We start from the raw sequence: 56648 nt of genomic DNA on the forward strand, positions 1-56648 counted from the left end.
AGCGTCTCGCGAGCGCGCTTATAAATCGCGCCGTAGCGAGCGAGACGCTCGGGTGGTCGGCCCGTTACCCCATCTACGCGGGGAGAGAACAAATCGATCGGCAAGGAGCCGAATAAAGAACATTCGTACACAAACATTGATGTCGGAAGCGCGTCCATTGTTTTGTTCGCAGCTGCGATTGATCCCCCGCGGCACCAGGGCTAGTCACCAGCGGAACTCTTTTGTTTGGTTGGAGACTTGAATGTTACGTTCCGTTATCGCCTTGGCCGCCTTGCTGTCCGTCGCGCTTCCCGCGCAGGCCGAAACCATCCGCGTCGGTGTCACCGCCGGCCCGCATGCCGAGATCATCGATGTCGTGAAGAAGGTCGCCGCCGAGCGCGGACTCGACATCAAGGTCGTCGAGTTCACCGACTACGTGATTCCGAACCAGGCGCTGGCGTTGAAGGATCTCGAGGCGAACTCGTTCCAGCACGAGCCCTATCTGAAGAACCAGATCTCCAAGACCGGCTGGAAGATCGTCAAGGTCGCCACCACCATCGCCTCGCCGCAGGGCGTCTACTCGCAGAAGTACAAGACGCTCGCCGAGATTCCCGAGGGGGCCAAGGTCGCGATCGCAAATGATCCGTCGAACGGCGCGCGCGGGCTGATGATCTTGGCGCTGCATGGCGTGATCAAGCTGAAGGATCCGAGCAACGTCGCCGCGACGGTGGCGGACATCACCGACAATCCCAAGAAGCTGAAATTCGTCGAGCTCGACGCCGCGCAGCTGCCGCGCGCGCTGGCCGACGTCGACCTCGTCTCGATCAATAACAACTACGCCGTCCAGGCCGGGCTCAATCCCGCCAAGGACGCGATCGCGCGCGAGAATGCGGAAGGGCCCTGGGTCAACATCCTCGCGGTGCGCGAAGAGGACAAGGACAAGCCCTGGGTCAAGCAGCTGATCGAGGCCTACCACTCCGAGCCGGTCAAGGCATTCCTCGACACCCGCTTCAAGGGCACCTACATCGCCACCTGGTGATCCCTGGCTGCGGCCAGCGCCGGCGCATCGACCTTGGGCACGGTGATCTGGCGGGCCTGCAACAGCCGGCCCGCCAGATCGGCACATTGGCTGCGGATGTCGGGGATCGCGATGATCTCCCAGAAGGCGGCGCGCGTCAGCGGGCCGATCGCGAACAGCCGCTGCGAGGGCGTGCCATCGGCGCCGACGATGGCACAATCGGCCGTGACCTCGATGCCGATCCGCAAGGGATCGCAGCGCGCCAGCCCCTGGTCGAACAGGCTGCGGACTGCGGGATTGGCAGTGGCGCGGGGATCTCTGACGATGCCCGTGCAGTCGATGACGGCGCCGACCTCGAGCGTCTCGATCTCGCTGCGGCCGCGCCGGCGATAATGCGCGCGAGCCCCTTGTGTGCCGCCGTCGATCTTGACGAGCTTGGCCGCAGCGATGCGGAGCTGGCCGTCCGCGATCGCGCGTGCGATCCGCTCCTCGACCTCGGGCGCCATGCGGTGGCGATGCACGTCCCACCACGCCCGCGCATGCTCCAGGAAGCTGCGCTTGGACGCCGGCGGCAGGTCCTGCCACAGCCGGTGGCTGAACGGCCTCACCGCATCGATGACGGCGCGCCAGTCGCCGCCCTCGGCGATGTGTGCTTTGATCCGCTCCCGGAACCAGCGCAGCAGAACGCTGCCGCGCGCACCGAACGGAACCTCGTCCTCGCTGATCCTGCAGGGGCTGATGCGCCGATGTCCCCTCGCCATCAGGCCGCGGCGCGAAATCGCGAGGATCGGACCGCGATGGCCCTCGCGCAACAGCGACAGCACGTAGTCCGCCATCGTCAGGCCGGCACCGAGAATGAGCACCGCCGAGTCGCGACTGAAGCCGGGAACGGACGGATTGATCCAGGGATCGGCATGCCAAGCCGAGCGCGGGATCGCGGCGTCATGGCCGGTGGCGAACACCGCGATGTCGCCAAGCTGGCGCGTGCCGTCGCCGAGGCTGACGGTGACGCCGTCTCGGCCTTCGCTGACGGCCACGCATTCGCCCTGGATGATGGCGAGCCGCTGCGAACCGCCCTCGGCCGCGAGGAACGGCGCGATCAGGCTGGCGACGTAGTCGCCATAGAGGCGGCGGGGCACGAAGCAGAACGGATCGGGACAGAGCTGAAGGCCATGCTCATGGGTCGATAGCCAGCGCCAGAAATGGTCGGGATCATCCGGCAACGCGCTCATATTGGCGGCGCGCACGTTGAGCAAATGATCGGCATTCCCGGTGTGATAGGCCAGCCCGCGGCCGACCTCCGAACGCTTCTCGATCAGGGTGACGCGGACATCGGATTCCGGGCGTTGCAGCAGCTGATAAGCCAGAAGCACGCCGGATGCGCCGCCGCCGACGATGATGATGTGTCGTTCCGGAAAACGGCTCATGCAGAGATGCCTTTTCTCTCGCGCGCGGACGATGCGTAACGTTCATAATCTAGCACGTAAACCGGCGGCCGGATTCGGAAAGACAAATCTTCCAAGTCTCGGCGTGTTCCGGTCGATATTGTTCCAGGAAAGTGCGGATTGTTGTCGCAAGTATGTCGTCATGAACAATGGCACATGAGAATTGTAATAAGCGCCGACTGGAAGGCCGGGCGGTGACAGGGCCGGGAACGCGCGACGGAATTCTTCTCCCGTCACGGATCCCAGCGAGAACAGAGCGTTCGAAAATCGCGCAATTCTGAAATTGCCAGCGGCGGCTCACTGGATGACCATGCCCGTACATGTGCGTCGTTTGCGCGCAGGGCTACGGAGTTCGGACCATGATTGCGCGGGCGATGCTGAGAGGACCAATGGGAGCGCGCGCCTTGCGGGTGACGCGTCGGATCGCCTCGTGACGGCTAACGTGACTGATACACTCGTGCTCACCGCCGATGTGCTCGTGATCGGCGGCGGCATGGCCGGCGCCTGGGCTGCGATCTCGGCCGCGCGTGCCGGCGCGCAGGTGATCCTCGTCGACAAGGGCTATTGCGGCACCAGCGGCGTCACGGCTGCGGCCGGCCCGGGCCATTGGTGGGTGCCGCCTGGTGCGCGCGCGCAGGCCGTCAGCCAGCGTGTCGTCGCCGGTCTCGGACTCGGCGAGGCCCCATGGATGCACGCGATCATCGACGAGACCTGGCGCACGCTGCCGACGCTCGCGAGCCATTATGCGTTCGGCGTCGATGACGATGGGCAGACCAATTATCGCGCCGTTCGTGGCCCCGAATACATGCGGGCGCTGCGCGCCGTCGCGCGGGAGAGTGGCGTCACCATCCTCGACCATTCGCCGGTGCTGGAACTGCTGGCGCGCGGCGACGGCACGATCGGCGGCGCACGAGGCCTTCGCCGGCAGGACGGCGATCGGCCCTATCAGATCGCGGCGGGTGCGACCGTGCTCGCCGCAGGCGGCACCAGCTTCCTGTCGCACCTGCTGGGATCGCGCACCAACACCGGTGACGGCTATCTGCTCGCGGCCGAAGCCGGCGCGGATCTCTCGGGCATGGAGTTCACCGCGGCCTACACGATCGCGCCGGCGCATTCGACGATGACGCGCAGCATGGCCTATGCGTTCGCGACCTATTACGACGCCGACGGGCGCGAGCTCGATCTGCCGTTCGGACCCCAACAGACGATCGGACTGGCCAGGGCGCTGCTCGCGGGTCCCGTGTTCTGCTCGCTGCAGCGTCTGCCCGAGGATATCAAGGCCCGGCTGCACACGATCTCGCCGAACGTGCCGCTGGTGTTCGATCGCTGGGGCATCGATCCCTGGCGCGATCGCTTCGAGGTCACGCTGCACAATGACGGCACGATCCGCGGGCTCGGCGGCGTGAGGGTCGACGATGTCGATGGCTGCACGTCGGTGCCGGGGCTGTTCGTCGCCGGCGACAATGCCTCGCGCGAGAAGGTGGCTGGTGCGATCTCCGGGGGCGGCAACATCAATTCGGCCTGGGAGCTGACCTCCGGCGTCCTTGCAGGACAGGCCGCCGCGCGGCTGGCGCGCAGCATCGGTGCGAAGTCCTCGCTCTTGACGCCGCTTGGGCAGGCCGGCCTGCGGCCGCACTTGCGGACCCGTGCGGTCGATCACGACGCCATCAGGGCCGGCGTCCGCGCCGAGATGCATCCCTTCGACAAGAACCTGTTCCGCAAGGAGTCGACGCTGGCGGCGTCGCAGCGCGCGCTCGATGGTCTCTGGCGCGAGATCTCCGACCATGCGGGAAACGATCCGCTGCGCTCGCGCGAGACGGCGGCCCTGGTCGCCACGGCACGCTGGTCGGTCGCGACTGCGCGCCGCCGGACCGAGAGCAGGGGCCTGCATCGCAGGATCGATCATTCCGGCCTGGACCCAAACCTGGCGGTGCGGCTCGTCAGCCGTGGCCTCGATCGCATCGAGGTCGCAGCCGATACACGCCCCGCGCTGGAAGCTCCGATCGCACTGGAAGCCGCGTCATGATCGAGCTCATCCTTGCCGATCGCTGCACCGATTGCGGCGCCTGCGTCGAAGCGTGCCCGACCAATGTGCTCGACCGCGCATCGCCGGGACCGCCGCTGCTGGCACGGGTGGAGGACTGCCAGACCTGCTTCATGTGCGAGCTGTATTGCCGGGCGGATGCGATCTACGTCGCGCCTGATTGCGACCGCCGCCTCGCGATCACGCCGGAGGAGGCGGTGGCCTCGGGGCGGCTGGGCCAATATCGCAAGCATTCCGGCTGGGACGAATGGGCCGGGCAGTTTCCCAACGAGCAATGGCTGATGGAAACGGTGTTTCGCCGCGCCGGCGAGGCCGCGCGCGCAGCCGAGACGGACGACACGAGGACAGCATGACGATCATCACCCACCGGCCGGGCGCCCTGGTCGGCCTCGACGGCTTTCCGGGACCGGCCGACTGCCCGGACAGCCCGTTGTCGCAGGCGCTGCAGCAGCCGCTGCTGCTCGGCCTGTTCCTGCCGATCCAGGCCGGCGGCTGGAGCGCCTCGACCTTGCCGCGCACGACGTCATGGCATTTCGACTACAACCGCGACCTGGTGCTGGTGGCGGAGAACCTCGGCTTCGATCTGGTGTTCGCGCTGTCGCAATGGCTGCCGAAGGGCGGCTATGGCGGCGTGTTCACGGGCGAGGCGCTCGACTCCTTCATGACCACGGCCGCGCTGACGAGCCTGACCAAGCGGATCATCCTGATCTCGACCCTCCACGTGCTCTACGGTCCGATGCACCCGCTGCATCTGGCCAAGTATGGCGCGACGCTCGACCACATCTCCAATGGCCGCTGGGGCATCAATGTCGTGACCGGCCATCGTGCCGCCGAGCACGAGGCGTTCGGCCGGAGCCGGATCGATCACGACCGCCGCTACGAGCTCGCGGCCGAGTTTCTCGAAGTACTGCAGCGGCTGTGGGGCGACACCGAGAACTACTCGTTCTCCGGCCAGTCGTCCTGGAAGCTCAACGGCGCCTTCGTGACGCCGAAGCCGCGCTTCGGCCGGCCGGTGCTGGTCAACGCCACCGGCTCCGATGCCGGCATCGCCTTTGCCGCGCGCTATTCCGACATCGTCTTCATCACCAGTCCGGCCGGCTCGAGCTTCGAGAGCGCGATCCCTGCGCTGCCGGCGCATACCGCGCGGGTCAAGCAGGCGGCGCGCGACATCGGCCGCGAGGTGCGCACCCTGCTCAATCCGATGGTGATCTGCCGCGAGACCGAGCGCGAGACCTGGGCCTATCACGACGCCATCGTCGCCCATGCCGACCCGGTCGGCGACTTCCATCGGCTGGACAGCGACGCCCATGCCTGGCGCGGCCGCGTCGGCGTCGATGCGCCCAAGCGCCGGGCGATCGGCGGCAACATCGAGGTGATCGGCACGCCGGAGCAGGTGGTCGAGCAGTTCGTGCAGCTCAAGAAGGCGGGTGTCGACGGCCTGCAGCTGTCGTTCTACGACTTCAAGCCGGATCTCGAGGTCTTCGGCCGCCGCGTACTGCCGCTGATGGAGCAGGCGGGCCTGCGCCAACCGGTGATTGATCCCACTGCGGCGCAGGCGGCGGAGTAGCAGGGCCTTTCGACATCGCGCGCATGATCCGCCGGGGGATTGCCGTTGTCCTCGGGGTCGGCTTTGCTGGGCGTCGACGCGCACGCAACTATCGAACATCGGCCGTGACAATGGCGTACCGGCCGGCATGGGGACTGAGGAATGACGATCATCGAAACGAGGGCACCGATTACTCCGAGCGACGACATCACCGCGGCGCTGCGCAAGCGCTACGGCGCTGACATCCCCGCCATCGCGTCCGGCGCCGAGGAGATCCTCGGGCAGCTCCTGGCGCACCGCTCGATCCGCAGCTACCGCCCCGATCCGGTGCCGCCGCACACCGTGGAGACGCTGGTGGCTGCCGCGCAGTCGGCGGCGTCGTCGTCGAACCTGCAGACCTGGAGCGTCGTCGCAATCGAGGACCCCGCGCGCAAGCAGCGCCTGTCGGAATTCGTGGGCAACCAGAAGCACGTCCGCGAGGCGCCGCTGTTCCTGGTCTGGCTCGCCGATCTGTCGCGCGCCGAGCGGCTGGCGCGGCGGGAAGGGCGCCCCGATGACGGCATCCATTTCCTGGAGACGCTGTTCGTCGCGATCATCGATGCAGCGCTCGCCGCGCAGAATGCCGTGGTCGCTCTTGAGGCGCTCGGGCTCGGCTCTGTCTATATCGGCGCGATCCGCAACCGTCCGCAGGCGGTGGCCGAGGAGCTCGGCCTGCCGCCGAACGTGCTAGCCGTGTTCGGCCTCTGCGTCGGCTATGCCGATCTGGCGGCCGGCGAGGACGTCAAGCCGCGGCTGCGACAGGGCGTGGTTCTGCATCGCGAGCGCTATGCGCCGACCGACGAGATCCACGGCATCGCCGCCTATGACGAGACCTTGCGCGCGTTCCAGACCAGCCAGGGCGTGGCGCCCGTCGGCTGGCGTGACACGGTGCTCAACCGGCTCGGCTCGGCGAAGGCGCTCAACGGCCGCGACAGACTGGCCGAGGCGCTGCGCGCGCTCGGCTTCGGCCTGAAGTAGCTGCGGACCCGGAGAGATCGGCGGCGGCCCGGGACGGACCGCCGCGATGGCTCACTTCATGTAGTCGGGCAGTGTGAAGCCGTCATAGAAGCGGTCGGCCAGGATGGCGGCCTTGAAGCCTGGTGACTTGTAGCCGTCCACGATGTCCTTGGCCCAGGCGGTCTCGGCATTGCCGCGCTTGACGGCGACGACATTGATGTAGGGCGTGGTCATCTTCTCCAGCGCGAACGCGTTGGTCAGCTTCAGGCCGCTGAAGATCGCGAAATTGCCCTGGATGGCGGCAAAGTCGACGTCGTCGAGTGCGCGCGGCGCCTGCGCCGCCTCGAGCGGGACAATCTTGATGCCGCCGGGGTTCTTGATGACGTCGAGCTCGGTGACGTCGATCGGCTTGGAATCGCGGATCTCGATCAGGCCGAGATCGCGCAGGATCCACAGCGCGCGCTGCAGGTTGACCGGATCATTGGGCACCGCGATCTTCGCGCCCTGGCCGATCTTGGTGCCGAGCGGATGCTTCTTGGAATAGATCCCCATCGGCGGCGTCGGCACGTGCACGATGCCGGTGAGGTCGGTCTTCTGCCGCTCGTTGTAGGAGTTCAGAAAGATCGTGTGCTGCATGACATTGGCGTCGATCTCGCTCTTGAACACGGCATTGTTGGCCTCGAGCCCGGTCGAGAACTCGACATAGCGGATCTGGTAGCCCTTCTTCTGCAATTCGGGCGCGACGCCGATCTTGAACTCGTCGATGTAGGGACCGGGGACGAAACCGACCTTGAGCTCCTTCTTCTCGGAGGCTTGGGCCAGCGCGCCGCTGCTGGCGGCGATCGAGAGAAGGGAGGCGGCGAGCAGGCCGACGAATTGCGATCTGGTGATGTGATGCATGTGACTTCCAAGGCTTGATATGGCTTGAACCAAACGAAAGGCGGCGCGGGCGCCCGGCTTGGCGTCCGCGCCGCCCGTGAAACGGCGCTCAGGCGATCGCCTGGACCGGATGGCTGTAGAGGCTGGCAGGTCGATCCAGCCCGTAGTGCTCGCGCAAGGTCCGGCCCGTGTACTCCGTGCGAAACAGGCCGCGCTTGCGCAGGATCGGCACGACGTGCTCGGCGAACAGGTCGAAGCCGCCGGGCAGCCAGGGCGGCATCACGTTCAAGCCGTCGGCGGCACCGTTCTCGAACCAGGCCTGGATGTTGTCGGCGATCTTCTCCGGCGTGCCGGCGATCACCCAATGACCACGGGCGCCGGCGAGGCGCTGAATGAGCTGGCGGATGGTCGGCTTCTCGCGGTCGACGATGTCGACGACGAGCTTGAAGCGGCTGGCGACGCCGCGCGCGCCATCGGTCTCGATCAGATGGCGCGGGAACGGCCCGTCGAGCTCGAAGCCCGAGAGATCGAGCCCGAGCATCTGACGCAGCTGCACCAGCGAGTACTCCGGCTGGATGAGTTCGTTGAACTCCTCCAGCAGCCGGTCGGCTTCGTCCTGGGTCGAGCCGATGAACGGGCTGATGCCGGGCAGGATCTTGACGTGATCGGGATTGCGGTCGAGCGCGCGCGCCTGACGCTTGATGTCGGCGTAGAACTCCTGCGCGCTGGCCAGCGTCTGGTGCGCCGTGAAGATGGCCTCGGCAAAGCGCGCGGCGAAGGCGCGGCCGTCCTCGGACGAGCCGGCCTGGACATAGACCGGCCGACCCTGCGGCGAGCGCGGCACGTTCAGCGGCCCGCGCACGCGGAAGTATTTGCCGACATGATTGAGCGGATGGACCTTGTCGGTGTCGGCGAAGATGCCGGACGCGGGGTCATTGACCACGGCGTCGTCCTCCCAACTGTCCCACAGCGCGGTGACGACATCCAAGAATTCCTTGGCGCGCTCGTAGCGCTCGTGATGTGGAGGGTGCTCCGGTAGGCCGAAATTCTGCGCGGCCTGCGCCGCACTGGTGGTGACGATGTTCCAGCCGGCGCGGCCGCCGCTGAGATGATCGAGCGAAGCGAACAGGCGGGCGAGATTGTAGGGTTCGTGATAGGTGGTGGACGCCGTGCCGATCAGGCCGATATGGATGGTCGCGGCGGCGATCGCCGACAGCCAGGTGATCGGCTCGAAACGGAAGCGCTGCGCATAGCGGACATTGTCGGCCAGCGCAGGACCATCGGCAAAGAAGATCGCGTCGAACTTGGCATGCTCCGCCGTTCGCGCCAGCTGCTGGTAATAGCCGATGTCGAGCGCGCGGCTGGCGGATGATCCCTTGTAGCGCCACGCCGCCTCGTGATGGCCGCCCGGATAAATGAAGAGGTTGAGGTTCAGTTGACGTCGCTGGCTCATGGGGCGCTCGTGGGCTGGATTGTCGGGGGAGGCGGAGCGATCGCTTGGAGAATGGCTATCGCGGCGTGTCGGTCACAACGCGGCTCGGCGATTGCGGCGACCGCAGGCGTCGCGCGAGCCCGACGGCAACACGGCCGATGCCTGCGCCGAGATCGCGACCGCGCAGGTCAAGCTCGCAAAGCAACGGGCTCGTCTCGGCACGCGTGCTGTCGCGGAGCACATCGCTGCGACCCGTGGGCGGGTCCTGGTGCAGGCTGATCATGGCGAGAGGGTCGAACATCACGGCATCCGTCGAGGCGCGAACGTCACGGCATCGTTGATGCCGGCCGCGCGAATGCGAAAATCTAGCTTTTGTAGGACGATGCTGTCGATGAAATGGATTTGCATTGTTGTCCGCGGCACGAGCATGAATCCTTCGTGCTCATCAGCAACCGGGGATCGCCATTTCGATCGCCCGTTCCAGCAGATCCACGTCCGCTCAGGAGGTCTGCAGGTTCGGTCCGCCAACCTTGTTGCGGAGCGTGGCCTGGGTGACGACGCTGTTGGGCGGAACATCATGCGTCAGCCAGACATTGCCGCCGATCGTCGATCCCTGGCCGATCCTGATGCGGCCGAGGATGGTGGCGCCGGCATAGATCACGACGTCGTCCTCGACGATCGGATGACGGGCGTCGCCCTTGATGAGCGTGCCGTCCTCCTCGGTCGGGAAGTGACGGGCGCCCAGCGTGACCGCCTGGTAGATCCGGACATTGTCGCCGATCACGGCCGTCTCGCCGATGACGACGCCGGTGCCGTGATCGATGAAGAAGCCGGAGCCGATGCGGGCGCCGGGATGGATGTCGATGCCGGTCCTGGTATGGGCGATCTCGGCGATCAGCCGCGACACCAGGCGTGCACCGAGACCGTAGAGAAGGTGAGCGAGCCGATGATGGATGATCGCCGTCATGCCGGGATAGCCGATTGGGATTTCCGGAAAGCTCTTGGCGGCGGGATCGCCGACGAAGGCGGCGCGCAAATCGCTGATCAGGATGCCGCGCAGCGCGGGCAATTCTTTCGCGAAGCTGTGGGTCAGTTCGATGGCCTCGGGCTGACGAAATCCAGGGATGAGCTCGTCGCCGACGAACAAGGCGGCGCGGTGGATCTGGTCGGACAGCAGGTCGAGGCCGACGCTCAGCCGGCGGCCGACGAAATAGTCGATGTTCTCGCTATCGAGGTCGTACTGGCCATAGTGTCGCGGAAACAGCGCCTCGGTCAGGGCGGCGACGACCTGCGCCAGCTTCTCGCGCGAGGGCGGCCGGTGGATGACACCGTCCTTCCGGATGCTGTGGGTTTCCTCGCGCGACACGCGCAGCTCCGCCACCAGCCGATCGAGGCCCCAGCGTTCGCCCGCCGGGGCCGGCGTCTCTGCGCCGGAGCCTGGACGATGTCTCATACCGTCTCCCCCATGCTGCGCCGTCACCGCACATGCGCCGGCGGTACGCCGACCTCGGCGAGCAGGTCGAGATCGGCATTGCGGTCGACCTCGACATACTGCTCGTTCCAGTACAGCAGGCTCGACAGCCGCGGCGCCAGCTCGATCGTGTCGGGACGTCCGACGATGATCGCATGGTCGTAGCGCTCGATGATCTCGTCGACCTCGCAGGCGATCGCCGCCTGCGCATGCTGCAGCACCGGCACACCGCCCGCATGGCGCGACCACTCGACGCCCTCGAATTTCTGCCGCCCGGCGAGATGCGGACTGCTGAAGCGGTCGGCGAGCGTGAGCTGGTCGGAACTGAGAACGTTGATGCCGAACCAGCCGTCACGGACGATCAGGGGAAAGGCCGACGTTTGCCGGCCGAGATTGATCATCAGCCGCGGCGGCTCGACCGAGAGCGAGACCAGCGAGGCCGTGGTGACGCCGGTGATGTCGTCGCCGCGGCCGGCGGTTACGATGCTGACGCCGGCGGCGACGCGGCGCAGCGCCGAGTAGAAGTGCGGGGGAGTGGACGCCGTCAGGAGATGCAGTCCATGCTTGCTCATCCGTTGCCTCCTTCAGGGGGCTGCGCCTGCCGGTCAGAAGAATCCCTTGGCCGGAAGCGGCGTGCCGTTGATCAGATACTGTCCGATCGCCCGCTCTTTTTAGGTGACCGGATTGTGTGACGACAGCGTGCGCGCATTGCGCCAGTGGCGGTCGAAATTGGTGGCCTTCTTGGTCGACGACGCGCCGCCGACGTCGAAGATGAGCCCGCCATTGCGGATGGCGGCATCGTCGGCGATGATCTTGGCTTGCGCCGACAGCAGTGCGGCCCGATGCGCGAGCGCCTCGGCGTCGGCGCGGCCCGCATCGAACGCCTCGGTGGCAGCGTCGAGCGCCTCGGCGGCGACGAGCACCACCGTTTCCGCGGCGTGCGCGGACGCCGCGATCTGGCCGATCGTCTGCTGCAGCAGCGGGTCCTCGGTCGGCTTCTCGTGCGGCGCGTAGTAGAAGGTGCGCTTGCGCGAGCGGACCAGCGCGATGGCATCGCGCAGGGCCGCGCGGCTGATGCCGGCCACGGCTGCGGTCAGGAACAGCTGCGCGAACGTATTGGAGTAGGGCACGCCGTAGCCGATGTCGGGCGCATCGAACACGATCTCTTGCCGCTTGACCCGGACATTGCGGAAATGCGTGGTGCCGGTCGCGGTGAGCCGCTGGCCCATGCCGTCCCAGTCGTCGATCAGCTCGATGCCGGCGCGATCGAGAGGCAGGATGGTCGCGCCGGGACGTCCGTCCGGATCGGCGGCGCGCACCAGGACCAGGTCGGAATAGAGCGTCCCGGTGCTATAGTACTTGGTTCCGTTCAGCAGATAATCGTCGCCATCGGGCGTGAAGGTGGTGTTCGGCGTGATGTTGCCGACCTGGGGGCTGTCGAGCTCCGTGGTCGCGAGGCCGATGATCGCGCCAGCCGCGACGCGCTGCTGCCACTCCCGCGCCTGGTCGTCGCGGGGAATTCGGACCAGACGCTCGACCACGCTGAAATGATTGCGCAGGATGTGCGCGACATTGGCGTCAGCCTCGGCAAGCCGGATCACGATCTCGAACAGGCCGCGGATCGTGCTTCCGGCACCGCCGGCGGCCACGGGCAGGCGCAGCGCGCCGAGCCGCGCCTGCTTGATCAGCGCGATCTGCTGGTGCGGCAGGATGCGCTCGCGCTCCCGCTCCGACTCACCATCCGCGATGGCGGCGAGCAGCTGATCGAGCGTCTCTGCCGCCAACGGCAGCGACGTGTCGGCGATGAGAGTCTTGGTCGAGACCGGCTTGTTCATGACGAGTCCAGGCGATTGAGTGGGAACGATCGGTGCTCAGCGCTGCGGCGCCGGGTCTTCGATTGGAGCGAGATGATCGGCAACCTTGACCGGCTCAGGCAGCACCTTGCGCTCGACCAGCCAGTCGGCCGCCTTCTGAAGGTCCGTGACGAACTGCTTGTCGTTGATCGAGAAATAGCGGTACTTGCGGTTCAACGCGATGAACTGGTCACGCACCTGGTCGCTGTATTTGCCGGCCTTCTGCGCGATGTATTCGGCATCCTTGCTGTTTTCCGAGATCCATTTGCCCTCGGCGCGGAACGCGTCGTTGACGGCACGGACCAGCGCCGGGTTCTCGGTCGCGAATTTGCGTGTCGTCAGATAGGACGTGTAGTCGATCTGGAATTCGAGATCGCGGCCTTCGAGGAAGATATCGTGGGCCTTGTAGTCGAGCCGGGCGATGTCGACGCCCGGGCTCCACATCGACCAGGCATCGACCTTGCCGGAGGCGAGCGCGGGTGCTGCGTCCGGCGGATTGAGATAGACGAACTTGACCTTGGAGCGGTCGACCTTGTGCTTCTCCAGCGCTGCGACCAGCAGGAATTCACCGAGGCCGGAGCGGTTCACGGCGACCGACTTGCCGACGAGGTCCTCGACCTTGTTGATGCCGGAATCGTCGCGGGCGATGATCGCGGTGGTGCGCGGCTCGTAGACGACGAATTGGGTGAACACCAGCGGCGAGCCGGCGATGATGGCGGCGAGCGCCGGCGTCGTCGAGCCGCCGAAGGAGAAGTCGGCGGTGCCGCCGGTGACGGCCTGCAGCGTCGGCGCATGGTTCGGGAACGGCCCGAGCCACTCCACCTTGATGCCGTCCTTGGCGAGCAGCTTCTCGAGTTCGCCACGCTCCTTGGCGATCAGGTTGAGGCCGGAGAGTCCCCAGGTCAGCCGCACGGTGTCAGTGACACGGCCGGGCGCAGCCCAGGCGTCATCGGTCAGCGTGAGGCCGGCGAGCGCGCCGATGCCGAACGCGGCGGTGCCCAGGAAATGGCGGCGGGACAGGTCATCCGAAGACGAAGACATGGTCGATCCTTGAGGAAATCAGGTGTGAAGGGAGGGGTTGAGCACGCCGAGTTCGGCCAGCAGGTCGCTGCGCGCGACCTCGCCACCGGCGGCGGTACGATGCTCGAAGGCGATCCGGCCGTCGCGCATCACCAGGATGCGGTCGGCGAGCGCGATCGCTTCGTCGACGTCGTGGGTGACCAGCAGCACGCCGGGACGATGAGTGGCGACGAGCTCGCGCACCAGCGCATGCATGCGGATGCGCGTCAGCGCATCGAGCGCGGCGAATGGTTCATCGAGCAGCAGCAGCTCCGGCTGCTGCACCAGCGCGCGGGCGAGCGCGACGCGCTGTGCCTGGCCACCGGAGAGGTTGCGCGGCCAGTCGTCGAGACGGTCGCCGAGGCCCACCTCGGCAAGCGCGGCGGCCGCGCGCTGGCGCGCATCGGGCACGTCGAGGCCGAGCGCCACGTTGCGCCAGAGGCTGTCCCACGGCAGCAGGCGGTGCTCCTGAAACACCACGGCAGGACGCTTTGGCGCGATGATCCGGCCGGCCTGGATCGGGTCGAGCCCGGCGAGGGCGCGCAGCAAGGTCGTCTTGCCGCAGCCGCTTTCGCCGAGCAGCGCGACGAACTCGCCGCGCTCGATGCGCAGATCGAGACCCTCGATCACGGTGCGATCGCCATAGGCGCGGCGCAGGCCGTTGACGATAACCGCAGGCGCGGTGGCGCCCTGCAGCGGCGGCGCGAACTGGACCGTCATCGCGCAGCTCCATAGTTCGGGTGCCAGGCGAGCAGACGCCGCTCCAGCCAGCGCGCGATCAAATCGGCGCCGACGCCGATCAGGGCGTAGATCACGATCGTCAGCACGATCACGTCGGTGCGTAGGAATTCGCGCGCGTCCATCGCCAGGAAGCCGAGGCCGGACTGCGCGCCGATGGTCTCGGCCACGACGAGCGCGAGCCAGGCGGTCGCCAGCGCATAGCGGACACCGGTGAGGATCGACGGCAGGGCGCCGGGCAGGATGATGCGTCGGATCAGCTGCAGGGTCGACAATGCCTGGACGCGGCCGAGCTCGAGCAGCTTCGGATCGACCTGGCGGATGCCGAGCGTGGTGTTGATGTAGATCGGGAAGGTCACGCCGAGCGCGACCAGGAAGACCTTCTCGGCCTCGCCGACCCCGAGCCAGACGATCACCAGCGGCAGCACGGCCAGGAACGGAATCGCGCGGATCATCTGGATGCTGCGGTCGATCAGCGCCTCCGCGATCCGCGAAAGGCCGACGAGGATGCCGAGCGCGAAACCGACGGCGCCGCCGATCGCAAAGCCGGCAGCGGCGCGCAGCAGGCTGACGCCGAGATCGTTCAGCAGGGTGCCCTGTGTGGTCAGCTTGAAGGCGGTGCGGACGACCTTGCTGGGCGCCGGCAGGACTTGCGGCGACAGATAGCCGCCCTGCGCCGCCGCTTCCCAGATCAAGATCAGCAGGACCGGCGCGAGCCACGACAGGGCCTGCAGCGCCAGTGGGCTCAGCGCGCGGTTTTGCCCGGTGCCGGGGCGCGCGCCACTGGTGGTCTGCGGCAGCTCGATCGTCCCGGCAGCTTGTTCGAGATTGCTCAAGAGTGCGTCGTCCTCGCGATGTCATGGCTCCGCCGATCGCGATCGCGCGGCAGAGCAAAGTAAATCGGATGCGCGCAGGTGGCCGCGTGACGCAGCCCCGTTGCGCGCCGACAAACTGTCCCACGAAACATGGCTGATCGAAATAGAGCCGTTTTCCAATTGTCGTTGCGTTCGGAGGTTTTCGATTTCCCGCGCGGGTCAAAAGCGGCAAGAACTTCTTTTCGGGATTTGTTAGTACGTGCGGCTATGACAACGCATCGTCGAGACGGCGAAGCGTGACGCTGAGATCGTGAGGCTCGACCATGACACATCCGTTCCGTTTCGGGATTTGGGCCCTGGTGCATGGCCCGCGGGCCGCGCATCAGGATCCGGAAGAACCCTATGATGCCTCCTGGGAGCGCAATCGCGATCTCGTGCTGAAGGCCGAGTCATTGGGATTCGATTCGACGCTGGTCGCGCAGCACACCATCAATCCGCACCAGGAGGATCTCGATCAGCTGGAGGCCTGGAGCGCGGCCGCCGCGCTCGCGGCGTTGACCAGCCGGATCGAGATCATCACCGCGATCAAGCCGTATCTCTATCATCCCGTCGTGCTCGCCAAGATGGCGCTCGGCATCGAGAACATCAGTCGCGGGAGGTTTGCCATCAACCTCGTCAACGCCTGGAATAGACCCGAATTGGAGCGCGCCGGCATCGGCTTCGCCGAGCACGATGAGCGCTACGCCTATGGCCGCGAATGGATCCACGTAGTGTCGCGGCTGCTGCAGGGCGAGCGGCTGACCCACAAGGGCCGCTATTTCGATGTGCAGGACTACGCGCTGCGGCCGAAGGACCTCTATCGCGCGAGGCCACGGATCTATGTCGGCGGTGAATCGGAGCCGGCGCGCGCGCTGGTCGCCGATCACGGCGATGTCTGGTTCATCAACGGACAGCCGCTCGATGACGTTGCCAGCCTGATCCGCGATGTCGCGGCGCGGCCGAGGGGCGCGGCGCCGCCGCTCCGTTTCGGCCTCTCGGCGTTCGTGATCGCGCGGCCGACCGCCGCCGAAGCGGAGGCCGCTCATCAGCGGTTGCTGCGTCTCGCCGAGAAGGATGCGCCGATGAAGGCCATCCAGAAGGCGAACACCGACCCAAAGGTCGTGATGATGCAGACTATGCAGAAGAGCGCGCGCGTCGGCAGCAATGGCGGCACCGCGGCCGGGCTGGTCGGCAACTACGAGGAGGTGGCCGACCGCATCATCGACTTCCACGCCGCGGGCATCGAGCTGTTCATGCTGCAGTTCCAGCCGTTCGAGGCGGAGATGATGCGGTTCGCCGAGGAGGTGATTCCACGTGTCCGGCAGCGGCAGCGTAATCTCGGTCTGGGGAATCCCGAGTCCGGTCGTCGCGTGGGATGATGTCGCCCGCAAGGTGCGCAGAAGAACTGATTGCTTTGCGAAGCTCGCCTCGTGGGGACATTATCGCTCGCTGCCACCCCACATTCGAAATTCCATTTCATTGACGATGTGCAGTCGCGAACGCATCATCCGTTCATCATTGGGGCGCTGACGACAGCGCAGGTTTAACGACACATCGATGCATTCCGCTATGGGAGTGCGGGCGCTGCACGCCCGCGCAACGGCGGAGCTTTGTCGGCAGGAGAGGGCGATGGACAACACGGACAACACGGGCGCAGTCACCCGGCGTCGACTGCTTCAGGCAGGGGCCGGGGCCGCCTTGGTGGCGCCATTTGGCGGCTTGGCCGCGCAGGCATTGTCTCTGCGGGCCGCCCCGGAGATCGATCTGTCGCAGTTTCCGATCTGCCGGACCGCAGCCGAAGCGCCGGCCCTCACCGGTGCGCCGCGCAAGCTGAAGCTGTCGTGGAATGCCGGCGCGGTCTGCCTGACGCCGGTGCCGGTCGCGATCGACCAGGGCTTCTTCAAGAAGTACAATCTCGACGTCGAGCTGATCAACTACTCCGGCTCGACCGATCAGCTGCTCGAGGCGATCGCAACCGGCAAGAGCGATGCCGGGCTCGGCATGGCGCTGCGCTGGCTGAAGCCGCTGGAGCAGGGCTTCGACGTCAAGATCGCCGCGGGCACCCATGGCGGCTGCATGCGGGTGCTGGCGCGCACGGATTCCGGGATCAAGACGCTCGCCGATCTCAAGGGCAAGGCGGTCGCGGTCGGCGATCTCGGCGGACCCGACAAGAACTTCTTCTCGATCCAGCTCGCGCGGCTCGGCATCGATCCGGTCAAGGACGTCGATTGGCGCGTCTATCCCGGCGCCGTCGTCAACGTCGCCGCCGACAAGGGCGAGACACAGGCGTTCCTCGCCTCCGATCCGCTCGCTTATCTCTGGCTCAAGGACCCCGCCTATCGCGAGGTCGCCTCCAATCTCGACGGCGAGTATCAGAACCGCGTCTGCTGCATCCTCGGGCTGCGCGGCAGCCTGGTGCGCGAGGAGCCGCAGGTGGGCCGCGCCATCACGCAGGCGCTGCTCGATGCCGCGATGTTCACGGCGCAGAACCCGGTCGAGGCGGCGAAGTCGTTCCAGCCCTATGCGCCGAAGCAGGCGACGCTGGCCGATCTCGAAGGCATGGTGCGCTACCACACCCATCATCATCATCCGCATGGTCAGCCGCTCAAGCAGGAGCTGAAGGCCTATGCCGACGACCTCAAGGTCGTCTCCGTCTTCAAGCCGAGCACCGACACAAGCAAATTCGCCGAGCGCATCTATGTCGACATTTTCGCTGTCTGAGGTCGCTAGCGGCGACAGCGCGCGGAGCAGCGCGCTTGCCGATAAGCTCCGCGACATCGCGCCCGGCATTGCTGCGGCGCTCGCCTGGGCCGCCTTCGGCGCATCGTGCCTCGTTCGTGAGGACGTCGGCGACTGGTCGCGCACCAAGGATCTCGCGATCGCGGCCTTCGTGATCGCCGGGCTCGTGCTCGTCGTGAGTGTCGCGGCTGCGCAGCTCGGCCGCGCCGGCTCGGCCCTGTGCAAGCGCAGCCCGTGGCTGCTCGCGCTCGGCGTGTTCCTGACGCTGTGGGAGCTCGCCACCGCCAAATACGCCTGGTTGCCGCTGCCGTTCTTCCCGCCGCCGCAGGCGATCATCGAGGTCTACACCGACGATCTGCCGAAACTGCTCGACAGCGTCGTCGCCTCGATCAAGCTGCAGCTCGGCGGCTATCTGATCGGCGCGGCCACCGGCTTCATCACCGGCGTCTCGATCGGCTGGTCGACGCGGATCGGCTATTGGGTGCATCCGGTGCTGCGCTTCATCGGGCCGCTGCCGGCGACCGCCTGGCTGCCGATCGCCTTCTTCGCGTTTCCGACCAGCTGGAGCGCGTCGACCTTCCTGATTGCGCTCGCCACCGGCTTCCCTGTGACGGTGCTGACCTGGTCCGGCGTCGCCAGCGTGCCATCAGCCTACTACGATGTCGCGCGCACGCTCGGCGCCAAGCCGTGGTTCCTGGTGCTGAAGGTCGCGATCCCCGCAGCCTTGCCGCATGTCTTCGTCGGCCTGTTCATGGGCCTCGGCGCCTCGTTCGCGGTGCTCGTCGTCGCCGAGATGATCGGCGTCAAGGCCGGACTCGGCTGGTACCTGCAATGGGCGCAGGGCTGGGCCGCCTATTCCAACATGTATGCCGCGCTGCTGGTGATGTCGCTGCTGTGCTCCGGCGCGATCACCTTGCTGTTCAAGACCCGTGACCGCGTGCTGGTCTGGCAGAAGGGAGTCGTCAAATGGTAGCCGCTGCCGTTGCCGTCCGGGCGCAAGTTCCTGGTGCTGCGATCGACATCGCCCATGTGGACCATGCCTTCGATATCGACGGTGCCGAGCTGAAGGTGCTCGATGACGTCAGCCTGATCGTCGAGCCCGGCGAGTTCGTCGCGCTGCTCGGCCCGTCCGGCTGCGGCAAGTCGACCCTGCTGCGCCTGATCGCCGGCCTCGACAAGCCGCGCAGCGGCAGCTTGCGCGAGGACGAGGTCAGCATCAGGGGGCCGCACCCGTCTCGCGTCGTCGTGTTCCAGGATCCGACGCTGTTTCCCTGGCGCACGGTGTGGGACAATGTCGCGCTCGGCCTCGAAGCGCAGGGCATCCTGAAGAAGCAACGTCATCGCGTCGATGCTGCACTCGATCTCGTCGGCCTCACCGACTTCAAGAACGCCTATCCGCATCAGCTCTCCGGCGGCATGGCGCAGCGCGTCGCGCTGGCGCGGGCGCTGGTCAACGATCCCAAGGTGCTGGTGCTCGACGAGCCGCTCGGCAAGCTCGATTCGCTGACCCGCATCGCGATGCAGGCCGAGCTGGTGGCGCTGTGGCAGCGCAAGGGCTTTACGACCTTGCTCGTCACCCACGATGTCGAGGAAGCGCTGGTGTTGGCCAATCGCGTCATCGTGCTCAGCGATCGTCCCGCGCGCATCAAGGCCGATATCGTCGTGGACCGGCCGTATCCGCGGCATCGCGGCGATCCGCATCTCGCCGATCTGCGCCGGCAGATCCTCGGTCTCCTCGGGTTGGAAGCGACATGGTAGCCGTCATCGAAAGCCTCGCGCCACGCCAGACCGGCGCTGACAACGAGGACGAACTGATCGCACGCGCGCTGCGGCTGGTTCCTGTGTTCGCCGAACGCGCGCCGGCGCATGATCGCGACCGCAGCTTCCCGTTCCAGAACTTCACGGATCTGTTCGAGGCGGGTCTGCTGTCGCTGACCGTGCCGACGGCGTTGGGCGGACACGGTGCGGGCGCGGGCCTTACGGCGCGCGTGCTTGGCATCATTGCCGAGGCCGATCCGTCGACCGCGCTGGTCCTGGCGATGCATTACATCCAGCACTTCGTCATGGCGCGGAGCCAAGAGTATCCGCCGCGGCTGGCCCGCAAGCTCCAGCGGGACTCGGTCGAGCGCGGTGCGCTGATCAACACCTTCCGCGTCGAGCCCGCACTCGGCTCACCGTCGCGTGGCGGCCTGCCTGAGACGATCGCGCGGCGCACCGGGACCGGCTGGCGGCTGAGCGGCCACAAGATCTATTCGACCGGTGCGCCGATCCTGTCCTGGTATTCGGTGTGGGCCAAGACCGACGAGGCCGAGCCGCGGCTCGGACTGTTCCTGGTGCAGGCCGGGCTCCCCGGAATCAGCATCGTGGAAACCTGGGACCATCTCGGCCTGCGCGCCAGCGGCAGCCACGACGTCGTGTTCGAGGACGTCGTGATCCCGCTCGACCATGAGATCGAGCTGCGCAAGCCTTCGGACTGGCGGGTGCAGAATCCGACCCAGGCGCTGGTCCATGCCGCCTTCGTCGGTGCGATCTATGACGGCGTCGCGCGTGCGGCGCGCAACTGGATCGTCGACTTCCTCAAGACGCGGACGCCGTCGAGCCTCGGCGCACCGCTGTCGGCTCTGCCGCGTGCGCAGGAGGTGCTCGGCGCGATCGAGGCGCGGCTGCAGGTCAATGCGCGGCTGATCGAGAGCGTCGCGCGCGATTTCGACGAGGGCCGGGTGGTCAGCCCGGTCGAGGGCAACGTCATCAAGCTCACCGTCACCAACAATGCAGTGGCAGCAGTCGAGGACGCGCTGTCGCTGTCGAGCAATCACGGCCTCAGCCGCGCCAATCCGCTCGAGCGGCATTATCGCGACGTGCTGTGCGGCCGCGTGCATACCCCGCAGGACGACGCCACCCGCATCGCCGCCGGCCGCCTGGCGCTGAGACTTTAGGAACACAAGGAGGCAGGACAGATGTCCGAAATCGAATTCATCGGCTTCATTTCCAACAACAACTCGTCCGAGATCATCGTCCGCCAGGGGCCGGTGCTCGATCCCGTTCACATCGAGACGGTGGCCAAGGCGCATGAGAATGCCGGCTTCGACCGCGCCCTCCTGGCGTTCCACTCGACCTCGCCGGACAGTTTGCAGGTCGCCCAGCACGTGCTCGGCGTCACCTCGCGGCTCAACGTGCTGATCGCGCAGCGGCCGGGATTCACCTCGCCGACGCTGCTGGCGCGCCAGTTCGCGGTACTGGACCAGTTCTCCAAGGGGCGCGTCGCGCTGCACGTCATCACCGGCGGCAACGCCAATGAGCTGCGCCAGGACGGCAACACGCTCGACGACAAGAGCGAGCGCTACGCCCGGACCAGCGAGTTCCTCGACATCGTCCGCGCCGAATGGACCAGCGAGAAGCCGTTCAGCTACGCCGGCAAGTACTACCAGGTCGAGAACGCGTTCGCGCAGGTCAAGCCGTATCGCAAGGAGGGCATCCGGATCTATTTCGGCGGCGCCTCGGATGCGGCGATCGACGTCGCGGGCAAGCATGCCGACACCTATGCGCTGTGGGGCGAGTCCTACGCGCAGGTGCGCGAGCAGGTCGCCCGCGTCAGCGCGGCGGCGGCGAAGCACGGCCGTCCGGCGCCGCGCTTCTCGCTGTCGGTGCGGCCGATCCTCGCCGACACCGAGGAGAAGGCCTGGGCGAGGGCGCAGGACATCCTGGAGCGCGCCACCGCGCTGCAGGACCAGACCGGCTACCGCAAGCCGGCTGATGGCCACGCCACCGACGGCGCCAAGCGCCTGCTGGCGATCGCCGAGCAGGGCAAGCGCGTCGACAAGCGGCTGTGGACCGAGATCGCCAAGCTCACCGGCGCCAACAGCAACACCACGGCGCTGGTCGGCACGCCGGAGCAGGTCGCCGAGGTGTTCGGTGATTACTACGATCTCGGCATCAGCCATTTCCTGATCCGCGGCTTCGATCCGCTGATCGATGCCATCGATTACGGGCGCGCGCTGATCCCGGCGACGCGCGCGCTGATCGCGGGTCGCCAGCGTGCCAAGGGAGTGGCGGCGGAATGAAGCGCGTACTCATTGCCGCGGGCCTGCTGCTCGCATTCACTGCATCCGCGCTTGCGCAGGTCAGCTTGCGCGTCGGTGACCAGAAGGGCAATGCGCGCGCCGTCATGGAGGCGGCGGGCGTCCTCAAGGATGTGCCCTACACGATCGAGTGGAAGGAGTTCGTCGCCGCGGCGCCGCTGCTGGAGGCACTCAGCGCCGGCGCGATCGAGACCGGCCTCGTTGGCGATGCGCCCTTCACCTTCGCGGCGGCCTCCGGCGTGCCCGTGAAGGCGATCGCCGCGATACGCCAGACCCAGGAAGGGCTGGCGATGCTGGTGCCCGAGAACTCGGCCATCAAGAGCTTCGACGATCTCAAGGGCAAGAAGATCGCCACCGGCCGTGGCTCGATCGGACATCAGCTCGTTCTTGCCGCGCTGGAATCCCGGGGCTGGACCACCAATGACATCCAGCTCGTGTTCCTGCCGCCCTCCGATGCCAAGGTCGCCTACACCCAGGGCTCGGTCGACGCATGGTCGACGTGGGAGCCCTATGTCAGCCAGGAGGAGGTGCTGTTCAAGTCCCGCCGCGTCATCACCGGCGAGGGGCTGACGCCGGGCCTCAGCTTCCAGGTCGCCACCCCCACTGCGATCAAGGACAAGCGCGCTGCATTGGAGGATTTCGTCCAGCGCCTGACGGCCGCGCGCGCCTGGTCGCTCGGCAATGTCGAAAGCTACGCCGAGACCTGGGGCCGCCTGATGAACATTCCGCCCGCCGTGCCGCTCAATTGGCTGAAGCGCGCCAAGGTGCGCATCGTGCCGGTCGACGACGCCGTCGTCGCCGACGAGCAGAAGACCATCGACCTCTACACCCGCACCGGCCTCATCAAGGAGCGGCTCGATGCGACGGCGATCCTCGACCGGTCATTCACCGCGGCGATCGCAAAGGGTGCGGAGCTCTGAGCTGCCGTCCCGTACGCGCCATGGGCGCTGACGACCACGGTTTGCTCGCGGTGATCTTACGGTCAGCTTTCACAAGCTTCACGGCTGATGGTGCCATACCAGCACAGCCGTGAGGCGGCTCGTGCGCGGCGTCTTCGCCTTGGTCTCGAGTGTGCCGTCTTTGTCAGACTCTCCCCTGCAACGACCAGGCGCGCACAGGGCGGCCCGGTCGCCTGGCGGCCGGTCGAGCGATGGGCGCAAGGCCGAGCGGAGTCTGGCTGACCCCCTCAGCATCGTTAGGTGTCGGTTGCTGCAGCGCCCGCCGGATCTGGCCGAGCGGCAGGGGCTCAATTTGCCTCGTCGCGCAGATGATACCAGCGGTAGAGCATCCGCTGTCCGATGCGTCGGAATGGCGCGAACGGGTGCGTCGGCAACGGCGATGTGAAGATCGGCAGGTCCTGTCCCTTGAAGGATTGGCCGGCGATCATCTGCGCCATGCGACGGCCGGCCTGGGCCGAATAGGACACGCCGTTGCCGCCATAGCCGAGCGCATAGACCAGCTTCGCCTGGGGATCGGGGCGCACGATGCGCGGCATCATGTCGTGGCTGACATCGACCCAGCCCCACCAGGAGTAATCGATCTCGATGCCGGTGAGTGCGGGGAATTTGCGATGCAGGCCGTCGACCAGAAGCTGGAGGTGGCGGTCATGCGTGGCGTTGGCGCCGGTGATGGCGCTGCGGCTGCCGATCTGAACCCGGTCGTCCGGCAGCAGCCGGTAGTAGAAGCGCAAGGTGCGGGTGTCCGTGATGACCTGCCGCGTCTTGAAGCCGGTCGCCGCAAGTTCGGCCGCCGTGAGCGGGCGCGTGACCAGTGAGTTCGACAGGATCGGCATGCAGCGGCCGGACAATTCCGGCGTCAGCCCAAGCGAGGTATAGGCGCCGGTGGCGATGCCGACGCCGTTGACGCTGACGGCGCCGCCGGGCGTATGCAGCACGAATTTGCCGTTGCGCTGCGCGATGCGCGTCACCGGGCTCGCAGTATGAACCCGCACGCCGAGCGCGCGCGCCATCTGCAGATAGCCGAAGGCGAGCTTGGCCGGATGTACGCCGGTTCCGAGCGGCTCGTGCACCGCGCCGACGGCCTCGGCCTCGTTGACGAAGTCGCTCGCCAGTTCCTGGCGCGAGATGACGCGCGAGGCATAGCCGAACACGTCGTTGAGAACCTTCGATTCCGCCGCGATCTTGTCGAGATTGCGCTGGCGGTGAGCAATGTAGAGATGACCGCCGCGTTGCGGCTCGACATCGACAGGGCTCGATCGCACCAGCTCCTCGAAGGTCTCGAAACCCTCGGTGACCTCGGCATGCATGCGCTTGGCGACGTCGAGCCCCCAGCGCTTGATCCATTGCGAGCGGGTCAGCCGGCCCGAGGCATTCTGGGCCTGGCCGCCATTGCGCGTGCTGCAGCCCCAGGCCACGCGATTGGCTTCGAGCACGATCGCCTTGATGCCGTGCTCGCGCGCCAGGAAGATCGCGCAGGCGAGACCGGTGTAGCCCGAGCCGATGATGGCGACGTCGGCCGTCGTGTCGGTCGTGATCGGACCGTCGCTCTCCGGCGGCGTGCCGGCGGTGGCGATCCAGTAGGTCGGAGCGTAGTCGCGATTGCGACCGGGGCCGTCGGCGACCAGCGGGTCGTAGTGCGGGTCATAGGCGGCCGTTGGCAGGGCATGCATGTTCATCGCGCGGCACTCCCGCCCGCGGCCGGCTGCGGCGGCCGGTCCTTGCGGAAGGCGCTCTTGGTGCAGATCTTGTCGCCGCGGAAGCCGAACAGGTCGCAGCCCTGCACCTCGATGTGCCGGCCATCCGGCGCCGTCGCGCGGAAGATCCATTCGGACAGGCCCCGATCGCCGAACACCGCATGGCGCGTGCACTCCCAGCTGACGTCGGGCATGCCGCCCCAGGTCGCCTCGAACGCGGCGCGCACATCGGCCGCGCCGCTGATGCGCCGGCCGCAGCTGTCTGGGCCTGCGGCCGCGTCGAAGATGATGTCATCGGTCATGCAGGCCATCACGCCCGCGCCATCGTGTCGGTTGAAGGCGGCGAACAGCGTGGCGAGCAGTTCGCTGCGGACGGTTTCGAGATCGGCCATGTCATGTCCTCCGCGGCTGGAGCTTGGCTCGCATGTGCCATGCCGGCGGCTGGGGCCCTAGAACCAGAGCGGGCGAGCTCTGTAGCCAGAACTGGCCCGGTGGTCGGGCGCGGCTGGCCCTTTCACGACCATGGCGATCCTGCTGACTGGGCGCATGACGCCGCCTTTTTGTCCTTACATCACACCTTGACGATGGCCCTGCAGGAACTTGCCGTCGCGGTCCACGATATCGCCGCCACCTCGCTGCCGAGCGCCCCACTGGTGCTCGCCGCGGCGCTGTCGATCTTTGCAGCGGCGCTGGTGCGCGGCTTCACGGGCTTCGGTTTTGCGCTGACGGCCGTGCCGCTGCTCGGCCTGTTCATGCCGCCAACGCAGTCCGTGCCGGTTGCGGTCTGTCTGCAGCTTCTGATCGGGCTCGGCGATCTGCCGCGCGCCTCGCGTGTCTGCGACTGGTCCTCGCTGCGCTGGCTGATCCTCGGAGGCATAATCGGCTCGCCAGTCGGCGCGCTGGTGCTCAGCGTGGTCTCGGCGTCGGCGGCACGCCTCCTGATTGCCCTGATCACGGTCGGCGCGGTCGTGCTGCTGAATACGGGGTTTCGTTTGACGGCCGCGCCGGCGCGCTGGATCACGGCGCTGGTCGGTCTCACCGCCGGTTTGTTCAATGGCCTTGCGGGCATGCCCGGACCGCCGGTGATCGTCTACTACAATTCGGGCGCATTCGGCCGGATTGCCGCGCGTGCCTCAATGATGGTGTTCTTCCTGGTCTCCTCGATCGTCGGCACGGCCAGCCTGGCGTGGTTCGATCTGCTCGATCTGCATATCGCGGTGCTGACTGCGCTCGGCATCCCGGTGATGCTGGTCGGCACCTGGCTCGGCGATCTCGGCTTTCATCGCGGCAGCGACACGCTGCATCGCCGGGTCTCGATGGCGAGTCTCGCGGTGGTCGCACTCGGCAGTGCACTCAAGGGGCTGAGCGACCTGCTGTAGCCGCTCAGGTGGTTTGCGACGATGTATACTGGGCGAAGATCTGGCCGAGCTTGGCGATCCCCGGCGCGATCCGGTCGGTGCGGATCGAGGAGAAGCCGAGACGGAAGCAGTTGCGTGTCGCCTCCGGGTTGATCGAGAACACGTCGCCGGGCTCGATGACCACGCCTTCGGCGCGCGCCACCTCCGACAGCCGCACCGCATCCGTTCCCGCAGGGCAGGTGATCCAGTAGCTGGTGCTGCCCGGTCCGCGCGACCAGCTGCAGCCCGGCAGCGCTTGCGGCAGCAGCGAATCGAGCAGGGTGGCGCGTTCCAGCAGCACGCGGCCGACCTGCTGCAGATGCGAGCGGTAGTGTCCGAGGCCGATGAACAAGGCCGCGACGCGCTGGTTGTTCAGCGGCGGATGGCGCAGCATCAGCCGGCGCAGCGCGCGCAACTCGCGGATGACGGGCGCTGGCGCCACGACGTAGCCGAGCCGCAGTCCGGGCGCCAAGGCCTTCGACAGGCTGCCGACATAGAGCACGCTCTGGTCGCGATCCAGGCTCATCAGCGGCGGCAGGCTGCTGCCCTCCGGCATCAGCTCGCTCTCATAATCATCCTCGATCAGGACGATGTCGCGCTCGCGCGCGACCTTGAGAATCTCCTCGCGCCGTGTCCGCGACATCGCCGTCGTGGTCGGGCACTGGTGGCTCGCGGTGACATAGGCCAGCGCGCAGCGCGCGAACGCGTCGTCAGGCACCAGGCCCTGATCGTCGAGCCGAAGCGGCACGACCCGCGATGTCATCATGCCGAAGATGTTGCGCGCGTCCGGATAGCCGGGGTCTTCGATGCCGATCGGGGTGTCGGGCTGCAGAAACAGCTTCGCAATCAAATACAGGGCGTGCTGTGCTCCGATCGTGAGCATGATCTCGTCGGCGCGGGCGCGAATGCCGCGGCGCGGCAACACCTGCCGCTGCAATTGTTCGATCAGCGCCGGATCGTCGCCGTCGATCATATCGCGCGCCCAGTTGTTGATCTCGGGCACGCTGAGCGCCGCGCGCGCGCTTTCACGCCAGTCGTTGGTCGGAAACAGGCTCGGGTCGAACTGACCGAAGATGAAGGGATAGGGATAGGTCTGCCAGTCGAGCGGCTTCACGATGTTGCGCAACGCCGACGGCTGCAGCGCGAACCGCTCGGTCCAGCGGCGGCTGTAGACCTCCGTCGCGGGCTGCTGGGCTTCGCCGATATGCTTGGGCAGGCCGGCCACGAAGTAGCCGCTGCGTTCGCGCGAGACCAGGAAGTTCTGATCGACGAGCTGCTCATAGGCGATGACGATGGTATTGCGGGACACCTTGAGCAGCGCGGCGAGATCGCGGCTGGACGGCATGCGAACGCCGAGCGGCAGACGACCATCCTCGATCGCTGTTACGATCAGTTGTCGGATCTGAAGTTGCAGGAAGGTGCCGCCGCGGTCCAGGCCGTCGAACAGTGAGACCCAGAACAGGAGGTCGTGAATCGGAACTGTTGGCCGGTCCGCTTCGGATCGCAGCAAGGGCGCGAATTTTGCCATCGAGGTATTTGGTCCCAACCCTGTGAGCTGCTGAAATTAAAGCAAAAACCGCGCCATGGCGGAAAGTCTGCGGCCCCGTTTCGCATGGGCTGGCTCCATTTGTGCATGGCATCTGGCGCTGGCCTGGACTCGTCCGACACCGCAGGTTTCAACAGATGGCTCTTGGTCAAACGGGTCCTGGTCAAACGGGTCCTGGGAAGTTGAAGGAGTTCGCGGTGAGCTCAGATACCGTCGTCTACGTCGCCCGCAGAATCGTGACGATGAATCCGTCGCGACCCCATGCGACGCACGTTGCGGTGCGAGAGGGGCGGATCGTCGCGGCCGGCAGTGAAGCTGAGATCGCTCAGTTCGTCCCGCAGGGCGGGATCGACATGCGCTTCCGCGACAAGGTGCTGCTACCAGGGTTCGTCGAAGGTCATAGCCACATCATGGAAGGCATGATGTGGTCGCTGCCCTATGTCGGCGCGTTCGAACGGCGCTCGCCGGAGGGCAGGGCGGTGGCCGGCGTGCCTGATATCGATGCGATCGTCGCACGGCTCCGCGAGGCCGAAGCCGCGATGACCGATCCGAACGCGACGCTGTTCGCTTGGGGTTTTGATCCGCTGCATATCGGCGGCGAGAAGCTGACGCGCGAAGCGCTGGACCGGGTCTCGACGACGCGGCCCATCATGGTGATCCACGCCAGCTTCCACATCAGCGTGGTCAACACGCTGGTGCTAGAGCGCACGCAGCTCCTGCATGCCACCGACATCTCCGGTGTCGTCGCCGGAGCCGACGGCCTAGCCAGCGGCGAGCTGCAAGGCATCGCGGCCCGGCTGCGGGCGTTCCGTCTGGTGGGCAATCCGCTGTCGGAGCTGCTGACGATGTCCGACGTGCAGCGCTATGCGTCGTCGGCCTGCGTGCAGGGCGTCACCACGATCACCGATCTGCACAACGATCTCACCGAGAACACGCTCGATCTCTACCGCGCGGCGACGCAGCAGGCGGAGTTCGGCGTGCGCCTGGTGGCGGCGCTGGCCTCGGCGACGCATCCTCCGGACAAGGCGATCGAGAAGATTGTTGGCTTGCGCGAGTCCGGCAACGACAAGCTGCATTACGGCATCGTCAAGCTGGTCGTCGACGGCTCGATCCAGGGTTTTACGGCGCGCTTGCGCTGGCCCGGTTATCACAACGGCGCGCCGAACGGCCTGTGGTACATCGCGCCGGAAGAGCTGCCGCGGCTGGTCGATTTGTACCACAGGGCGGGCATCCAGCTTCACATCCACACCAATGGCGATGAAGCGACCGAGCTTGCGCTTGACGCCGTGGAGAAGGCGCAGACCGCTCACCCGCGGCCGGATCATCGCCACACCCTGCAGCACTGCCAGATGGCCGACGCGGCGCAATTCCGCCGCATGAAGGCGCTCGGCATGTGCGTCAACCTGTTTGCCAATCATGTCTTCTACTGGGGCGATTCCCACTACGAGCTTACGATGGGACCGGAGCGGGCGAACCGCCTCGATGCGACCGGCACGGCGCAGCGGATCGGCGTTCCCTTCTCGATCCACTCCGATGCGCCGGTCACGCCGCTGTCGCCGCTGTTCACCGCGTGGTGCGCCGTGAACCGCGTAACCTCGTCGGGCCGCAAGCTCGGAGCGGAGACCGAGGCGCTGAGCGTGGAGCAGGCGCTGAACGCCATCACGATCGGTGCGGCCTATACGCTCAAGCTCGACCATCTCATCGGCAGCATCGAGGCCGGCAAGTATGCTGACTTCGCGGTCCTCGAGCAGGATCCATTGACGGTCGCGCCGGAGAACCTGAAGGACGTCGCGGTCTGGGGCACGGTGGTCGGCGGCGTCGTCAAGGAGGCGCCGCGCACATGACGGCATCAGCGCCCATTCCGTTCACCGTGATCGGCGGCTTTCTCGGCGCCGGCAAGACCACGCTGCTCAACAGGCTGCTGTCCGCAAGCACGGAGCGTTGCGCGGTGCTGGTGAACGATTTCGGCGAGATCAACGTCGATGCGGCTTTGATCCGCAGCCACGACGGCACGACGATGTCGCTCACCAATGGCTGCGTCTGCTGCAGCATCGGGACGGGCTTTCTCGACACGCTGGCGCGGCTGCTCGACGATGTCGGGCGCTTCGATCGCGTCGTGATCGAAGCCAGCGGCGTCGGCGATCCCTGGCGTATCGCCGAGATCGCGCTGGTCGAGCCGTCGCTGCGGCTCGACGGCGTCGTCGTGCTGGCCGATGCGACCCGCATCGCGACACAGTGCGAGGACCGGCACATCGGCGAGACCATCCGCAACCAGTTCGCCAGATGCGACGTCGTGCTGCTCAGCAAATGCGACCTCGCCAGCGACAGCCAGCGCGAGGCCGCGTGCGCCGTCATCGGCGCCACCCGGCCGGATGTGCCGATCGAGCCATTGTCGGCGCTCACTCCTGCGCATCAGGCCGTTTTCGGACGGGGGCGGCTCGCACGTTTCCGCGCCGAGCCGGTCGCGGAGACGGCCGACCACGAGAGCGATTTCCGTCGCTGGACCTATCGGCGCGCCGGCCGTTTCGATCGCGGCAGGCTGGCGGCCGCGGTGCATGACCTGCCGGGCCAGTTGCTGCGGCTGAAGGGAATTTGCCGGGTCGACGGCGACGACCGGGCGCAGGTGTTCCAGCTGGTGTCGCGCAACTGGTCGCTGACGCCCGCAGACGATGCTGCGTCGGATGTGGCTGAGACGATCACGCTGGCTGGCGTGGGTACCGCGAATTTGCCATCGGATCACGAACTCGACGCGATCCTCGACCGCGCCCTGACCGCTGCGGCGTGACGCGATGACAGCAGAGCACATCGGACCACCAAGCGACTTTCTCATCATCCACCCTGTCGTGAATCAGGAAGCGGGATAGCCATGTTGATCAGACGACATTTCGTGCTCGGAGCTCTCGGTCTCATCACAGCCACGGTCGCTTCGCCTGCGGCACAGGCGCAATCATCCAGCGCCAATACGCTGGTGGTCGCGACGACGCAGGTGCCGCGGCATTTCAACGGCGCCGTGCAGTCGGGCATGGCGACGGCGATGCCGACCGCGCAGATCTTCGCCAGCCCTCTGCGCTATGACGACAAATGGAATCCGCAGCCCTATTTGGCGCAGTCGTGGGAGGTCGCGCCTGACGGACTGTCCGTCACGCTGCATCTGGTGAAGGATGCCGTCTTCCATGACGGCCACCCCGTGACGTCGGAGGACGTTGCCTTCTCGATCATGGCGATCAAGGCCAATCATCCGTTCCAGACGATGCTGGCGGCGGTCGACAAGGTCGAGACGCCCGATCCCGCGACCGCGATCCTTCGCCTGAAGAACCCGAGCCCGTCGCTGCTCCTGGCGATGTCGCCGGCGCTGATGCCGATCCTGCCCAAGCACATCTATGGCGATGGCCAGGACCTCAAGACCCACCCGGCCAATCTGAAGCCGATCGGCTCCGGGCCGTTCAAGTTGACCGAATACAAGCAGGGCGAATACTACACGCTGGAGAAGTTCGACAAGTTCTTCATCCCCGGCCGGCCCAAGCTCGACAAGATCGTGGTCAGACTGGTGTCGGATCAGAACGCGGCCGTGGTCTCGCTGGAGCGCGGCGACTTCAGCGCGTTTCCCTTCATCGCCGGCGCCCGCGACATCGATCGGCTGCAGAAGTCACCCAACCTGGTCGTGACCGACAAGGGCATGGCCGGCGTCGGCCCGCTCAACTGGCTCGCATTCAACACAAAGAAGAAGCCGCTCGACGACGTCCGCGTGCGCCAGGCCATCGCCTATGCGGCCAACCGCGACTTCATCGTCTCCAAGCTGATGGGCGGCAAGGCGACGCCGGCGCTGGGGCCGATCGCGCCGGATTCGCCGCTCGCCGAAGCGGCCGTCGAACCCTACAAGGTCGACTACGCCAAATCGGCGGCGTTGCTGGATGCCGCCGGCTACGCCAAGGGGGCGGACGGCTCGCGTTTCTCGCTGACCATCGACTACATTCCGGGCGGCGACGAGCAGCAGCGCAACGTCGCCGAGTACATGCGCTCGCAGCTCAAGCGGGTCGGCATCAATCTCGAAGTGCGCGCCGCGCCGGATTTCCCGACCTGGGCGCAGCGCGTCTCGAACTTCGACTTCGACCTGACCATGGACACCGTCTACAACTGGGGCGACCCGGTGATCGGCGTCAACCGCACCTATCTGACGTCGAACATCCGCAAGGGCATCATCTGGTCGAACACGCAGCAATACTCCAATCCGAAGGTGGATGAGCTGTTGCAGGCGGCGGCGGTCGAAACCTCACCCGAGAAGCGCAAGGCGCTGTACTCGGAGTTCCAGAAGATCGTCGTCTCGGATGTGCCGATCTACTTCATCAATGTCAGCCCGTACTACAATGCGTTCGCCAAGGGGCTCGGCAATCTCCCGAACTCGATCTGGGGCATGATGTCGCCGCTCGACGAGCTGTACTGGGAAACGCCGCCGAAGACCTGAGGCGGGTCTGACATCGGTTCGCGAGAGCCACGAGGAGACGTGTTGCATCATGGCATTCGCCACCCATCTGGCCCGGCGGATCATCAATGCGGTCGCCCTGCTGATCGCCGTGCTGGTGCTCAACTTCTGCCTGATCCACCTTGCTCCCGGCGATCCCGTCCAGGTGATCGCCGGCGAGATGGGCGGCGCGTCGGCCGACGTCGTTGCGGCGCTGCGCGCCAAATACGGCCTCGACCAGAGCCTGTTGCAGCAGCTCTCGATCTATCTCGGCAATGTCGCGATGGGCGACTTCGGCTACTCCTACTACTTCAACCAGCCCGTGCTCGGCCTGATCCTGCAGCGGCTGCCGGCGACGCTGTATCTGACCTTGTGCGCACTGTCCGCGGCGCTCGCGATCGGGACCTTGCTTGGTGTGGTCAGCGCCCGGAGGCCGAACGGCCTGTTCAGCCACGCGGTCACGGTGGTCTCGCTGGCCGGCTACGCAGCGCCGATCTTCTGGACCGGGCTGCTGTTGTTGTTGCTGTTCGGCTCGGTCTGGCCGATCCTCCCCGTCGTCGGCATGGCCGACGTGGTGAATCCGAGGTATGGGTTCGCCTATGTGCTCGACGTCGCCCGGCACCTCGTGCTGCCGTCGCTGACGCTCGCGCTCGTGTTCATCGCGCAATATAGCCGGCTGGCGCGCGTCAACATGATCGAGGCGCTGTCGGCCGACTATGTCAGAACCGCCCGCGCCAAGGGTCTGCCGGAGTGGCTGGTGGTCGGCAAACACGCGCTGCGCAACACGCTGATCCCGATCGTGACCGTCGCCGGCCATCAGTTCGGCAATCTGTTCGCCGGCGCCGTGCTGGTCGAGACCGTGTTCAGCTGGCCCGGCATGGGCCGGCTGGTGTTCGATTCCATTCTGCGGCGCGACTATCCGACCTTGATGGCCGTGCTGTTCTTCTCTGCGCTGATGGTGATGACCGCCAATATCCTGACCGATATGGTCTACCGCCTCGTTGACCCGCGAATCCGGACGGGGCGGCGATGACGGTGATCGAGAGCACCGCGCCGCTGCCGACGTCGCCGGCCGATCTGCCCGTGCGGGCCGCCGCGTCGCCGGGGCGCCTGGCGCTACGGCAATTCATGAAGAGCCCGTCCGGCGTCGCCGGCGCGTGTCTGCTGATCCTGATCATTGTGGTGGCCGTGGTCGGGCCATCGCTCTATCCGGTGGATCCGCTCGATCTCGTCGGCGCGCCGTTCATGCCGCCCGATGCCGATGCCTGGTTCGGCACCGACTATCTCGGCCGCGACGTGCTGGCCGGACTGATTTACGGCGGTCGCGCCACGCTCGCGGTCGGCGCCGTCGCCGCGCTCATCACGATCGCGATCGGCCTCGTCATCGGCGCGGTCGGCGGCTACTTCGGCGGCGCGATCGATGCCATCATGGTCAAGATCACCGAGTTCTTCCAGATCCTGCCGCCATTGCTGTTCGCGATGGTGCTGGTGACGCTGTTCGGGCCGAGGCTGACCACCATCACGCTCGCGATCGGCGGCGTCAGCTGGACCTCGGTGGCGCGGCTGACGCGGGCGGAATTCATGCGACTGCGCGATCTCGATTTCGTCAAGGCATCGCGCGCGGCGGGCGCCTCCAACGCGAACCTGATCCTGCGCGTGCTGCTGCCGAACGCGCTGCCCGCGGTGATCGTGTCGGCGACGCTGGCGATCGGCGTCGCGATCCTGTTCGAGGGCGGCCTGAGCTTCCTGGGCCTGGGCGATCCGAACGTCATGAGCTGGGGACTGATGCTGGGCCAGAACCGCAACTACATTCTCGACGCCTGGTGGGCGGTGATGTTCCCGGGAGCGGCGATCTTCCTCGCGGTGCTCGCGATCAGCCTGGTCGGCGACGGCCTCAACGACGCGATCAACCCGCGTCTGCGGCGGAGGTCGTGATGGGTGCGCTGCTCGAAGTCGATGATCTCAACGTCAGCATGCGCAACGGGGCCGGCCGCCTCGTCCCCGTGATCGAGAACCTGTCGTTCACGGTCGCGCTGGGGCAGACCCTGGCGCTGGTCGGCGAATCCGGCTGCGGCAAGAGCATGACGGCGCTGGCGCTGATGCGGCTGCTGCCGGAGGATTTCGTCATTACCTCGGGCCGCATCATGCTGGAGGGCAGGGATCTGCTGGCTCTGGCGCCGAAGGAGATGCGGAGCCTGCGCGGCAGCGCCATGTCGATGATCTTCCAGGAGCCGATGACCGCGCTCAATCCGCTGTTCACGGTCGGCGACCAGATCGGCGAGGTGTTGCGCTGGCACGAGGGGCTCGATCGCGCCGCCGGGCGCAAGCGTGCCATCGAACTCTTGCGCGCGGTGCAGATTCCGGCCGCAGAGCAGCGGGTCGACGCCTATCCGCACCAGCTGTCGGGAGGCATGCGCCAGCGCGTGATGATCGCGATGGCGCTGGCCGGGCGGCCGAAGCTGCTGATCGCCGACGAGCCGACCACCGCGCTCGACGTGACCGTGCAGGCACAGATTTTCGATCTGCTGGCCGAGCTGCAGCGTAGCACCGGGACGGCGATCCTGCTGATCACCCACGATCTCGGCGCGGTCGCCGAGCTCGCCGACGAGATGCTCGTGCTCTATGCCGGACGCTGCATCGAGGCGGGGGCGTCGGATGCAATCGTGGCGGCGCCGCGTCATCCCTATACGCGGGGCCTGCTCAATTGCGTGCCGCACCTCGCGATTGGAGAGCCGCCGCGGCCCTGGGTCGATCTCGGCGAGATCCCCGGCATGGTGCCGCCGCTCGGCGCGCGCGGCGCCGATTGCGCATTCCTTGCAAGATGCGCGCAGGCTTGCGACGTCTGCCGCGCGAAGCCGCAGCCCGCGCTCGAGCCGATTGCGGCGGATCACGCCGTGTCCTGCTGGCGCAAGACGGAGCTCGCGGCATGAGCATGGCCGAAGCGATCCGCGGCACAGGCCCCCGCGAGGTGCTGCTCGACGTCAACGACCTCGTCGTGCACTTTCCGGCCGGCCGTCGCAACGGTAAGCCGTCATTCGTGCACGCGGTCGACGGCGTCAGCTTTCGCGTTCGTCGCGGCACCACCTTCGGCATCGTCGGCGAGAGCGGCTCGGGCAAGTCGACCACCGCGCAGGCCGTGATGCGGCTGGTGCCGGCGACATCCGGCCAGATCGTGTTCGGCAATCGCGACATCGCCGGCCTCACCGGCCGGCCCTTGCGCGAGGTGCGGCGGCATCTGCAGATCGTGTTCCAAGACCCGTTCTCGGCGCTCAATCCGCGCCGACGTGCGGGCGACCAGATCCGCGAGCCGCTCGACCTGCTCGGGATCGGCACGCGGAGCGAGCGCGACGAGCGGGTGCGCAGGCTGCTGGCCGAAGTCGGCCTGCCGCCGCAGGCCGCCGACCTGTATCCGCACCAGTTCTCCGGCGGCCAGCGTCAGCGGCTGTGCATCGCGCGGGCGATGGCGCCTGAACCCGATCTGATCGTCTGCGACGAAGCGGTGTCCGCGCTCGACGTGGCGATCCAGGCTCAGATCCTCAATCTGTTAAAACGGCTGCAGCGCGAGCGCGATCTCACCTACATCTTCATCTCGCACGATCTCGGCGTGATCCAGAAATTCTGCGACGAGGTCGCGGTGATGTATCTCGGCAAGATCGTCGAGCAGGCGCCGGCCGCCGACATCTTCGCCGCGCCCCGTCATCCCTACACCTGGTCGCTGATCGCCGCCGCCGCGCCGCCCGGACCGCTGCGCGATGATCTCAAGCGCCGTTATCTGGTCAAGGGCGATCCGCCGAGCCCGGTCGATCCGCCGCCCGGCTGTCGCTTCGCGCAGCGCTGTCCGGCCGCGATCGATGTCTGCTCGCAGCGTCTCCCGGTGCTGGACGCGATGGGACCACACCATTATGTCGCGTGTCATCGTGCCGCCGAACTGGCTTGATGCGGACGCACTGCGAGAGCGTCATGCCGTGCATGTGCTCCGACCGCGGCATATGCAGCCGGCATGTCGTGCTGACGCTGCGATCAGCGCGTTGCAGATGGAAAAGCCATAACGCTGAGCGCGGGAAGCCCTGGGGCTTCGCCCGATCTTCACGAGCGCTGCGCCCTGTCAGATCTTTCGAGCGATCTCTGCGTAGGCGATGCCGGTGAGGTTGCCTTGGCCGAACAGCAGGCTCTGCAGGTCCGAGCCGTCGAGCCTGGCGACGTACATGGAGCCTGCGAAATCCGTGACGAACATGCGGTCATTCGGCAGGTCGAGCGCGAGTCCGATCCCTTCGTTCAAGTGGCGCACCACGATCTCCGGCTCAGCGGGCTTGTTGTCGATCGAGGCGCGGTTGACGGTGTTGCCGCGCGGGGCTTCGCCGCGATCCGTCCAGTAGAGCAGACGACGCCCGTGATCGAGTTCCAGATCGATCGGTTCGGACAGGCCATCAAAGAAGACTTCGATGTCCGACCGGGCCGATGCGCTCTCGCCCTTGGGAATGTCCAGGCCCGCCCGGTAGATGACACCGAGACCGCCGTTCTCCGGGCCCTTTTGCGTCCAATACATCCGGTTGGTCTCGTCGTCGATCGCGATGCCGACGCACCATCGCGTCAGATCGGGCTGCCGGAGCTCGGACGACCCTCTGTCCACCAGCGTTTCGATCGCGGAGCCGTCCATGTTGGCGCGCATGACCTTCATGCCCTCGCGGTCACACCAATAGAGTTTGCGGTCGCGCCGATGCAGGATGATCTGCTTCGGTGTGTGCGTATACCCCTGCGGCACGATGATGGTGCGGTTTCCGCCATCCAGGTCGGCGCGTTCGATCGACCCGTCATCGAGGTTCGGAACGCCCATATTGGTCCAGTAGATGTGGCCTGCATCCAGGTCGAGGGCGATGCCGTCCGGAAGACGGCAGTCTGTGACGATCGTCTCGCGGCCCGATCCGTCGATGTTCATCGTGTGAATCTTGCCCGCGCTGAGCTCGAGAACAAACAAGCGGGGAACGATCATCGTCGCATGATCATTCGGCGAGGTCGTCGCGGCTGAAACAGTCATGTTGCTCTCCTTTGAGGCAGAGCACCCTGCCTGGTTTTCCGTCCATGATCTTGAATGGGATTGCAGACGCTGGTCAGATCTTGCCAGCGCGACGAGCGTCCGAACGTGGCATCGTCCGGGGCAGGCGTGCGGAGCCTGACAAAGTCAGGTGTCGTCGGGAGATGGTTCGGAGCAGCGCCGTCGACGCTGCAGCGAGCGCTCGGTTCGCATCATGTCCGCGCTGCGCGTGCCGATGGATGCAGGCATTGCATCGTCATCCATCGGCTCATTCGCCCGCTTTTTGCTTCACTGCGCGATCAGCACGCAAGTGATCGTTTCCGCTGACGATCATCGGCGAATGCATCAGGCATGCGTTCGCATGTGACGTGCCATGCGCTCTCACACCTGCGCGAGCGCCGTCACTTAAACGTGTCTTAAGGGGTATCCAGATAGTCAGGTCAGCATGCGTAGTTCAACGAGACGACAAGGCGACAAGATGCGGAATGCGATGGGACGGCGTCAGTTTTTGTGCGGGTGTTGCGCCGTGCTGGGCGCCCAGGTGATTGGCGCCGCCGTGCTGCCGGGACGCGCGAATGCGGCAGGCGAGCCCGAGATCGTGCCGATCGAGTTCGCGAGCTTCCACGATCAGACCTTCAAGAACGAATATCTGCAGTTCATGAACGTCACGATTCCGGCCGGAGGCATGGCGGCCTATCACAGCCACACCAGGGATTTCGCGCAGGTCTATCTCGCCGTCTCGAATGCGGAGGGGACGCCGCTCGGCGGCAAGCCGCTGATCGTGCCCCGCAAGGTCGGCGAGGTGCTGTTCACCAACTACACGAAGAAGCCGGGCGTCCATCAGGTCGTCAATGTGGGCGACGGCGACTTCCGGATTGCGGGCTTCGAGCTGTTCGACTCCGAGCCGGGCCGCTTCACGCCGGCCGCGCGTCCCGAGCCCTATGTCACGGTCATGGACAACCATCGCCTTCAGGCCTGGCGATTGATCCTGCAGCCTGGCCAAACCGCGCCGGCGATGCGTCAGGCCGCGCCGGGCGTGCGGATCGTGGTGCAGGGTGGCGAACTCATCGAGGGCCGAGAAGGCAAGCCGGACCACAAGCTGAACCTGAAGTTCGGCGATTTCGCTTGGCAGGACATCGGGCCGGCGCGGACGATCCGCAATACGGGCAAGTCGACCATCGAGCTGGTCGAATTCGAACTGAAGTAGGGCAGGGGCTTTCGCGCGTGGGCGCTCAGCGCGCCCTCGTGCTCGGGGTGTCCTGGGGAATGGGGAGTTGAGGACGTGTCCATCAAGCGGACGGGAATTGCCATCGCGGCGCTGATGTCGGGCGTCATCGTCCTGACATCGGGCCTTCAACTCAGCGAGCGCTGGGGCGCCTATCAGAACGCCGTCGCGGCGCATGCGCTCGAGACCCGGCTGGCGGCGGGCTTCGACGCGGTGGGAGCGCTGACCGTCGAACGGGGTCCGGTCAATCGCGCCCTGATCGGCAAGTCTCCGGCCGATGGCGCGGTGCTGAAGGAGTTCGCCGACAACCGCCGCAGCAGCGACGAGGCGCTGGAGAAGCTGGCCGTGCTCGCGCGCGGCGACGCCGATCTGACGCAGCGGGTCGACGCGGCCGTGGCGAAGATCGCCGCCGTGCGCAATGAGGCGGCCGCCAACTGGAGCAAGCCGCTGGCCGAGCGCGGCAGCGGCATCGCCGCCAAGGCGATGCGCGACTACGCCGATGCGATGGCGAGCCTGAACCAGTTGCTCGAAAGCGGCATCAAGGAGACAATGCGGCTGAGCACCACGGCCGGCAATCTGCTCGACGTCGCGCAGAAGGGCTGGGTCATCCGGCAGACGGCCGGTCAGGTGTCGCTGCTGATTTCGGGGCTTGTCACGGCCGGCCGCCCGGCGACGGCTGCGGAGCGCGACGAGCTGAATTTCGCGAATGGTCAGATGGCTCGGCTGTGGGCCGAGATCCTCGATCGCGGCGACGACGCCCATGCGCCCAAGGCGACGCGCGCGAGCGTCGGCGAGGCGCGTGAGCGCTATTTCGGCGCGGACAAGACGCTGCGCGAGGCGCTGATCAAGGCCGCCTTCAACGCCACGCCCTATGAGGTGTCGATCGACGATTGGCGCCGGCAGGCCACGGCCGCGAACGCATCGCTCTTGGGCATTCGCGACGCCGCCTTGCGCGATGCGCAGGCTGTCGCCGAGCAGGACGAGTCCGACGGGCTGATGGGCATCCTGTTCGCCGGTGCAGCCATCCTGTTCGTGCTCGGCTTGTCGGCGGCGTCCTCCGTCCTGCTGGTGCGCCATCTGCTCACCCCGATCGCGAAACTGTCGGAGGTGATGACCCGGCTGGCCCGCAACGAGGAGGCCGAGGTGCCTTTCGCCGCGCGCAAGGACGAGATCGGCGGCATGGCGCAGTCCGTGCAGGTGTTCAAGGAGGCCATGCTCACCACCAACCGGCTGGCCGGCGAACAGGCCGCCGAGCGCGTCGTCAAGGAAAAGCGCGCGGCGCGTCTCGAAGGCCTGGTGCGCGATTTCGAGGCCAAGGCCGGCGCCATGGTGGCGCAGCTCGCCTCGGGCGCGACCGAACTGGAGACGACGGCGCGGTCGATGTCCTCGACCGCGACGCAGACCAAGGGGCAGGCGACCACGGTGGCTACTGCCGCCGAAGAGGCAAGCATGGGCGCCAGCACGGTCGCCTCCGCGGCGGAGGAACTGACGGCCTCGATCACCGAGATCAGCCGCCAGGTCGCGCAGTCCTCGATGATCACCGGCCGTGCCGTGGCCGATGCCCAGCGCACCGACAAGATCGTGCAGACGCTCGCCGAGGGCGCCGAGAAGATCGGCGAGGTCGTCACCCTGATCCAGGCGATCGCCGCCCAGACCAATCTGCTCGCGCTGAACGCGACGATCGAGGCGGCGCGGGCCGGCGAAGCCGGGCGCGGCTTCGCCGTGGTCGCTTCCGAAGTGAAGATGCTCGCGACACAGACGGCGTCGGCGACGGCGGATATCGGCGGACAGATTTCGCAGATCCAGGCCGCCACCAAGGAAGCCGTCGACGCCATCCGCGGCATTGCCGGGACCATCGAGGAGGTCTCCTCGATCTCGAACGCGATTGCATCGGCTGTCGATGCGCAGGGCGTGGCGACCGGGGAGATCGCCCGCAACGTTCAGCAGACCTCGCAGTCGGTCAAGGACGTGACGGCGACGATCAGCGGCGTGAGCAAGGCGGCGACCGAAACCGGCATCGCCGCGAGCGAAGTGTTGAACGCGGCCGACGGACTGTCGCGGCAGGCCGAGCAACTGAAGACCGAGGTCGGCAGCTTCGTCGAGGAGGTCCGCGCCGCCTGATCGGGGCGGCCTGGCGCGTCCCATCCGACCGCGGCGCGCCGCCGCCGAACTACTCAAATGTGTCGTCGGGCAACACCTCCAGCTTCTCGCGCATCTCGGCTTGCTGAAGAGGGACGTTGCGCGATCGTCACGCGCGTCGAGCCTGGATACGGCGCGCATCCCCGGTGAGGAGGTCATGTGCCGCATGAACTTTCCCGGTTCGGGACATGTCTCTGACCTTCCCGAGGCGGATAGGGATCTGGTCCGCCTGCGTGAAGCGCTTTGAGATCTTGGTGCCCTCGACGATCCGAATCCGCTAATTGTCGTCAGATTCGCCGGACGTTCGTCCCGGCATCCTCAACGACACACGAGCCACCATCTTTGCCCTCAGTTCTTCGTAATCCCCGCAGCTCGGTGCAGCGGAAGACGCCCTCACCAAAGCACGCCGCATCACGAACGAAGCCGGTTCCGCGCAAGACGATATCGGGTGCGCCAAAGAAGGTGGCAGCCGCGAAGCCTGCCGTGTCCTCCGCGTCGCCTCTGGGGCTCTTGGCGCTGCACCTGGTGGCGGAGTGGCAAGCGAAGGGGCGAAGCGGACTTGCGTTTCTCGCCAAGAACGAGCGCCGCGCCGAGCGATTGGCGTCCATCATTCAGGTTCTCGATCCCGCCTGCGACGTGCTCGTCTATCCACGGCTGAACACCCTGCCGTTCGATCTGCTCGAGCCGTCGCGTGACATCGCGGGCCGGCGAAGTTCCGTGTTGAGGCGTCTCGCGCGGGCGAAGAAGCCTCTGCTGATCACGACCGTGGAGGCGATCATGGAGCGCGTGCCGCGGCCGGCGGACTGGTCGGGAAGTGGCATGCTGCTGCGGGTCGGCGAAAGCTACTCCGAACAGCATTTTGAAGCTCGCTTTGCTGCGCTCGGATATGACTCGGACGATAGCCCGGATTATCCCGGCGGCGTGCTGTTTCACGGCAACACGTTCGAGATCTTCCCGGCCGGCGCGCGTGGCCCTTTCAGGGTCGAGCATTCAGGCGGGAGGATACGACGGATTGCCACCTTCAATCCGTTGGATCAGGAAGTGATCTCCGAGTTCAAGGAGCTCCAGATCGATCCGATGTCCGAGCGGCTGGCGTTCAAGGAACGAGCTCGGAACAAGGCCAGCCTGTTCGAGTACTGCACGCGGGCCAAGTGGATCGCCGATGCGGAGCTCCCCAAACATGCGGACATCTGGCTGAGCACGATCGAGGAAGCGGCTCCCCGTGCCGAGCGTGATCGTGCCTATGTGAGCCGCCGCGAATGGGGGCAGACGGCCAAGAGAATTGCGTTGCTGTCGCCCACGGCGCCATACCGAGCGACGCCGGAGTTCTTCAAGGAGGCCACGCCCCGGAAGGCGCTGCGCGCCTTCATCGAGGAAGCCCGGCGGGGTGATGCACGCCTCGTGTTTGCCGCGGCGGCCGAGTCGGATCTGCGGCTGATGGCCGCCATGAGCGGAGTCAAAGCCGAAGGCGCCGTTGATTGGGCGCAGGCAATTGCGAGAGGCAGGCGGGAAGCAGCCTTGCTGGCCGGCTTCGACGCCGGCTTCGTCGTTCCCGGGCGGAAGCCAATTGTTGTCATCACCGCCTCCGACGTTCTCGGCAGCAGAGCCCATCAGCCGCAGCCTGCGAACTGGGCCTGGACGCCCGGCTTCGAAACCGCAGATCTGCCCGAAGCCGGATCGGTCGTCGTGCATCTGCAACGTGGGTTGGCCCGGCTCGGCGGATTGCGGGCGATGGGCGCCGCCGGTGTCTCCGCGCGCGAGATGGTCCGCCTGGTGTTCGCCGGAACTGATGCGGTCCTCGTGCCCCTTGCGGAGCTGGCCCTGATCTGGCCTTACGCGGCTGAACTCGGCGACACCTCGCTCGACAAGGCCGACGGCAGTTCGTGGCGGCCGCGGCGCGCCGCCGCCGAGACCGAGATTCACATCGTCGCCAAGGAACTTGCCAAGCAGATCAGCCAGCGGCGCCGGCGGCCGGCTCCGAAGCTCGTGCCGCGGCCCGCGAGCTACGAGCAATTCGTCGCGCGCTTCCCGTATTTCACCACGCCGGACCAGGCGCAGGCCATCCGCGAGGTTCTGGATGATCTGGCATCGGGGCATCCGATGGACCGGATCGTCTGCGGTGACGTCGGCTTCGGCAAGACCGAGGTGGCGTTGCGCGCGGCCGCGGCGACAGTTCTGGCCGGCAAGCAGGTCGCGATCGTCGTCCCGACGACGGTGTTGGCGCGACAGCACGTCGAGACGTTCCGCAAGCGCTTTGCGGCGCTCGGCATCGAGGTCGGAAATCTCTCCCGGATCGCTTCGACGGCCGAAGCGCGCAAGGTGCGCGAGGGCTTGAAGAGCGGTGAGCTGAAAGTGGTCGTCGGCACGCTTTCGCTGGCGTCGAAGGACGTCAAGTTCGCTGACCTCGGGCTCGTCATCATCGACGAGGAGCAGCATTTCGGCGCGGCCGACAAGGCCATGCTGTCGAGCCTCAACAAGAACGGTCACAGGCTCTGGATGAGCGCGACGCCCATCCCGCGCACGCTGGCGGCCGGTCTGACCGGCCTGCGCGACCTCAGCGTGATCGCGACGCCGCCCGTGCATCGTGTGCCCGTGGTGACCAAGGTCGCGCCGCTGTCGGATATCGCGATCACCACCGCCCTGGGGCGCGAGCATCGCCGCAACGGCCAGAGCTTCGTGATCTGTCCGCGGATCCAGGACCTGGATCCCATGCGGGCCCGCATTCACATGCTGGCGCCGGAGCTTCGGATCATCACGATTCACGGCAAGCTGCCTGCGGATGAGATCGACGAGCGGCTGATGGCGTTCGTCGAAGGCAAGGCCGACGTCCTGCTCGCGACCAACATCGTCGAAAGTGGCCTCGACATACCGCGGGCGAACACGATCGTCGTGTGCTGGCCGGAAAAATTTGGCCTGGCGCAATTGCATCAGCTCCGCGGGCGAGTCGGTCGCGGCGGCATCCGGGCATTCGCGCATTTCCTGACCGAGGGCGGCTCGGACCGATCGGAGCAGCGGCTCTCCGTGCTCGAGGAACTGAATCGTCCGGGCGCGGGCTTTGCCATCAGCGCGCGCGATCTCGACCTCCGGGGGAGCGGCGACATGCTGTCGGATCGCCAGTCCGGTCACGTGCAGGTATTTGGTCCGACACTCTATGGTCATCTGTTGACCTTGGCTCTGGAGGGTGATCGCGACGGGATGTCTGCGCTCTGGGTCCCGGAGCTGAACCTGCCGATCGCCGAACTGCTACCCTCGGACTACGTGCAGTCGGAGGCGGTCAGACTCGAGATCTATGCGCGGGTGGCCCGGTGTAGGACTGACGATGAGCTGGAAGATATCGAGGATGAAACGCAGCGTCGGTTCGGAACGTTGCCGCCTGCGGCCAGCAATTTCTTCGCTGTTGCCAGGCTCAGGATGAGGTGCAGAGAGCGCGGAATCATGCGCCTCGACGTAGGGCCGGAAGCAATCGCGGCCACGCTGCTGCCGGGACGAATTCGGAGGTCGTGCTCACGGCTGCTGCAGCGCGACGGCAATCGGGTCATCCATTCCGACCAGAGTGCCAGACCGGTGCTACAGAAGGTCGAGCGGTTTCTTGATCTCCTGGACGAATAGGGGAGCCGTACGCCGCGCAAAGAAGCCCGCTGAAGGCGGGCGTCTCGAAGGGTGAGGCCCAAGCTGCGGCATCATGTTTCGAGACGCGCTGCCTTTGGCAGTCGTCTTGGAGAAGCTGCGGAGCACGGCGCGCCTCACCATGTCGATCAGGCGCCGAAGGCGGCGCTCCACGTGGGATCGTGAACACGCCGATCGTTCAACTGATCATCCGCCCGACGGGCAACCCGCGCATGCCCCGCATGCGCCAACTGCCCGTCGTGCCAGTTTGCCGCGGTCTCATCCCTTGCATCGTCGGGCAAATCAACTCCACATTCCACCGCATCCCGGCTCGCTGAAGAGGGACGTTTCGCGATCGTCATGAAGCGTCGAGCCGGAGAGGCGACGGGCGCGTTGCTCTGCAGCCGGGTGTCACAGCCCGTGCCGACGAACGGAGCGAGGCGACGGCGAAGTGGTGTGGTCCTGGTCTCCCGACGCTGAGACCAAGCCAGTGGTGATGATCCGCTGGCGACGGGGGCAAGACAGCCGGTCCCCGGGGAGAGCGCCTATAAGCCGCGAAACCGCCGCGCAGGGAAGGCCGGATATTGGGCTGAACCTGTGGTTCTGCCGCGTGCTTGTTTGCTGCACGCGGACCGCGGGTGTCAGTCGATACCCGGTCTTCCCTGCGCCTCTTCATTGGAGGAAGAGGTCGATCGATGGCAAAGCTCGGGCGGATCTCGCCGCGAGACGGCGAAGACGTGCCTGCTGTTTTGAAACGTAGAGACAGGTGCCGGTACGATGTGTCGCGCGGGTGTTCGGCGCTGATGTCACGGCTGGTCGTGAGAGAGGCAGTTCGCTGGCGCGCGGCGCTCTCATGGCCCGCGCAGGCGCTGGGCCAAGCCGGTGAGGCGTTGGCGCGCGACGTCGAGCAGCAGGGCCAGCGCGTTGAGGCGCTGCGGCTCTGCCGTCTCGGTCAGGCCCGCCGTGCCGTTGAGATGCTGCTCGCAGTTCTGTGCGAACGTCGTCGTGAGACGCGACGCCAGATCGCGCACCAGCCCGTCGCGCGCGATCTGCGCGAGCGGACCGGACAGGCTGTAGCCGATTGCGAGATCGACGCGGGTCCCCCGTCCGTCGTCGATCGGGACCATGCGCCAGGCGATCTGCCCGGAGGTCGAGGTGCGGCTCCGTTGGTCGCGTCCCGTACCGATCAGCCGACCCGACAAATCAGCAGCGTTGCGGTCGATCCGCGCGGAGCCGCGAAAGGCGGCCGACAGCGGACCGATGGCGACCCTGATCTCGCCTTCGATGCGATCCGGAGCCGGGATGTCCGTGATGGTCGCGCCGGGAAAGCAGGCGGCCAGGGTCTTGGGTTGGCCGAACAGCGCGAAGACCTGCGCGGGCGCCGCCTTCACAGTGAACGACGCATCGAAGCTCCTGGCGGGCATGACTTCGGGAGGATCGAGCGAAGCCAGCGCCGCGCCGCGCGGGGGCTTGATGTCCGTCGCCGCTGGCCGCGCGGGCGAGACCGCGATGGCGATGGCGCCAGGCTGCGATCCCACCGGGCCGAGCGATGTCCGACCCGCGCCGGTCACGGCCGTGATGCCGCGCTGCCGTCGCGCGGCAATGACGGCGCTGATCGCGCGCACGATCCCGGCATAACCGGTGCAGCGGCAGAGATTGCCGCTCAAGCCGACGCGGATGGCCTGCTCGTCGGCGTGATCGAGGCGCAGCACGAGGTCGCGCGCCGACATGATCATGCCGGGCGTGCAGTAGCCGCATTGCAGGGCATGCTCGCGCGTGAAGGCGTCGCGCAGCTCGGCTGCGATCTCGTCCTCGTCCAGGCCTTCGATGGTTGTGACCGTGGCGCCATCGCAGGCCACGGCGAGCGTAATGCAGGAGCGGGCCGGAGCCCCGTCGAGCAGCAAGGTGCAGGCGCCGCAAACGCCGTGCTCGCAGCCGAGATGCGTGCCTGTCAGATCGAGCTGGTCACGCAGGGCGTCGGCGAGATGGGTGCGGGGTTCGATGCTGGCTTCGGCCGCGCGGCCGTTGACGGTGAGTTGGATCGTCGTCATGCGGCTGTCTCTGCGATCGCCCGCGCGAGCACGCTCAGGTGGATGTGGCGGGCGGCCGTATCGGTCACGCCGGCCTGCATCAGCAGGCGGCTGGCAAGGTCGCGATCGAAGCGCTCTCCGAGATCGGTGATCGCTCCGCCGAACAGGGATGAATCGTCGATGAAGATCGGCGCGATGTCGATGGCGCCGATGACGACACGACTGCGGGCCAGATCCGGCTCGATCAGGACGGCGGCCATCGCATGAGCGAATTCTCCGGGCTTGCGGCAGGCCTTGGCGTAGCCGAAGCGGGCCGTGGGCGACAGCGAGGGCAGGCGGATGGCAGTGACGAGCTCGCCGGGACGCAGCGCTGTCTGCAGCGCGCCCTGGATGAACTCCGCGACCGCGAGTTCACGTTGGCCGTTGGCGCTCGTCAGCTTCACGCTGGCGCCGAGCGCCGCGAGCGTGGTGACCCAATCGGCAGCCGGATCGGCATGGCTGAGAGAGCCCCCGATGGTGCCGCGGTTGCGCACGGCGCGATAGGCGATGCCGCGGGCGATCCGCGGCAGCACGCCATGGGTGACGTCGGGAATTCGTCCATCCTCGATATCGGCATGGGTGACGCAAGCGCCGATCACGAGAGCCTCGCCATCGCGCTCCACGGCGCGAAGCTCGGCAAGGCCGGCGACGTCGACGATGCGCGGCGGCTGTACCAGGCGCAGATTGAGCATCGGGCCGAGCGACTGGCCGCCGGCCATGATCCGGGCTTCGCCATCAGCGTCTGCGAGCAGAGCGAGCGCGTCGCTCACGCTGCGAGGGCGCTCATAGGCGAAGGATGCGGCCTTCACGTCGCGCTCGCCTGTTTCGCGGCGAGCACCGCGGCGACGATGCGGCGCGGCGACAGCGGCGATTGCATCAGCTCCGCGCCGAGCGGCCGCAGCGCGTCGTTGACGGCATTGGCGATCGCGGCCGGCGGCGCGATCGCGCCGCCTTCGCCGATGCCCTTGACGCCGAACATCGTATAGGGCGACGGGGTCTCCATGTGAAACAGGCGCGGCGCAGGAACTTCGGTCGGACCCGGCAGAAAATAGTCGGCCAGCGTCGTCGCCAGCGGCTGCGCGGCCTCGTCGAACGGCATCTCCTCGTACAGCGCGGTGCCGATGCCCTGCGCGAGACCGCCGAGAATCTGGCCGTCGACGATCATCGGATTGACGAGAACGCCGCCGTCCTCGACGATGACGTAGTCGAGCAGCTCGACCTCGCCGAGATCCGGATCGACCGCGACCGTCACCGCATGCGCCGCGTAGGAGAAGGTGCCGCTGTCGCGCACCGGCTTGTAGCCGCCGGTGACCTCGAGCCCGGAGGGATCGACATCGTTGGGCAGATCCTGCGGCCGGCGGTACCAGGTGTGGGCGATCTCGGCGAGGCCTACGCTACCGTTCGGCCCGCAGACGCGACCGTCGCGCCAGGTGACCGCCTCTGGCGCAAGCTGCAGCAGCTTGGCGCCGATGCGCGTGGCGCGCGCGACGAGCTGTTCGCAGGCCGTGCCCACGGCGCCGCCGGCCATCACCATCGACCGCGAACCCCAGGTGCCGGTGGAGTAGGGCGTCATCGCGGTGTCGCCGAGCACGACGCGGATCTTGTCGGGATCGATGCCGAGGATTTCGTGCGCGACCTGGGCGAGCGTCGTCTCCAGCCCCTGGCCGTGCGAATGCACGCCGACGCGCAGCTCGAGCCCGCCGTCGGGTGTCAGCCGCGCGGTCGCCTGCTCATGGCCGGGCACCATCGGGATGCTCCAGCCGGCATAGACCGAGGTGCCATGCGCGGCCTGCTCGCAATAGATCGAGACGCCGGTGCCGATCAGCCGGCCGTCGGGCTCGCCGCGCTGCTGGCGTGCGCGCACGGCGGGGACATCGATTGCCGCCAGCACACGCTGCAGCGCGCCGGGATAATCGCCGCTGTCGAAATGCTTGTTGGTGATGTTGTCGAACGGCATGTCCTGCGGCTGCACCAGATTGCGCAGCCTGATCTCGCCGGGTTCGAGCCCGGCCTCGGCCGCGACGGCGTCGAGCAGCAGCTCCAGCGCGAAGCAGACGCCGGTGCGGGCGACGCCGCGATAGGGCAGGATCGGGCATTTGTTGGTCGCGACCGAGTAGGTGCGGCAGCGATAGGCCGGCATCCGATAAGGGCCCGGCAGGATGCTCGCGATCTGCGCCGCTTCGAGGCAGGCCGAGAACGGATAGGACGAATAGGCGCCGGAATCGACGATCGCCTCGCAGTCGATGCCGCGCAGCCGGCCGTCGCGGTCGGCATAGACCGTGATGTGATAGGCGTGCTCGCGGCAATTCGCGCTCGCGCTCAAATGCTCGCGCCGGTCCTCGAGCCACCGCACCGTCATGCCCTTGGTCATGGCGAGCCAGCTGAGGCAGACCTCCTCGGGCAGCAGGATGCCCTTGTGGCCGAAGCCGCCGCCGATATCCGGCGCGATGATGCGGATGCGGCCCTGCTCGATGCCGAGGCAGTCGGACAGGCCGTTGCGCACGATGTGCGGCATCTGCGATCCCGTGTGCAGCGTCAGCTGATCGAGCCGGTGGTCGAAGGTGGCGACGACACCGCGCCCTTCCAGCGGTGCCATGCACTGGCGTGCGGTCGTGATCTCGCGCGTCACCTTGATCGGCGCGTCCAACGCCGCGCTGATGTCGACCTCGAAATTGGTCTCCAGGAAGACGTTGTCGCCCCAATGCTCATGCACCAGCGCGCTGCCGGCCGCGCGCGCCAGCCGCATGTCGTGCACCGCCGGCAGTGGCTCCAGGTCGAGCTCGACCGCCGCTGCGATGTCCTCGGCTTCGGCGCGGCTGCACGCGACGCAAATCGCCACGAGCTCGCCGACATGGCGCACCTTGCCGGTGGCCAGCACCGGCTGCTCGGAGACCTTGAAGCCGGGCAGGCCGGAGACAGCGCGGATCGGCTTGATGCCTACGAGGTCATCGGCCGTGAACACGACGTCGCGATACGCGGCGGGAATATGGATCGCCTTGATCCTCGCATGCGCCACCGGGCTGCGCACGAAGGCCACGTCCTTCAATCCCGGCAGTCTGATGTCGGCGACGTATTGACCGCGGCCGCGCAGAAAACGGTCGTCCTCCTTGCGCGGCAGCCGTGCGCCGACGCCACGCGGCGCGGCCTGTTGCGAGACGGTCGGCGCCGCGTCGGTCACGTCAGGCCGCGACCGCTGCGGGCAAGATCGGCGCCGTCGCATCGTGCCGGACGCCGGCACGCAGGCAGAACACCGGCTGCAGCAGCTTCTCGGCGATCACCTCAGTCTTCTCATTGTCGCGCAGCACGAAGCGGCCCTGCTGCTCCCGGAGCACACTCACGTCGGCCGCCATGCCCGGCCGCAGCGCGCCGATCTGATCGGACAGGCCGAGCATCGCGGCGGGGTTCGACGTGACCATCGGCACGACCTGCTCCAAGGTCAGCCCCAGCGCGACCAGCGAGCTCATCGCCTGCACCAGGCTGAACTTGGCCTGGCCTGCGAACGGATGGTTCTCGTCGTCGGCAGGCTCGTCCGGCGTGCCCGCGGGCGCCGGCACATGGGTGTTGTAGCCGTGGATGTCGGCGCCCAGCGTATGCGGCACGATGCCGGCGTCGATCGCCTTGCGCGCCAGCCGGTAGGAGAAGTGACTGCCGTGACCGACGTCGACCTTGAGCCCGCGATCGAGCGCGGCCTGGATCACCGGATGCACCTCGCCCTTGGTATTGACGAAGCCGCCGGGATGGCGCGTGAACGGATGCGCCAGCACGTCGCCCGGACGCAGCAGCGGGATCACACGCTCCAGGATCGTGTCGACGTCCTCGCCATTGGTGCCGCTCGCGGGCAGGCCCCAGAGCTGGCCGAAATGGACATAGACAGGGAGTTCGGCGCGGCGGCCGATCTCGGCCGCCATCTCGATGACGCGGATGCCCCAGCGAGCGAAACCGCCGATCTCGGCATGCGCCTTGATGCCGCGCACGAGGTCGCGGTTGGCGACCGCGGATTTCACGGTCGCGTCGATGTCGACACAGTCGGGGCGATAGAGGTCAGGGTAGTAGTGGCCTTCGAGGCCGCCGACCAGATAGGCCGACAGGAACGCATAGACGCGCGATTGCGCGGGCTCGGCGACGAAGTGCCGGAAGCCGGGCAAGGTCATGCAGGACGGGCCGCCCTGGTCGATGAGGCTGGTGACGCCCGACTGCACGCCGACCATGTCCGCATTCATGCCGAAGCGGCCGGTGACGTATTGATAGACATGGGCGTGGGTGTCGATCAGTCCCGGGAGAACGAGCTGGCCGGTGACGTCGACGACGTCCTTGGCGCTCGATGGCAGGATGTCGGACTGGACGGCTGCGATGCGGCCGTCGCGGATGGCGACGTCTCTCAAGCCGTCGACGCCGGAGGCGGGGTCAATGACGCGGCCGCCGCGCAGCAGCAGGTCGAACGAGGCGCTCACGGACATGCAAGCTCTCCTTATCCGGGCTGTTTGTTTGTCCCGGTCAAAGCCGTCCCCGACAAGCCGGCGCGGATCGTGCGCCGACCGATTTACGAAGCATACTTCGCATTACATCAAGATCCGTGCCATAGACAGCTTCAAATTGATGCAGCATGACCAGCGCTTATGCGGGAGCCGTTCGATGGCTGGAAGGAATAAGACGAACGCAGATGTGTCGTGGCCGCTCGAGGAGCGCCCGGGTTATCTGATCCGGCGGCTGCACCAGATCCACGTCGCGCTGTTCCAGGAGAAATGTGCGGCCTATGAGATCACGCCGTTGCAGTACAGCCTGTTGACGGCGCTGGCGAAACGGGGAACGGCAGACCAGACCGCGCTGGCGCAGGACATCGCCCTCGACCGGACCACTACGACCGGTGCGTTGAAGCGGTTGCAGGCGCGCGGCTTGGTCGATCGCAGCGTCGGGCCGCACGACCGGCGCTCACGGACCTGTCGTTTGACCCGCTCCGGCGCGGCATTACTGCGCAAGATCGAGCGGCCGGCGCGGGCGGCGCATCTCGCGACAGTTGCGGATCTGACCAAGGCCGATCAGAAGCGGTTCATTGCCATGATGCAGGCGATGGTTGCGGCACAGGAGCAAAGGCTGGACGCGACACGCTCGCCGGACTGACCGTATCGCGCTCCGATTAGATAATGGGCACGGTGCTGCCCGAAAAGCAGCGCGTCGCCGGCGCACGGTATCCAGTCAGGGCGAGGGCGCCCGCAACTACGAAGCATGCTCCGCATTTCGCGCTGCGGCGTCTTGTCTGCAAACAGCGCTGTTGGCTGCTCAATTTCAACTGATGTCTTCAGGGAAGCGAGTGCGCGGACGGTACGCTGCGCCGAGCTCTGCGAATTCTGGCATGTCCCTTGCTGACATCCCCTAGCAGCTGCGCAGAAGTCGCGGCGAGATGAATCCGGGCGGCGACATCGATGTCGCGGCGCATGGAGTGGGCGATGCGATGTCTGCCGCGGCGATCTCCGCCGATCTCTGCTCTGTCCGACGGCCGTCGTTGGACGCGTGCCGCGCGTGATGAAAGAAAGGCGCCGTGATGTCCGAGCATGCTGATGCGGTCGCGACGCGCTTCGGAGACGGCGGGCCGGATGGCGGCGACACTAAAGCCAGTGAATTCCTGCGCGGCGTGCTGTCGCGCAAGACGGTCCGCCGCTACAGCGACCGGATGCCGGAAGAGGGGCTGCTCGACCTGCTCGTCGCCAGCGCGCTGAGCGCCTCGGCCAAGTCGGACTTCCAGCAGGCCTCGGTGATGCGCCTGCGCGATGCCGACAAGCGTGCCGCGATCGGCAGGCTGTTTCCAAGCATGCCCTGGATCGGGGTGTCGCCGGTGTTCTTTGTGTTTCTCGGCGATGCGCGGCGGCTGCAGCGCATCGGTGAACTCCGCGGCAAGCCCGTCAAGAACGGAACGCTGGAGGGCTTCTTCAACGCCTCGGTGGACGCTGCGCTGGCGCTGCAGACGATGATCCTGTGCGCTGAATCCGTGGGTCTCGGCACCTGTCCGATCAGCGTGATCCGCAACGAGATCGATACCGTGGCCAAGGTGCTGGAACTGCCGGACATGGTGTTCCCGGTCGCCGGACTGTGCCTCGGCTATCCCGCGGCAGAGGGGCATGTCAGCCTGCGGCTGCCGCGCAGCATCACCACGCATCTCGACCGCTACGGCGACGATGCCCTGCCGTCGGCGCTCGACGATTACGACCGGCGGCGTCATGCCCGGCATGCGATCCCGAAAGACCAGCAGCGCGGCAACGCCGAGTTCGGCGAGGCCGAGTTCTACGGCTGGTCCGAGGACAAGGCGCGCCAGGCGGCGAAGGCGGAAGGCGCTGCCTTTCCGCCCTATCTGCGCGCGCACGGCTTCAGCTTCGACTGACCAGTTTCATATGAGGAGATGCGAGATGACCAAGCCTTCGTTTTCCCGCTTTCAGGCGCCGTCGCGGCGCCTCGCGTTGGCGCTGCTGGCGGCCGCGCTGACCTTGCCGGCCGCGTTCAGCGCGAAGGCGGGCAGCCTGGATGAGATCAAGAAACGCGGCCTGATCGTCGCCACTGAGGACGATTTTCGCCCGTTCGAGTTCGTGAAGGACGGCAAGCCGACAGGCTTCGACAACGAGATGATCGAGGACCTGCGCAAATATGCGCCGTTCGAGATCAAGCAGCAGATCCTGCCCTGGACCGGCATCCTGGCCGGCGTCTCGACCGGAAAGTACGATGTCGCGATCACCGCGGCGATCATCACCAAGGAGCGCAAGAAGTCGCTCGACTTCACCAGCCCGATCGCCGACGCGACGCACTATTACGTCAAGCGCAAGGACGACAAGAGCATCAACGCCATCAAGGATCTCAGTGGGAAGACCGTCGGCGTCCAGGCGGGCAGTGCGCTGCTTGGCCGTCTGCCCGAGCTGAAGGACATGTTGGAGAAAGAGGGCGGCAAGCTCGGCAAGGTCGTCGAGTACACCTCCTATCCCGAGGCCTATCAGGATCTCGCGCTCGGACGCGTCGACTACGTCGTCAACACCATCATCAACATCAAGGCGCTGGTCGCCGAGAAGCCGAACGTGTTCGCGGTCGGCCAGCCCGTCTCCGGCAAGTCCTATCCGGCCTGGGCGGTCGCCAAGGGCAATACCGAGCTGGTGGAATTCCTGAATGGCTTCATTGCCAAGCAGAAGGAATCGGGTCGCTTCGCCGAGCTGCAGAAGAAGTGGTTCGGCGAGGCCTTCGCAGACCTGCCGGTCACGTTCGAGCCGGAATTCTGAAGCTACTGACGAGGTACAGCTGATGTGCGGGTGGCGATCGCTGCGCACCGGTCCGCTTGACGGCATGACGATGTTCGGCGGGGCGTGGGCGACGGGCGGTACGGACGGACAGCGATGAGCGCAGCCGACGTCCTCGCCATCCTGCAGGGCGCCGTCGTGACGGTGACGCTGTCCTTCGTCGGCATCCTGATCGGACTTCCTATCGGACTTGGCCTGGCGCTGCTGCGCTGGGCCAACGTCCCCGTCATCGCCCGCGTGGTCGCCGTCTACGTCTCGGTGCTGCGCGCGACGCCGCTGGTGACCCTGCTGCTGCTCCTGTTCTTCGCGCTGCCCAATGTCGGGATCGCGATCGGCCCGGTGTCGGCGGCGATCCTCGCGCTGGTCATGAATACCTCGGCGTTCAACTGCGAGGTCTGGCGCGCCGCACTGATGAACTTCCCCAGGGAGCAATACGAAGCCGCGCAGTCCGTCGGCATGCATGCGAGCCTGCGGTTCCGCCGTATCGTGCTGCCGCAGATCGTGCGGGTCAGTCTTCCCGGGCTCGTCAACGAGATGTCGCTGCTGATCAAGGTCACGCCGGTGCTGGCGGTGGTCGGTGTCGTCGACATCACCCGCGCGGCGGTGCGGATCGGCGCCGAGACTTATGAGCCGCTGCCGCCGTTCCTGGTGGCGATCGCGATGTATGCGCCGATCGTGTTCGCGCTCGTTTCCCTGCAGCGCTTTATCGAGCGGCGCCAGCTCGCAGCCGAGGCGGCATGATCAGGGATTTCGCCATCGTCTGGAGCGAGCGTGATCTGCTGCTGAGCGGGCTCGGCAACACGACGATCCTCTCGGTGCTGTCGGCCATCGCAGGCCTCGGCATCGCCTTCGTACTGACGCCGGCGCTGATGTCGACGCGGCGCTGGCTGGCACTCACCGTGCGCGTGTTCGTCGACGGCATGCGCTGCGTGCCGTTCCTGCTGTTTGCCTACATCGTCTATTACGGCCTGCCGTCGTTCGGCATCCGCCTCGACAATTGGAGCTCGGGGCTGGTGGCGCTGACCGTCTATCACGCCGCGTATCTCGCCGAGATCCTGCGCGGCGCCTGGGCGGCGCAGCCGCGCGAGCCGATCGAGGCCGGTGTCGCTTTCGGCTTCTCCGGGCCGCGTCTGTTCCGGCGCATCATCCTGCCGCCGCTGCTGCTCGCTGCCGGTCCCGTGATCGGCAACCAGATGATCCAGATCGTCAAGGACAGCGCCTTTCTCACCATCATCGCGCTGCCCGAGCTGACGCATGCCGCGAGCTCGATCCAGTCGCGCCACTATGTGCCGTTCGCCGCCTTCATCACCGCCGTGTTCCTCTATTGGGGCCTTTGCCTCGTGATCGAGGCGGGGGTCAGCGGCATCGACCGGCTGGCCGCGGCGCGGCGCTGAGGGAGGTTGGAATGACCGACGACATGCCCGTGCTCGACGTCGCCGGCATCTCCAAGCGCTTCGGCGACCTCGAGGTGCTCACCGACATCAGCTTCACGGTGACGCGCGGCGAGACGGTCTGCGTGCTCGGGCCGTCCGGCTCCGGCAAGTCGACTCTGCTCCGCTGCATCAACTGGCTGGAGCGGCCCGACGCCGGCCAGATCTATCTCAATGGCGACCGCATCGGCATCAACAATGGCGGCGTCGTGATGTCGGATCGCGAGCTGTCGCGGGTCCGCACGCGGATCGGCATGGTGTTCCAGCATTTCGCGCTGTGGCCCCATCTGACGGTCCTGCAAAATTTGATCGAGGCGCCGGTGCAAGTACAGAAGCGATCTGCGGCCGAGGTGCGCGAGGAGGCGATGGCGCTGCTCGCCAAGGTCGGGCTTTCCGACAAGGCCGATGTGTTTCCGGCGCGGCTCTCCGGCGGGCAGAAGCAGCGCGTCGGCATTGCGCGCGCGCTGGCGATGAAGCCGGACGTGCTGCTGTTCGACGAACCGACCAGCGCGCTCGACCCGGAGCTGGTCGGCGAGGTGCTGGTGGTGATGCGTGAGCTCGCCCGCGAGGGCCGCACCATGGTGATCGTGACCCATGAGATGGGCTTTGCCCGCGACGCCGCCACCCGCATCCTGTTCATGGATCGCGGCCGCGTCGTCGAGACCGGGCCGCCGGAGCGCTTCTTCGTCAGCCCGGACACCGAGCGCGCGCGCCAGTTCATCCAGCGCTACGCCGCAGGCTAGCGAAGAGACCAGCGAGGACACGCCATGGACCCGATCTATCATCTGCTTCCCGACGCGCCGAAGCCGGTCACGCCCTACAGCCACGCGGTGCAGGCCGGTCCCTTCCTGTTCGTCACCGGCCAGCTCGCGACCGATCCCGATGACGATTCGCTGCCGCTCCCGGAGGGCATCGAGGCACAGACCCGCAAGGTGATGGACAACCTCGCGCGGGTGCTGAAGGGCTGCGGCATGAGCTTCGCCAACGTCGTGTTCGCCCGCATCTATTTGACCGATTTCAAGCGCGACTACCCGCCGATGAACGCGATCTTCTCCAGCCATTTCGACGATGCGCACCGGCCGGGCCGGACGACGGTCGGCGTCTGCGATCTGGCGCGCGGCGGCATCGTCGAGATCGACTTGGTCGCCTACAAGCCCTGAGGGAGAGTGCAATGCAGCCGATCGAGATTCCCGCGCGGCGCGGCAAGGCGGCGTTCGTCACCGCAGGTCAGGTCGTCACCGTCATCAACACCCATGGCGAGCAGGTGGTCGACACCTGGGCGTTCAATCGCGCCGATCTCTCCGAGTTCATGTCGAACGAGCACACACGGGCGCACTCGCTGCATCTGGTGCCGCGGCCGGGCGACGTGCTCCGCACCAACATGCGCCGGCCGATCCTGACGATGATCGAGGACACGTCGGGCGGCATTCACGACACCCTGATCGCCGCCTGCGACCGCTATCGCTACGCGTTTCTCGGACACGAGGGCTATCACGACAATTGCACCGACAATCTGTTCGCCGGCATGGCCGAGCTCGGCCTGACGCCGCCGGAGGTGCCGAGCCCGCTCAATCTGTTCATGAACATTCCGTGGGACGCCCAGGGCACGCTCGGCTTCGCCGCGCCGCCGCGTCCCGTGCCCGGCGGCCATGTGCGCCTGCGTGCGGAGATGGATCTTGTGATCGCGTT

49 protein-coding genes and 1 pseudogene (1 of these 50 running past the window's edge) are annotated in these 56648 nt (G+C 66.7%); 32 read left to right on the plus strand and 18 right to left on the minus strand.

Annotated elements, in window-relative coordinates; translation table 11 throughout:
- The first annotated feature begins 241 nt into the window (after positions 1–241).
- Positions 242–1018: a MetQ/NlpA family ABC transporter substrate-binding protein gene (locus tag ACQR1Y_RS14310; protein WP_434875624.1), complete on the plus strand. Its 777-nt coding sequence runs from the start codon at positions 242–244 to the stop codon at positions 1016–1018.
- Here the strand turns inward: ACQR1Y_RS14310 and ACQR1Y_RS14315 are convergent.
- A complete protein-coding gene (locus ACQR1Y_RS14315; RefSeq protein ID WP_434875625.1) occupies positions 1000–2424 on the minus strand; it encodes an FAD/NAD(P)-binding protein in 1425 nt (474 codons plus the stop codon). The two genes, ACQR1Y_RS14310 and ACQR1Y_RS14315, sit on opposite strands and share 19 nt — an antisense overlap.
- A 448-nt stretch (positions 2425–2872) precedes the next feature.
- Between ACQR1Y_RS14315 and ACQR1Y_RS14320 the strand changes: the two genes are divergently transcribed.
- From ACQR1Y_RS14320 to ACQR1Y_RS14335, 4 genes are all read left to right on the plus strand, one after another.
- On the plus strand, positions 2873–4468 hold the full coding sequence (locus tag ACQR1Y_RS14320) for an FAD-dependent oxidoreductase (RefSeq protein WP_434875626.1): 1596 nt from the start codon (positions 2873–2875) through the stop codon (positions 4466–4468).
- Complete coding sequence (locus ACQR1Y_RS14325; RefSeq protein ID WP_434875627.1) at positions 4465–4839, plus strand: 4Fe-4S binding protein; 375 nt, start codon at positions 4465–4467, stop codon at positions 4837–4839. Before ACQR1Y_RS14320 ends, ACQR1Y_RS14325 begins: the two co-directional genes overlap by 4 nt.
- Positions 4836–6053, plus strand: coding sequence for an LLM class flavin-dependent oxidoreductase (locus ACQR1Y_RS14330; RefSeq protein WP_434875628.1), 1218 nt, complete (start codon positions 4836–4838; stop codon positions 6051–6053). Before ACQR1Y_RS14325 ends, ACQR1Y_RS14330 begins: the two co-directional genes overlap by 4 nt.
- A gap of 141 nt (positions 6054–6194) precedes the next feature.
- A complete protein-coding gene (locus ACQR1Y_RS14335; RefSeq protein ID WP_434875629.1) occupies positions 6195–7049 on the plus strand; it encodes an NADPH-dependent oxidoreductase in 855 nt (284 codons plus the stop codon).
- A gap of 51 nt (positions 7050–7100) precedes the next feature.
- On the opposite strand, the gene ACQR1Y_RS14340 is transcribed toward ACQR1Y_RS14335, so the two are convergent.
- The 9 genes and pseudogenes from ACQR1Y_RS14340 to ACQR1Y_RS14380 all read right to left on the minus strand — a co-directional run bounded on the left by ACQR1Y_RS14340 (position 7101) and on the right by ACQR1Y_RS14380 (position 15296).
- A complete protein-coding gene (locus tag ACQR1Y_RS14340; protein ID WP_434857421.1) occupies positions 7101–7928 on the minus strand; it encodes a MetQ/NlpA family ABC transporter substrate-binding protein in 828 nt (275 codons plus the stop codon).
- A gap of 88 nt (positions 7929–8016) precedes the next feature.
- Entirely contained in the window at positions 8017–9360 is a 1344-nt protein-coding gene (locus ACQR1Y_RS14345; protein WP_434875630.1) for an LLM class flavin-dependent oxidoreductase, read from the minus strand.
- A gap of 55 nt (positions 9361–9415) precedes the next feature.
- On the minus strand, positions 9416–9640 hold the full coding sequence (locus tag ACQR1Y_RS14350) for a hypothetical protein (RefSeq protein WP_434875631.1): 225 nt from the start codon (positions 9638–9640) through the stop codon (positions 9416–9418).
- Positions 9641–9838: 198 nt separating this feature from the next.
- On the minus strand, positions 9839–10792 hold the full coding sequence (gene epsC / locus ACQR1Y_RS14355) for a serine O-acetyltransferase EpsC (RefSeq protein ID WP_434875632.1): 954 nt from the start codon (positions 10790–10792) through the stop codon (positions 9839–9841).
- Between the two features lie 23 nt (positions 10793–10815).
- Entirely contained in the window at positions 10816–11382 is a 567-nt protein-coding gene (locus ACQR1Y_RS14360) for a flavin reductase family protein (RefSeq protein ID WP_434875633.1), read from the minus strand.
- Positions 11383–11415: 33 nt separating this feature from the next.
- A pseudogene (locus tag ACQR1Y_RS14365) lies at positions 11416–12645 on the minus strand (acyl-CoA dehydrogenase family protein).
- Between the two features lie 36 nt (positions 12646–12681).
- Positions 12682–13704, minus strand: a complete 1023-nt coding sequence (locus ACQR1Y_RS14370) for an NrtA/SsuA/CpmA family ABC transporter substrate-binding protein (protein ID WP_434875634.1) — start codon at positions 13702–13704, stop codon at positions 12682–12684.
- Between the two features lie 18 nt (positions 13705–13722).
- Positions 13723–14442: an ABC transporter ATP-binding protein gene (locus ACQR1Y_RS14375; RefSeq protein WP_434857414.1), complete on the minus strand. Its 720-nt coding sequence runs from the start codon at positions 14440–14442 to the stop codon at positions 13723–13725.
- Positions 14439–15296 carry an ABC transporter permease subunit gene (locus ACQR1Y_RS14380; protein ID WP_434875635.1) on the minus strand — a complete coding sequence of 286 codons (858 nt, stop codon included), beginning with the start codon at positions 15294–15296 and terminating at the stop codon, positions 14439–14441. The genes ACQR1Y_RS14375 and ACQR1Y_RS14380 overlap by 4 nt, the downstream gene beginning before the upstream one ends.
- 302 nt (positions 15297–15598) lie before the next feature.
- On the opposite strand from ACQR1Y_RS14380, the gene ACQR1Y_RS14385 reads away from it, so the two are divergent.
- The 7 genes from ACQR1Y_RS14385 (at position 15599) to ACQR1Y_RS14415 (ending at position 23052) form a co-directional block, all read left to right on the plus strand.
- Entirely contained in the window at positions 15599–16693 is a 1095-nt protein-coding gene (locus tag ACQR1Y_RS14385) for an LLM class flavin-dependent oxidoreductase (protein ID WP_434875636.1), read from the plus strand.
- A gap of 250 nt (positions 16694–16943) precedes the next feature.
- Complete coding sequence (locus tag ACQR1Y_RS14390) at positions 16944–18035, plus strand: ABC transporter substrate-binding protein (RefSeq protein WP_434875637.1); 1092 nt, start codon at positions 16944–16946, stop codon at positions 18033–18035.
- Complete coding sequence (locus ACQR1Y_RS14395; RefSeq protein ID WP_434875638.1) at positions 18013–19026, plus strand: ABC transporter permease; 1014 nt, start codon at positions 18013–18015, stop codon at positions 19024–19026. The genes ACQR1Y_RS14390 and ACQR1Y_RS14395 overlap by 23 nt, the downstream gene beginning before the upstream one ends.
- Positions 19020–19811 carry an ABC transporter ATP-binding protein gene (locus tag ACQR1Y_RS14400; RefSeq protein WP_434857409.1) on the plus strand — a complete coding sequence of 264 codons (792 nt, stop codon included), beginning with the start codon at positions 19020–19022 and terminating at the stop codon, positions 19809–19811. The genes ACQR1Y_RS14395 and ACQR1Y_RS14400 overlap by 7 nt, the downstream gene beginning before the upstream one ends.
- Positions 19805–20989 carry an acyl-CoA dehydrogenase family protein gene (locus ACQR1Y_RS14405; RefSeq protein ID WP_434875639.1) on the plus strand — a complete coding sequence of 395 codons (1185 nt, stop codon included), beginning with the start codon at positions 19805–19807 and terminating at the stop codon, positions 20987–20989. Before ACQR1Y_RS14400 ends, ACQR1Y_RS14405 begins: the two co-directional genes overlap by 7 nt.
- Positions 20990–21010: 21 nt before the next feature.
- On the plus strand, positions 21011–22114 hold the full coding sequence (locus tag ACQR1Y_RS14410) for an LLM class flavin-dependent oxidoreductase (protein ID WP_434857407.1): 1104 nt from the start codon (positions 21011–21013) through the stop codon (positions 22112–22114).
- A complete protein-coding gene (locus ACQR1Y_RS14415; RefSeq protein WP_434875640.1) occupies positions 22111–23052 on the plus strand; it encodes an ABC transporter substrate-binding protein in 942 nt (313 codons plus the stop codon). Before ACQR1Y_RS14410 ends, ACQR1Y_RS14415 begins: the two co-directional genes overlap by 4 nt.
- A 326-nt stretch (positions 23053–23378) precedes the next feature.
- Here ACQR1Y_RS14415 and ACQR1Y_RS14420 read toward each other — a convergent pair whose 3' ends face one another.
- Positions 23379–24767, minus strand: coding sequence for an NAD(P)/FAD-dependent oxidoreductase (locus tag ACQR1Y_RS14420; RefSeq protein WP_434875641.1), 1389 nt, complete (start codon positions 24765–24767; stop codon positions 23379–23381).
- On the minus strand, positions 24764–25177 hold the full coding sequence (locus ACQR1Y_RS14425) for a nuclear transport factor 2 family protein (RefSeq protein WP_434875642.1): 414 nt from the start codon (positions 25175–25177) through the stop codon (positions 24764–24766). Before ACQR1Y_RS14425 ends, ACQR1Y_RS14420 begins: the two co-directional genes overlap by 4 nt.
- A 192-nt stretch (positions 25178–25369) precedes the next feature.
- Here ACQR1Y_RS14425 and ACQR1Y_RS14430 point away from each other — a divergent pair, with 192 nt between their 5' ends.
- Entirely contained in the window at positions 25370–26164 is a 795-nt protein-coding gene (locus ACQR1Y_RS14430; protein WP_434875643.1) for a sulfite exporter TauE/SafE family protein, read from the plus strand.
- Between the two features lie 4 nt (positions 26165–26168).
- Here the strand turns inward: ACQR1Y_RS14430 and ACQR1Y_RS14435 are convergent, their stop codons facing one another.
- Positions 26169–27710 (minus strand): PLP-dependent aminotransferase family protein, encoded by a 1542-nt coding sequence (locus tag ACQR1Y_RS14435; protein WP_434875644.1) that lies wholly within the window; start codon positions 27708–27710, stop codon positions 26169–26171.
- 215 nt (positions 27711–27925) lie between these two features.
- On the opposite strand from ACQR1Y_RS14435, the gene ACQR1Y_RS14440 reads away from it, so the two are divergent.
- The 7 genes from ACQR1Y_RS14440 to ACQR1Y_RS14470 all read left to right on the plus strand — a co-directional run bounded on the left by ACQR1Y_RS14440 (position 27926) and on the right by ACQR1Y_RS14470 (position 36124).
- Complete coding sequence (locus ACQR1Y_RS14440; RefSeq protein WP_434875645.1) at positions 27926–29572, plus strand: amidohydrolase; 1647 nt, start codon at positions 27926–27928, stop codon at positions 29570–29572.
- A complete protein-coding gene (locus ACQR1Y_RS14445; RefSeq protein ID WP_434875646.1) occupies positions 29569–30513 on the plus strand; it encodes a CobW family GTP-binding protein in 945 nt (314 codons plus the stop codon). Before ACQR1Y_RS14440 ends, ACQR1Y_RS14445 begins: the two co-directional genes overlap by 4 nt.
- Before the next feature lie 81 nt (positions 30514–30594).
- On the plus strand, positions 30595–32190 hold the full coding sequence (locus ACQR1Y_RS14450; protein ID WP_434875647.1) for an ABC transporter substrate-binding protein: 1596 nt from the start codon (positions 30595–30597) through the stop codon (positions 32188–32190).
- A 49-nt stretch (positions 32191–32239) separates the two neighbouring features.
- The gene (locus ACQR1Y_RS14455) at positions 32240–33220 is read left to right on the plus strand and encodes an ABC transporter permease (RefSeq protein WP_434875648.1); all 981 of its coding nucleotides are present in this window, start codon (positions 32240–32242) and stop codon (positions 33218–33220) included.
- On the plus strand, positions 33217–34122 hold the full coding sequence (locus ACQR1Y_RS14460; protein ID WP_434875649.1) for an ABC transporter permease: 906 nt from the start codon (positions 33217–33219) through the stop codon (positions 34120–34122). The genes ACQR1Y_RS14455 and ACQR1Y_RS14460 overlap by 4 nt, the downstream gene beginning before the upstream one ends.
- On the plus strand, positions 34122–35117 hold the full coding sequence (locus ACQR1Y_RS14465; protein WP_434875650.1) for an ABC transporter ATP-binding protein: 996 nt from the start codon (positions 34122–34124) through the stop codon (positions 35115–35117). The genes ACQR1Y_RS14460 and ACQR1Y_RS14465 overlap by 1 nt, the downstream gene beginning before the upstream one ends.
- Positions 35114–36124: an ABC transporter ATP-binding protein gene (locus ACQR1Y_RS14470; protein ID WP_434875651.1), complete on the plus strand. Its 1011-nt coding sequence runs from the start codon at positions 35114–35116 to the stop codon at positions 36122–36124. The genes ACQR1Y_RS14465 and ACQR1Y_RS14470 overlap by 4 nt, the downstream gene beginning before the upstream one ends.
- Before the next feature lie 168 nt (positions 36125–36292).
- On the opposite strand, the gene ACQR1Y_RS14475 is transcribed toward ACQR1Y_RS14470, so the two are convergent.
- A complete protein-coding gene (locus ACQR1Y_RS14475) occupies positions 36293–37222 on the minus strand; it encodes a 3-hydroxyacyl-CoA dehydrogenase (RefSeq protein WP_434875652.1) in 930 nt (309 codons plus the stop codon).
- A gap of 211 nt (positions 37223–37433) precedes the next feature.
- On the opposite strand from ACQR1Y_RS14475, the gene ACQR1Y_RS14480 reads away from it, so the two are divergent.
- The 4 genes from ACQR1Y_RS14480 (at position 37434) to ACQR1Y_RS14495 (ending at position 44192) form a co-directional block, all read left to right on the plus strand.
- Positions 37434–37586, plus strand: coding sequence for a hypothetical protein (locus tag ACQR1Y_RS14480; protein ID WP_434875653.1), 153 nt, complete (start codon positions 37434–37436; stop codon positions 37584–37586).
- Positions 37587–37745: 159 nt separating this feature from the next.
- Positions 37746–38426 carry a hypothetical protein gene (locus ACQR1Y_RS14485; RefSeq protein WP_434875654.1) on the plus strand — a complete coding sequence of 227 codons (681 nt, stop codon included), beginning with the start codon at positions 37746–37748 and terminating at the stop codon, positions 38424–38426.
- A gap of 75 nt (positions 38427–38501) precedes the next feature.
- Entirely contained in the window at positions 38502–40565 is a 2064-nt protein-coding gene (locus tag ACQR1Y_RS14490) for a methyl-accepting chemotaxis protein (RefSeq protein ID WP_434875655.1), read from the plus strand.
- Between the two features lie 795 nt (positions 40566–41360).
- The gene (locus tag ACQR1Y_RS14495) at positions 41361–44192 is read left to right on the plus strand and encodes a DEAD/DEAH box helicase (RefSeq protein ID WP_434876018.1); all 2832 of its coding nucleotides are present in this window, start codon (positions 41361–41363) and stop codon (positions 44190–44192) included.
- A gap of 848 nt (positions 44193–45040) precedes the next feature.
- Here the strand turns inward: ACQR1Y_RS14495 and ACQR1Y_RS14500 are convergent.
- From ACQR1Y_RS14500 to ACQR1Y_RS14515, 4 genes are read right to left on the minus strand one after another with little or no spacing between them, the layout of a single operon-like run.
- On the minus strand, positions 45041–46240 hold the full coding sequence (locus ACQR1Y_RS14500; RefSeq protein WP_434875656.1) for a 2Fe-2S iron-sulfur cluster-binding protein: 1200 nt from the start codon (positions 46238–46240) through the stop codon (positions 45041–45043).
- Positions 46237–47067 carry an FAD binding domain-containing protein gene (locus ACQR1Y_RS14505; RefSeq protein WP_434875657.1) on the minus strand — a complete coding sequence of 277 codons (831 nt, stop codon included), beginning with the start codon at positions 47065–47067 and terminating at the stop codon, positions 46237–46239. Before ACQR1Y_RS14505 ends, ACQR1Y_RS14500 begins: the two co-directional genes overlap by 4 nt.
- Positions 47064–49436: a xanthine dehydrogenase family protein molybdopterin-binding subunit gene (locus tag ACQR1Y_RS14510; RefSeq protein ID WP_434875658.1), complete on the minus strand. Its 2373-nt coding sequence runs from the start codon at positions 49434–49436 to the stop codon at positions 47064–47066. Before ACQR1Y_RS14510 ends, ACQR1Y_RS14505 begins: the two co-directional genes overlap by 4 nt.
- Position 49437: 1 nt before the next feature.
- Positions 49438–50715 carry an amidohydrolase/deacetylase family metallohydrolase gene (locus ACQR1Y_RS14515; RefSeq protein WP_434875659.1) on the minus strand — a complete coding sequence of 426 codons (1278 nt, stop codon included), beginning with the start codon at positions 50713–50715 and terminating at the stop codon, positions 49438–49440.
- Between the two features lie 139 nt (positions 50716–50854).
- Here ACQR1Y_RS14515 and ACQR1Y_RS14520 point away from each other — a divergent pair, with 139 nt between their 5' ends.
- From ACQR1Y_RS14520 to ACQR1Y_RS14555, 8 genes are all read left to right on the plus strand, one after another.
- On the plus strand, positions 50855–51376 hold the full coding sequence (locus ACQR1Y_RS14520) for a MarR family winged helix-turn-helix transcriptional regulator (protein ID WP_434875660.1): 522 nt from the start codon (positions 50855–50857) through the stop codon (positions 51374–51376).
- A gap of 421 nt (positions 51377–51797) precedes the next feature.
- A complete protein-coding gene (locus ACQR1Y_RS14525; protein ID WP_434875661.1) occupies positions 51798–52631 on the plus strand; it encodes a nitroreductase family protein in 834 nt (277 codons plus the stop codon).
- A gap of 25 nt (positions 52632–52656) precedes the next feature.
- Entirely contained in the window at positions 52657–53511 is an 855-nt protein-coding gene (locus ACQR1Y_RS14530) for a transporter substrate-binding domain-containing protein (protein ID WP_434875662.1), read from the plus strand.
- A gap of 114 nt (positions 53512–53625) precedes the next feature.
- On the plus strand, positions 53626–54270 hold the full coding sequence (locus ACQR1Y_RS14535) for an amino acid ABC transporter permease (protein ID WP_434875663.1): 645 nt from the start codon (positions 53626–53628) through the stop codon (positions 54268–54270).
- A complete protein-coding gene (locus tag ACQR1Y_RS14540) occupies positions 54267–54923 on the plus strand; it encodes an amino acid ABC transporter permease (RefSeq protein WP_434875664.1) in 657 nt (218 codons plus the stop codon). Before ACQR1Y_RS14535 ends, ACQR1Y_RS14540 begins: the two co-directional genes overlap by 4 nt.
- A gap of 11 nt (positions 54924–54934) precedes the next feature.
- A complete protein-coding gene (locus ACQR1Y_RS14545) occupies positions 54935–55702 on the plus strand; it encodes an amino acid ABC transporter ATP-binding protein (protein ID WP_434857382.1) in 768 nt (255 codons plus the stop codon).
- 24 nt (positions 55703–55726) lie between these two features.
- A complete protein-coding gene (locus tag ACQR1Y_RS14550; protein ID WP_434875665.1) occupies positions 55727–56119 on the plus strand; it encodes a RidA family protein in 393 nt (130 codons plus the stop codon).
- An 11-nt stretch (positions 56120–56130) separates the two neighbouring features.
- Positions 56131–56648, plus strand: the 5' portion of a protein-coding gene (locus ACQR1Y_RS14555) for a DUF1989 domain-containing protein (protein ID WP_434875666.1). Its footprint extends 85 nt past the window's final position; 518 of the gene's 603 nt are visible here — the first part of the coding sequence; it begins with the start codon at positions 56131–56133; its stop codon lies beyond the right edge, outside the window.

It is taken from the genome of Bradyrhizobium sp. HKCCYLRH3099, from assembly GCF_051167855.1.
GTDB lineage: Bacteria > Pseudomonadota > Alphaproteobacteria > Rhizobiales > Xanthobacteraceae > Bradyrhizobium.

Excerpts from the sequence above, each read along its gene's own strand:
- ACQR1Y_RS14310 (WP_434875624.1), top strand. The coding sequence starts at position 242 with ATGTTACGTTCCGTTATCGCCTTGGCCGCCTTGCTGTCCGTCGCGCTT.
- ACQR1Y_RS14315 (WP_434875625.1), bottom strand. The coding sequence starts at position 2,424 with ATGAGCCGTTTTCCGGAACGACACATCATCATCGTCGGCGGCGGCGCA.
- ACQR1Y_RS14325 (WP_434875627.1), top strand. The coding sequence starts at position 4,465 with ATGATCGAGCTCATCCTTGCCGATCGCTGCACCGATTGCGGCGCCTGC.
- ACQR1Y_RS14330 (WP_434875628.1), top strand. The coding sequence starts at position 4,836 with ATGACGATCATCACCCACCGGCCGGGCGCCCTGGTCGGCCTCGACGGC.
- ACQR1Y_RS14335 (WP_434875629.1), top strand. The coding sequence starts at position 6,195 with ATGACGATCATCGAAACGAGGGCACCGATTACTCCGAGCGACGACATC.
- ACQR1Y_RS14340 (WP_434857421.1), bottom strand. The coding sequence starts at position 7,928 with ATGCATCACATCACCAGATCGCAATTCGTCGGCCTGCTCGCCGCCTCC.
- ACQR1Y_RS14345 (WP_434875630.1), bottom strand. The coding sequence starts at position 9,360 with ATGAGCCAGCGACGTCAACTGAACCTCAACCTCTTCATTTATCCGGGC.
- ACQR1Y_RS14350 (WP_434875631.1), bottom strand. The coding sequence starts at position 9,640 with ATGTTCGACCCTCTCGCCATGATCAGCCTGCACCAGGACCCGCCCACG.
- epsC (WP_434875632.1), bottom strand. The coding sequence starts at position 10,792 with ATGAGACATCGTCCAGGCTCCGGCGCAGAGACGCCGGCCCCGGCGGGC.
- ACQR1Y_RS14360 (WP_434875633.1), bottom strand. The coding sequence starts at position 11,382 with ATGAGCAAGCATGGACTGCATCTCCTGACGGCGTCCACTCCCCCGCAC.
- ACQR1Y_RS14370 (WP_434875634.1), bottom strand. The coding sequence starts at position 13,704 with ATGTCTTCGTCTTCGGATGACCTGTCCCGCCGCCATTTCCTGGGCACC.
- ACQR1Y_RS14375 (WP_434857414.1), bottom strand. The coding sequence starts at position 14,442 with ATGACGGTCCAGTTCGCGCCGCCGCTGCAGGGCGCCACCGCGCCTGCG.
- ACQR1Y_RS14385 (WP_434875636.1), top strand. The coding sequence starts at position 15,599 with ATGACACATCCGTTCCGTTTCGGGATTTGGGCCCTGGTGCATGGCCCG.
- ACQR1Y_RS14390 (WP_434875637.1), top strand. The coding sequence starts at position 16,944 with ATGGACAACACGGACAACACGGGCGCAGTCACCCGGCGTCGACTGCTT.
- ACQR1Y_RS14395 (WP_434875638.1), top strand. The coding sequence starts at position 18,013 with ATGTCGACATTTTCGCTGTCTGAGGTCGCTAGCGGCGACAGCGCGCGG.
- ACQR1Y_RS14400 (WP_434857409.1), top strand. The coding sequence starts at position 19,020 with ATGGTAGCCGCTGCCGTTGCCGTCCGGGCGCAAGTTCCTGGTGCTGCG.
- ACQR1Y_RS14405 (WP_434875639.1), top strand. The coding sequence starts at position 19,805 with ATGGTAGCCGTCATCGAAAGCCTCGCGCCACGCCAGACCGGCGCTGAC.
- ACQR1Y_RS14410 (WP_434857407.1), top strand. The coding sequence starts at position 21,011 with ATGTCCGAAATCGAATTCATCGGCTTCATTTCCAACAACAACTCGTCC.
- ACQR1Y_RS14415 (WP_434875640.1), top strand. The coding sequence starts at position 22,111 with ATGAAGCGCGTACTCATTGCCGCGGGCCTGCTGCTCGCATTCACTGCA.
- ACQR1Y_RS14420 (WP_434875641.1), bottom strand. The coding sequence starts at position 24,767 with ATGAACATGCATGCCCTGCCAACGGCCGCCTATGACCCGCACTACGAC.
- ACQR1Y_RS14425 (WP_434875642.1), bottom strand. The coding sequence starts at position 25,177 with ATGGCCGATCTCGAAACCGTCCGCAGCGAACTGCTCGCCACGCTGTTC.
- ACQR1Y_RS14430 (WP_434875643.1), top strand. The coding sequence starts at position 25,370 with ATGGCCCTGCAGGAACTTGCCGTCGCGGTCCACGATATCGCCGCCACC.
- ACQR1Y_RS14435 (WP_434875644.1), bottom strand. The coding sequence starts at position 27,710 with ATGGCAAAATTCGCGCCCTTGCTGCGATCCGAAGCGGACCGGCCAACA.
- ACQR1Y_RS14445 (WP_434875646.1), top strand. The coding sequence starts at position 29,569 with ATGACGGCATCAGCGCCCATTCCGTTCACCGTGATCGGCGGCTTTCTC.
- ACQR1Y_RS14450 (WP_434875647.1), top strand. The coding sequence starts at position 30,595 with ATGTTGATCAGACGACATTTCGTGCTCGGAGCTCTCGGTCTCATCACA.
- ACQR1Y_RS14455 (WP_434875648.1), top strand. The coding sequence starts at position 32,240 with ATGGCATTCGCCACCCATCTGGCCCGGCGGATCATCAATGCGGTCGCC.
- ACQR1Y_RS14460 (WP_434875649.1), top strand. The coding sequence starts at position 33,217 with ATGACGGTGATCGAGAGCACCGCGCCGCTGCCGACGTCGCCGGCCGAT.
- ACQR1Y_RS14465 (WP_434875650.1), top strand. The coding sequence starts at position 34,122 with ATGGGTGCGCTGCTCGAAGTCGATGATCTCAACGTCAGCATGCGCAAC.
- ACQR1Y_RS14470 (WP_434875651.1), top strand. The coding sequence starts at position 35,114 with ATGAGCATGGCCGAAGCGATCCGCGGCACAGGCCCCCGCGAGGTGCTG.
- ACQR1Y_RS14475 (WP_434875652.1), bottom strand. The coding sequence starts at position 37,222 with ATGACTGTTTCAGCCGCGACGACCTCGCCGAATGATCATGCGACGATG.
- ACQR1Y_RS14480 (WP_434875653.1), top strand. The coding sequence starts at position 37,434 with ATGTCCGCGCTGCGCGTGCCGATGGATGCAGGCATTGCATCGTCATCC.
- ACQR1Y_RS14495 (WP_434876018.1), top strand. The coding sequence starts at position 41,361 with ATGGAGCGCGTGCCGCGGCCGGCGGACTGGTCGGGAAGTGGCATGCTG.
- ACQR1Y_RS14500 (WP_434875656.1), bottom strand. The coding sequence starts at position 46,240 with ATGACGACGATCCAACTCACCGTCAACGGCCGCGCGGCCGAAGCCAGC.
- ACQR1Y_RS14515 (WP_434875659.1), bottom strand. The coding sequence starts at position 50,715 with ATGTCCGTGAGCGCCTCGTTCGACCTGCTGCTGCGCGGCGGCCGCGTC.
- ACQR1Y_RS14520 (WP_434875660.1), top strand. The coding sequence starts at position 50,855 with ATGCAGCATGACCAGCGCTTATGCGGGAGCCGTTCGATGGCTGGAAGG.
- ACQR1Y_RS14525 (WP_434875661.1), top strand. The coding sequence starts at position 51,798 with ATGTCCGAGCATGCTGATGCGGTCGCGACGCGCTTCGGAGACGGCGGG.
- ACQR1Y_RS14530 (WP_434875662.1), top strand. The coding sequence starts at position 52,657 with ATGACCAAGCCTTCGTTTTCCCGCTTTCAGGCGCCGTCGCGGCGCCTC.
- ACQR1Y_RS14535 (WP_434875663.1), top strand. The coding sequence starts at position 53,626 with ATGAGCGCAGCCGACGTCCTCGCCATCCTGCAGGGCGCCGTCGTGACG.
- ACQR1Y_RS14540 (WP_434875664.1), top strand. The coding sequence starts at position 54,267 with ATGATCAGGGATTTCGCCATCGTCTGGAGCGAGCGTGATCTGCTGCTG.
- ACQR1Y_RS14545 (WP_434857382.1), top strand. The coding sequence starts at position 54,935 with ATGACCGACGACATGCCCGTGCTCGACGTCGCCGGCATCTCCAAGCGC.
- ACQR1Y_RS14550 (WP_434875665.1), top strand. The coding sequence starts at position 55,727 with ATGGACCCGATCTATCATCTGCTTCCCGACGCGCCGAAGCCGGTCACG.